53 protein-coding genes and 1 pseudogene are annotated in these 55,469 nt (G+C 60.7%); 24 read left to right on the top strand and 30 right to left on the bottom strand.

Annotation, left to right across the window (positions count from 1 at the left end; translation table 11 throughout):
• Positions 1-46: 46 nt before the first annotated feature.
• Positions 47-967, bottom strand: coding sequence for a delta(1)-pyrroline-2-carboxylate reductase family protein (locus tag F7P80_RS00265; protein ID WP_077345325.1), 921 nt, complete (start codon positions 965-967; stop codon positions 47-49).
• A 138-nt stretch (positions 968-1,105) separates the two neighbouring features.
• On the opposite strand from F7P80_RS00265, the gene ypfJ reads away from it, so the two are divergent.
• Together ypfJ and F7P80_RS00255 are read left to right on the top strand one after the other, a co-directional pair.
• Complete coding sequence (gene ypfJ, locus F7P80_RS00260) at positions 1,106-1,972, top strand: KPN_02809 family neutral zinc metallopeptidase (RefSeq protein WP_058880346.1); 867 nt, start codon at positions 1,106-1,108, stop codon at positions 1,970-1,972.
• 90 nt (positions 1,973-2,062) lie between these two features.
• Entirely contained in the window at positions 2,063-3,466 is a 1,404-nt protein-coding gene (locus F7P80_RS00255; protein ID WP_054066092.1) for a DEAD/DEAH box helicase, read from the top strand.
• 76 nt (positions 3,467-3,542) lie between these two features.
• Here the strand turns inward: F7P80_RS00255 and F7P80_RS00250 are convergent, their stop codons facing one another.
• On the bottom strand, positions 3,543-4,391 hold the full coding sequence (locus tag F7P80_RS00250) for a symmetrical bis(5'-nucleosyl)-tetraphosphatase (protein WP_058880347.1): 849 nt from the start codon (positions 4,389-4,391) through the stop codon (positions 3,543-3,545).
• Between the two features lie 218 nt (positions 4,392-4,609).
• On the opposite strand from F7P80_RS00250, the gene F7P80_RS00245 reads away from it, so the two are divergent.
• A complete protein-coding gene (locus F7P80_RS00245; protein ID WP_054066090.1) occupies positions 4,610-4,903 on the top strand; it encodes an H-NS histone family protein in 294 nt (97 codons plus the stop codon).
• Positions 4,904-5,144: 241 nt separating this feature from the next.
• A complete protein-coding gene (locus tag F7P80_RS00240) occupies positions 5,145-6,356 on the top strand; it encodes an FAD-dependent oxidoreductase (protein ID WP_058880348.1) in 1,212 nt (403 codons plus the stop codon).
• Between the two features lie 66 nt (positions 6,357-6,422).
• Here F7P80_RS00240 and F7P80_RS00235 read toward each other — a convergent pair whose 3' ends face one another.
• Positions 6,423-7,619 carry an MFS transporter gene (locus F7P80_RS00235; protein WP_151042627.1) on the bottom strand — a complete coding sequence of 399 codons (1,197 nt, stop codon included), beginning with the start codon at positions 7,617-7,619 and terminating at the stop codon, positions 6,423-6,425.
• 155 nt (positions 7,620-7,774) lie between these two features.
• On the opposite strand from F7P80_RS00235, the gene F7P80_RS00230 reads away from it, so the two are divergent.
• The gene (locus F7P80_RS00230; RefSeq protein ID WP_151041977.1) at positions 7,775-8,314 is read left to right on the top strand and encodes a methylated-DNA--[protein]-cysteine S-methyltransferase; all 540 of its coding nucleotides are present in this window, start codon (positions 7,775-7,777) and stop codon (positions 8,312-8,314) included.
• An 81-nt stretch (positions 8,315-8,395) separates the two neighbouring features.
• Here the strand turns inward: F7P80_RS00230 and kynB are convergent, their stop codons facing one another.
• The 4 genes from kynB to F7P80_RS00210 all read right to left on the bottom strand — a co-directional run bounded on the left by kynB (position 8,396) and on the right by F7P80_RS00210 (position 12,387).
• Positions 8,396-9,028: an arylformamidase gene (gene kynB / locus F7P80_RS00225; RefSeq protein ID WP_151042624.1), complete on the bottom strand. Its 633-nt coding sequence runs from the start codon at positions 9,026-9,028 to the stop codon at positions 8,396-8,398.
• Between the two features lie 70 nt (positions 9,029-9,098).
• Positions 9,099-10,463, bottom strand: a complete 1,365-nt coding sequence (locus F7P80_RS00220) for an esterase-like activity of phytase family protein (RefSeq protein WP_249041339.1) — start codon at positions 10,461-10,463, stop codon at positions 9,099-9,101.
• Positions 10,464-10,561: 98 nt separating this feature from the next.
• Entirely contained in the window at positions 10,562-11,920 is a 1,359-nt protein-coding gene (locus F7P80_RS00215) for an amino acid permease (RefSeq protein WP_054066086.1), read from the bottom strand.
• Positions 11,921-12,060: 140 nt separating this feature from the next.
• A complete protein-coding gene (locus tag F7P80_RS00210) occupies positions 12,061-12,387 on the bottom strand; it encodes a YkgJ family cysteine cluster protein (protein ID WP_054066085.1) in 327 nt (108 codons plus the stop codon).
• Between the two features lie 117 nt (positions 12,388-12,504).
• Here F7P80_RS00210 and F7P80_RS00205 point away from each other — a divergent pair, with 117 nt between their 5' ends.
• The 3 genes from F7P80_RS00205 to F7P80_RS00195 are packed head-to-tail and all read left to right on the top strand — an operon-like array spanning position 12,505 to position 14,911.
• On the top strand, positions 12,505-12,792 hold the full coding sequence (locus F7P80_RS00205) for a FeoA family protein (protein WP_054066084.1): 288 nt from the start codon (positions 12,505-12,507) through the stop codon (positions 12,790-12,792).
• Positions 12,789-14,699: a ferrous iron transporter B gene (feoB, locus tag F7P80_RS00200; protein ID WP_054066083.1), complete on the top strand. Its 1,911-nt coding sequence runs from the start codon at positions 12,789-12,791 to the stop codon at positions 14,697-14,699. The genes F7P80_RS00205 and feoB overlap by 4 nt, the downstream gene beginning before the upstream one ends.
• A gap of 23 nt (positions 14,700-14,722) precedes the next feature.
• The gene (locus F7P80_RS00195; RefSeq protein ID WP_054066082.1) at positions 14,723-14,911 is read left to right on the top strand and encodes a hypothetical protein; all 189 of its coding nucleotides are present in this window, start codon (positions 14,723-14,725) and stop codon (positions 14,909-14,911) included.
• Between the two features lie 24 nt (positions 14,912-14,935).
• On the opposite strand, the gene F7P80_RS00190 is transcribed toward F7P80_RS00195, so the two are convergent.
• Positions 14,936-15,307 (bottom strand): YkgJ family cysteine cluster protein, encoded by a 372-nt coding sequence (locus tag F7P80_RS00190; protein WP_054066081.1) that lies wholly within the window; start codon positions 15,305-15,307, stop codon positions 14,936-14,938.
• 168 nt (positions 15,308-15,475) lie between these two features.
• On the opposite strand from F7P80_RS00190, the gene F7P80_RS16670 reads away from it, so the two are divergent.
• Complete coding sequence (locus tag F7P80_RS16670; protein ID WP_170265316.1) at positions 15,476-15,631, top strand: hypothetical protein; 156 nt, start codon at positions 15,476-15,478, stop codon at positions 15,629-15,631.
• A gap of 159 nt (positions 15,632-15,790) precedes the next feature.
• Here F7P80_RS16670 and argF read toward each other — a convergent pair whose 3' ends face one another.
• Both argF and F7P80_RS00180 read right to left on the bottom strand, forming a co-directional pair.
• Entirely contained in the window at positions 15,791-16,714 is a 924-nt protein-coding gene (gene argF / locus F7P80_RS00185; protein WP_058880351.1) for an ornithine carbamoyltransferase, read from the bottom strand.
• 17 nt (positions 16,715-16,731) lie between these two features.
• Positions 16,732-17,928: an aspartate aminotransferase family protein gene (locus F7P80_RS00180; protein WP_054066094.1), complete on the bottom strand. Its 1,197-nt coding sequence runs from the start codon at positions 17,926-17,928 to the stop codon at positions 16,732-16,734.
• A 240-nt stretch (positions 17,929-18,168) separates the two neighbouring features.
• Between F7P80_RS00180 and F7P80_RS00175 the strand changes: the two genes are divergently transcribed.
• Positions 18,169-18,486: a DUF3579 domain-containing protein gene (locus F7P80_RS00175; protein ID WP_054066093.1), complete on the top strand. Its 318-nt coding sequence runs from the start codon at positions 18,169-18,171 to the stop codon at positions 18,484-18,486.
• Positions 18,487-18,685: 199 nt separating this feature from the next.
• On the opposite strand, the gene rpsT is transcribed toward F7P80_RS00175, so the two are convergent.
• Positions 18,686-18,979: a 30S ribosomal protein S20 gene (gene rpsT, locus F7P80_RS00170; protein WP_054066079.1), complete on the bottom strand. Its 294-nt coding sequence runs from the start codon at positions 18,977-18,979 to the stop codon at positions 18,686-18,688.
• A 258-nt stretch (positions 18,980-19,237) separates the two neighbouring features.
• Here rpsT and murJ point away from each other — a divergent pair, with 258 nt between their 5' ends.
• Positions 19,238-20,800, top strand: coding sequence for a murein biosynthesis integral membrane protein MurJ (gene murJ / locus F7P80_RS00165; protein WP_077345321.1), 1,563 nt, complete (start codon positions 19,238-19,240; stop codon positions 20,798-20,800).
• Positions 20,801-20,836: 36 nt separating this feature from the next.
• The gene (locus F7P80_RS00160; RefSeq protein ID WP_151041972.1) at positions 20,837-21,688 is read left to right on the top strand and encodes a SirB1 family protein; all 852 of its coding nucleotides are present in this window, start codon (positions 20,837-20,839) and stop codon (positions 21,686-21,688) included.
• A gap of 91 nt (positions 21,689-21,779) precedes the next feature.
• Here F7P80_RS00160 and F7P80_RS00155 read toward each other — a convergent pair whose 3' ends face one another.
• From F7P80_RS00155 to F7P80_RS00145, 3 genes are read right to left on the bottom strand one after another with little or no spacing between them, the layout of a single operon-like run.
• Entirely contained in the window at positions 21,780-22,841 is a 1,062-nt protein-coding gene (locus tag F7P80_RS00155) for an AI-2E family transporter (RefSeq protein ID WP_054066076.1), read from the bottom strand.
• Between the two features lie 23 nt (positions 22,842-22,864).
• Positions 22,865-23,914 carry a phosphoribosylformylglycinamidine cyclo-ligase gene (gene purM / locus F7P80_RS00150; RefSeq protein ID WP_058880355.1) on the bottom strand — a complete coding sequence of 350 codons (1,050 nt, stop codon included), beginning with the start codon at positions 23,912-23,914 and terminating at the stop codon, positions 22,865-22,867.
• Between the two features lie 56 nt (positions 23,915-23,970).
• Positions 23,971-24,228: a hypothetical protein gene (locus F7P80_RS00145; protein ID WP_151041970.1), complete on the bottom strand. Its 258-nt coding sequence runs from the start codon at positions 24,226-24,228 to the stop codon at positions 23,971-23,973.
• Between the two features lie 45 nt (positions 24,229-24,273).
• On the opposite strand from F7P80_RS00145, the gene hda reads away from it, so the two are divergent.
• The 4 genes from hda to folK are packed head-to-tail and all read left to right on the top strand — an operon-like array spanning position 24,274 to position 27,760.
• A complete protein-coding gene (gene hda / locus F7P80_RS00140; RefSeq protein WP_054066073.1) occupies positions 24,274-24,972 on the top strand; it encodes a DnaA regulatory inactivator Hda in 699 nt (232 codons plus the stop codon).
• A 49-nt stretch (positions 24,973-25,021) separates the two neighbouring features.
• A complete protein-coding gene (locus F7P80_RS00135) occupies positions 25,022-25,723 on the top strand; it encodes an HAD family hydrolase (RefSeq protein WP_151041967.1) in 702 nt (233 codons plus the stop codon).
• The gene (pcnB, locus tag F7P80_RS00130; RefSeq protein ID WP_151041964.1) at positions 25,720-27,270 is read left to right on the top strand and encodes a polynucleotide adenylyltransferase PcnB; all 1,551 of its coding nucleotides are present in this window, start codon (positions 25,720-25,722) and stop codon (positions 27,268-27,270) included. Before F7P80_RS00135 ends, pcnB begins: the two co-directional genes overlap by 4 nt.
• Position 27,271: 1 nt before the next feature.
• Positions 27,272-27,760 (top strand): 2-amino-4-hydroxy-6-hydroxymethyldihydropteridine diphosphokinase, encoded by a 489-nt coding sequence (gene folK / locus F7P80_RS00125; RefSeq protein ID WP_151041961.1) that lies wholly within the window; start codon positions 27,272-27,274, stop codon positions 27,758-27,760.
• Between the two features lie 150 nt (positions 27,761-27,910).
• Here folK and F7P80_RS00120 read toward each other — a convergent pair whose 3' ends face one another.
• A complete protein-coding gene (locus F7P80_RS00120; RefSeq protein ID WP_058880359.1) occupies positions 27,911-28,369 on the bottom strand; it encodes a RidA family protein in 459 nt (152 codons plus the stop codon).
• Between the two features lie 127 nt (positions 28,370-28,496).
• Here F7P80_RS00120 and F7P80_RS00115 point away from each other — a divergent pair, with 127 nt between their 5' ends.
• Complete coding sequence (locus F7P80_RS00115) at positions 28,497-30,788, top strand: DNA internalization-related competence protein ComEC/Rec2 (protein WP_151041959.1); 2,292 nt, start codon at positions 28,497-28,499, stop codon at positions 30,786-30,788.
• Between the two features lie 75 nt (positions 30,789-30,863).
• Here the strand turns inward: F7P80_RS00115 and bfr are convergent, their stop codons facing one another.
• Positions 30,864-31,340 (bottom strand): bacterioferritin, encoded by a 477-nt coding sequence (bfr, locus tag F7P80_RS00110; RefSeq protein ID WP_054066067.1) that lies wholly within the window; start codon positions 31,338-31,340, stop codon positions 30,864-30,866.
• Between the two features lie 296 nt (positions 31,341-31,636).
• Here bfr and ahpC point away from each other — a divergent pair, with 296 nt between their 5' ends.
• The 3 genes and pseudogenes from ahpC to F7P80_RS00095 all read left to right on the top strand — a co-directional run.
• Positions 31,637-32,200 (top strand): alkyl hydroperoxide reductase subunit C, encoded by a 564-nt coding sequence (gene ahpC, locus F7P80_RS00105; RefSeq protein ID WP_054066066.1) that lies wholly within the window; start codon positions 31,637-31,639, stop codon positions 32,198-32,200.
• Positions 32,201-32,295: 95 nt separating this feature from the next.
• A complete protein-coding gene (gene ahpF, locus F7P80_RS00100) occupies positions 32,296-33,852 on the top strand; it encodes an alkyl hydroperoxide reductase subunit F (protein WP_151041956.1) in 1,557 nt (518 codons plus the stop codon).
• Positions 33,853-34,118: 266 nt separating this feature from the next.
• A pseudogene (locus F7P80_RS00095) lies at positions 34,119-34,811 on the top strand (DDE-type integrase/transposase/recombinase); the annotation flags it as partial.
• Between the two features lie 53 nt (positions 34,812-34,864).
• Here F7P80_RS00095 and F7P80_RS00090 read toward each other — a convergent pair.
• The 6 genes from F7P80_RS00090 to F7P80_RS00065 all read right to left on the bottom strand — a co-directional run bounded on the left by F7P80_RS00090 (position 34,865) and on the right by F7P80_RS00065 (position 41,601).
• Positions 34,865-35,725 carry an isocitrate lyase/PEP mutase family protein gene (locus F7P80_RS00090; protein WP_054066229.1) on the bottom strand — a complete coding sequence of 287 codons (861 nt, stop codon included), beginning with the start codon at positions 35,723-35,725 and terminating at the stop codon, positions 34,865-34,867.
• Between the two features lie 64 nt (positions 35,726-35,789).
• Complete coding sequence (gene prpF, locus F7P80_RS00085; protein ID WP_077344956.1) at positions 35,790-36,995, bottom strand: 2-methylaconitate cis-trans isomerase PrpF; 1,206 nt, start codon at positions 36,993-36,995, stop codon at positions 35,790-35,792.
• A gap of 36 nt (positions 36,996-37,031) precedes the next feature.
• Positions 37,032-39,659 carry a Fe/S-dependent 2-methylisocitrate dehydratase AcnD gene (acnD, locus tag F7P80_RS00080; protein ID WP_151041951.1) on the bottom strand — a complete coding sequence of 876 codons (2,628 nt, stop codon included), beginning with the start codon at positions 39,657-39,659 and terminating at the stop codon, positions 37,032-37,034.
• Positions 39,660-39,671: 12 nt separating this feature from the next.
• Positions 39,672-39,992 carry a hypothetical protein gene (locus F7P80_RS00075; protein ID WP_151041948.1) on the bottom strand — a complete coding sequence of 107 codons (321 nt, stop codon included), beginning with the start codon at positions 39,990-39,992 and terminating at the stop codon, positions 39,672-39,674.
• A 65-nt stretch (positions 39,993-40,057) separates the two neighbouring features.
• A complete protein-coding gene (gene prpC, locus F7P80_RS00070; RefSeq protein ID WP_054066233.1) occupies positions 40,058-41,206 on the bottom strand; it encodes a bifunctional 2-methylcitrate synthase/citrate synthase in 1,149 nt (382 codons plus the stop codon).
• Positions 41,203-41,601, bottom strand: a complete 399-nt coding sequence (locus F7P80_RS00065) for an acyl-CoA thioesterase (RefSeq protein ID WP_151041944.1) — start codon at positions 41,599-41,601, stop codon at positions 41,203-41,205. The genes prpC and F7P80_RS00065 overlap by 4 nt, the downstream gene beginning before the upstream one ends.
• A gap of 143 nt (positions 41,602-41,744) precedes the next feature.
• Here F7P80_RS00065 and F7P80_RS00060 point away from each other — a divergent pair, with 143 nt between their 5' ends.
• Positions 41,745-43,235, top strand: a complete 1,491-nt coding sequence (locus tag F7P80_RS00060) for a short-chain fatty acyl-CoA regulator family protein (RefSeq protein ID WP_151041941.1) — start codon at positions 41,745-41,747, stop codon at positions 43,233-43,235.
• A gap of 141 nt (positions 43,236-43,376) precedes the next feature.
• On the opposite strand, the gene F7P80_RS00055 is transcribed toward F7P80_RS00060, so the two are convergent.
• The 3 genes from F7P80_RS00055 to F7P80_RS00045 form a co-directional block, all read right to left on the bottom strand.
• Complete coding sequence (locus F7P80_RS00055; protein ID WP_054066236.1) at positions 43,377-44,342, bottom strand: tripartite tricarboxylate transporter substrate binding protein BugE; 966 nt, start codon at positions 44,340-44,342, stop codon at positions 43,377-43,379.
• A 210-nt stretch (positions 44,343-44,552) separates the two neighbouring features.
• The gene (locus F7P80_RS00050; protein WP_151041938.1) at positions 44,553-45,812 is read right to left on the bottom strand and encodes a CaiB/BaiF CoA transferase family protein; all 1,260 of its coding nucleotides are present in this window, start codon (positions 45,810-45,812) and stop codon (positions 44,553-44,555) included.
• A gap of 153 nt (positions 45,813-45,965) precedes the next feature.
• Entirely contained in the window at positions 45,966-47,156 is a 1,191-nt protein-coding gene (locus tag F7P80_RS00045; protein ID WP_151041935.1) for an acyl-CoA dehydrogenase, read from the bottom strand.
• 209 nt (positions 47,157-47,365) lie between these two features.
• Between F7P80_RS00045 and F7P80_RS00040 the strand changes: the two genes are divergently transcribed.
• Positions 47,366-48,301 carry a LysR family transcriptional regulator gene (locus F7P80_RS00040; protein ID WP_054066238.1) on the top strand — a complete coding sequence of 312 codons (936 nt, stop codon included), beginning with the start codon at positions 47,366-47,368 and terminating at the stop codon, positions 48,299-48,301.
• A 57-nt stretch (positions 48,302-48,358) separates the two neighbouring features.
• On the opposite strand, the gene F7P80_RS00035 is transcribed toward F7P80_RS00040, so the two are convergent.
• The 5 genes from F7P80_RS00035 to F7P80_RS00015 form a co-directional block, all read right to left on the bottom strand.
• Entirely contained in the window at positions 48,359-49,081 is a 723-nt protein-coding gene (locus F7P80_RS00035) for an LrgB family protein (protein ID WP_151041933.1), read from the bottom strand.
• Positions 49,078-49,443, bottom strand: a complete 366-nt coding sequence (locus tag F7P80_RS00030) for a CidA/LrgA family protein (RefSeq protein ID WP_054066240.1) — start codon at positions 49,441-49,443, stop codon at positions 49,078-49,080. The genes F7P80_RS00035 and F7P80_RS00030 overlap by 4 nt, the downstream gene beginning before the upstream one ends.
• A gap of 348 nt (positions 49,444-49,791) precedes the next feature.
• Positions 49,792-50,940 (bottom strand): CMD domain-containing protein, encoded by a 1,149-nt coding sequence (locus F7P80_RS00025; protein ID WP_077344952.1) that lies wholly within the window; start codon positions 50,938-50,940, stop codon positions 49,792-49,794.
• A gap of 24 nt (positions 50,941-50,964) precedes the next feature.
• Positions 50,965-52,437, bottom strand: coding sequence for an NAD(P)-binding domain-containing protein (locus tag F7P80_RS00020; protein ID WP_151041931.1), 1,473 nt, complete (start codon positions 52,435-52,437; stop codon positions 50,965-50,967).
• A gap of 113 nt (positions 52,438-52,550) precedes the next feature.
• Positions 52,551-53,555, bottom strand: a complete 1,005-nt coding sequence (locus tag F7P80_RS00015; protein ID WP_151041929.1) for a Bug family tripartite tricarboxylate transporter substrate binding protein — start codon at positions 53,553-53,555, stop codon at positions 52,551-52,553.
• 447 nt (positions 53,556-54,002) lie between these two features.
• On the opposite strand from F7P80_RS00015, the gene F7P80_RS00010 reads away from it, so the two are divergent.
• Both F7P80_RS00010 and F7P80_RS00005 read left to right on the top strand, forming a co-directional pair.
• Positions 54,003-54,917, top strand: a complete 915-nt coding sequence (locus F7P80_RS00010; RefSeq protein ID WP_151041926.1) for a Dyp-type peroxidase — start codon at positions 54,003-54,005, stop codon at positions 54,915-54,917.
• Positions 54,918-55,201: 284 nt separating this feature from the next.
• Positions 55,202-55,469, top strand: a 268-nt coding sequence (locus F7P80_RS00005) for a transposase (protein ID WP_151041923.1), incomplete at its 3' end; no start/stop codon positions are given.

The following is a 55,469-nucleotide window of genomic DNA, read 5'->3' as shown; positions in this document are numbered from 1 at the left end:
AATTTAAATCAAGCCAAGCTTTTGGTTCGCCAGTGCAGGGTGGATCTCAAACCGTACGCACAGCCAGTCTCGCAGCAGCCAGATCCCAGCCGCCCCAGCCACAGCTTTTAAACAGCACGGGGCCTGTTGCCCGTGGCATTTCTTCGCTCATCACATCGGCCAGACTGGGGTACTGGGCTACAGGCAGACCCGCCTGCAGCAGGTCTCCGGCCTCATGTTCGGCATCGCGGCTGTCCACCACAATCTGTCCGTGCATGGCAAGGTACTGGCACAGCGGTGCGGAAAGCTCGACCATCTCGGGCGTGAATGCGCCTACGGCAGCCACAAAGCACTGCGGGTGCAGCGGCCCTTGCAGCACCACAGCATGGGCAGGGGTACAGGTCACGATCAGCGGGCAGTGCAAGGCGGCTGCAGCTACGTCTTCCGCAATGTGTGCCTGCATGCCATGCGAAAGCGCCCAGTCCACCAGGTGCTGGGCGCTGGCGGTAGTGCGTGAAGCGATATGCACTTCCCGCGTTCCCAGAACCTCTGCAAAGGCCTGCAAATGCGCCATGCCTTGGGCGCCAGCGCCAATGATGAGCAGAGGCCCATCCGGGATGGCTGCCAGCCGCAGCGCAGCCAGCGCAGACACGGCAGCTGTGCGCCGGGTGGTAATGCTGGGGCCATCCAGAATCAACTGGCGAGTGCCGCTGGCAATGTCAAAGATCACCACATCCCCCTGAATGGTGGCGCGCGATGTTCCCATGTTGCCGGGCGTGAAGGTAATCAGCTTGGTCATGGCCAGTTGGCTGTCATGCGCAGGCATGGAAAACAGACAAGCGCCTGCGGCCGTAGGCATCACAATACGGGCTGGCACTTGTACCCGTGGGTCCACGGCGGTGGCAGCGATTTCCTGCACCAGCAGGTTCCATGGCAGTGCGGCACAGGTGCCAGCGGCGTCGAGCAAAGCGGTCGGGGTATGAGGCATCCAAAGTTTATAGCGGATGCACAGCGCTGGCGACAGTCACACTTTGTACATGCAGCGCCAGTATCTTCACCAGCCTGAGGGGCGTGCGCTTTCAGGCCATCACAACGCATTTCCCCGCAGCGGGGCAGGAGTCGGCATATGAAATGGGAAGGGCGACGTCAGTCGAGCAATGTGGAAGATCGCCGCAGTGGCGGCGGCGCGCCCATGTTCGGAGGGCGCAACATCGGGATTGGAACCATTGTTATTGCCCTGATCGGTGGTTGGGTGCTGGGCGTGAATCCGCTGACGCTGCTGGGGCTGCTCAGCGGCGGTGGTGCGCCTGTGGTGCAGCAGCAAAGCCCGGCGCAGGCTCCGCCTGCCAATGACACCATGGCGCGTTTTGTGTCCACCGTGCTGGCGGATACGGAAGACGTGTGGGGCAAGCTGTTCCAGCAGGGTGGTGCGCAGTACCAGGAACCCAGGCTGGTGCTGTTCCGTGGTGCAGTAGGTACAGCATGCGGCACCGGGCAATCTGCGATGGGACCGTTTTATTGCCCGGGCGACCAGAAGGTCTATATTGATCTGTCGTTCTACGACCAGCTCCAGAACCAGCTTGGCGCACCCGGTGACTTTGCACAGGCCTACGTGATTGCGCACGAAGTGGGGCACCACGTGCAGCACTTGCTGGGGATTACGGACCAGGTCGACCGCATGCGCGGGCGCGTGAGCCAGACGGAATACAACAGGCTGTCTGTGAAGCTGGAGCTGCAGGCTGACTGCTTTGCGGGTGTATGGGCGCACCATGCAGACCGCATGCACCAAGTGCTGGAGCAGGGTGATGTGGAAGAAGCCATGAATGCCGCAGCCAGGATCGGTGATGATGCATTGCAAAAAGCGCAGACTGGCCATGTGGTGCCAGACAGCTTTACCCACGGCACCAGCGCACAGCGCCAGCGCTGGTTCAAGACGGGGCTGCAGACCGGCTCCATGCAGGCTTGTGACACATTTTCTGCGTCCAGCCTGTAGGCAGTGGCTGTGCAGGAATCCGCGACGTGCAGCAGGAATTAACGACTTCACACTGCGGTTTCAGTACACGGTGCGACAATAGTAGGCTCAATGACAAGTTCTTTTTCCTCTTTACTCTTGGCGGAGCCTCTGGCACGCGCCGTGGCCGAAATGGGCTACGAGTCCATGACCCCTATCCAGGCACAGGCGATCCCGGTGGTGCTGACTGGCAAGGATGTGATGGGGGCTGCACAGACCGGCACTGGCAAAACCGCTGCCTTTTCGCTGCCACTGCTGCAGCGCCTGCTGCGTCACGAGAACAGCTCTGCATCCCCAGCCCGCCACCCCGTGCGTGCGCTGGTGCTGCTGCCTACCCGTGAGCTGGCTGATCAGGTCGCACAGCAGATTGCGCTGTATGCCAAGCACACCAAGCTGCGCAGCGCCGTGGTGTTTGGCGGCATGGACATGAAGCCTCAGACGGCCGAGCTGAAAAAAGGGGTGGAAGTGCTGGTGGCAACACCTGGCCGCCTGCTGGACCACATCGAAGCCAAGAATGTGGTGCTCAACCAGGTGGAATACGTGGTGCTGGATGAGGCGGACCGCATGCTGGACATTGGCTTCCTGCCCGACCTGCAACGCATCCTCAGTCACCTGCCCAAGCAGCGCACGACGCTGCTGTTCAGTGCTACGTTCTCGCCCGAGATCAAGCGCCTGGCAGGCAGCTATCTGCAAGACCCCGTCACGATCGAAGTCGCACGCCCCAATGAGACGGCTGCTTCGGTGACGCAGCGTTTTATTGCAGCCAGCGATGACGACAAGCGCAAGGTCATTCAGCAAGTCCTGAACGAGCAGGGCATTCGCCAGGCCTTCATTTTCTCGAACAGCAAACTCGGCTGTGCCCGCCTGACCCGTGCGCTGGAGCGCGATGGCTACCGCGCAGCAGCCCTGCATGGCGACAAGAGCCAGGATGAGCGTCTGAAGGCGCTGGAAGCTTTCAAGCAGGGTGAAGTAGATCTGCTGGTCTGTACCGACGTGGCAGCACGCGGTCTGGACATCAAGGATGTGCCAGCGGTGTTCAACTACGACGTGCCTTTCAACGCCGAAGACTATGTGCACCGCATTGGTCGTACAGGCCGTGGTGGCGCCACTGGCGTGGCTGTGACCTTGGTCAGCAGCTCGGACTCCAAGCTGGTGGCAGATATTGAGAAGCTGATCAAGAAAAAAATTGAGGTCGAGCGTATTGAGCTGCCTGAGTCCCGCCGTTGGCGCGACCGCCGTGAAGCAGGCGCTGGTCGCGAAGAAGTGCAGCGCAGCGTGGCTGTGGAAGGTACGCGCCCTGTACGCGGCGCACGTCCGGTGCGCAATACACCGCCAGACCCCTTCTTCAACAAGCCCTACGAGCCTTCGACCAATGCCGCTCCCTCATGGGATGGCCAAGGTACCAAGCAGACTGTGTCTGCAGCCAAGCCCAAGCGCAAGATTGCAGCGCTTTTCAAGCCCATGGGTAGCTTCTAAGGCATCCTGCACACCATAAAAAAGCCACGTATGCGTTCGACATACGTGGCTTTTTTGCTGGAGGTTGCCAGCAGGTTTATTTGCCGGGTTTCTGTGCCTGCTCACAGTGGACCTGGTGCAGTGTGCGCTCGTTAAAGTCGCTGCCCAGCTCTATGGCAGACAGGCAGCCACCCCAGATGCAGCCGGTATCCAGCGCCATCAGATGGGGGCGTTGCATCAGGCCCAGCGTAGACCAGTGCCCGAAGGCGATCGTCGTGTCTGCGGTTTTGCGGCCCGGGCATTCAAACCAGGGAATTAATCCTTCAGGGGCAGCTTCTGCGGATTCAGAGCTTTCAAAATCCATCTCGCCTTCGGGTGTGCAAAAGCGAATACGGGTTAAGGCATTCACAATCACACGCAGACGATCAGCGCCTGTCAGCTGTGGATCCCATTTATTGGGTAGATTTCCATACATATGTTGCAGGAATTGAGAAAGATTTTCTCCTTTTACCTGCTGATGCACTTCATCGGCTAAATGTAAAGTTTCATGAACTGTCCATTGTGGCAGTACACCGGCGTGCACCATTAACAGGGACTGTCCCTGGCTATTTTCCAGATAACGCACCAATGGCTGCTGAGAAACCCAGTGCAGCAAGGCATCACGATCAGGGGCTTGCAAAATACTTTGCAAAGTATCGCGTTTACCCGGTTTGCGCACGCCATAAGCGCTGGCGAGCAAATGTAAATCATGATTGCCGAGTATCGGTTTGATACTGTCACCCAAAGCCATGCAGCGACGCAGCACATCGGCAGATGCGGGGCCGCGGTTTACCAGATCTCCCAGCAGATATACCGTGTCCCGGCTTGGGGAGAAGCTGATCTTCTCCAGCAGTCGGGTGAAGGCACTTTCGCAGCCTTGTATATCTCCAATTAAGTAAGTGGACACTTTATTCCTTTTCAGAACTTGCTGAACCCAAAGAGCATGCGTAGCAGTGTAAGAGCTTCAGCAGTTGGTGGCAGCGCTGCGGTGAATCCGGGATCGCAGTTCCGATGATTGATCTGGTGCAATATTTTCAAATGCCTGAATTTTTGATAAAAATATGCCCGTGTCTTAAAAATTGAATGTCGATATCATTCACACACGTTAAATGAAAGGACGTGAAGATGAGCTCTTACAAAGAACTGTTGAAGCAGCGTGAAGAACTGGAAAAACAAATCCAGGATGCGCGTAAACGTGAATTGGCAGAGGCAATCAGCAAAGCGCGCACCTTGATTGATGAGTATGGGTTGACGGCGGCCGATGTTTTTCCTCCAGCTCGTGGCCGTAATGCAGGGCCCAAGGCAGGTTCCAAAGTGGCTCCTAAATACAGAAATCCTGAAACGGGTGAAACCTGGACAGGGCGTGGCAAGGCTCCTAAATGGATTCAGGACCAGGACCGCAGCAAGTTCGAAATCTAAAAAATCCCGCTACAACCCGCAGCATGCGGGTTTTTTTATGCATGGTTTTTGAGATAGCTTGCTTCAGGTAGGCATCATGCAGGCATATGCACAGCCCAAGAGCGACACTGGCTACGGGGCTGATGCATGTCAGGGCAGGTGTGATGCAGCAGCTCGGTCGCGTGCAAGTGTTGCGCAACGTCAGGCCGTGCAGATGAAGCAAGTACGAACCTGCGCTTTTTCAGGGTCACAATTAGCGCGTATGAAAAAACAGGTATTGATTGCTGGCGGAGGCATCGCAGGCATGGCTGCAGCGCTGGGAGCGACGCATGCGGGCTGGGATGCGCGTGTGTTCGAGCGTGCCGCAGCGTTTTCGGAGGTCGGCGCAGGGGTGCAGCTGGGGCCGAATGTGGTGCGCCGTCTGCAGGCATGGGGCTTGCACCAGGCCGTGCAGCAGGTGGCTGCCTTGCCGCAGCAACTGGTGGCTCGCAGTGCGCTCAGCGGTCAGGTGCTGGCCAGTGCACCACTGGGGCAGTCCATGGTGGAGCGCTATGGCGCTGCCTATGTGACCATCCACCGTGCAGACCTGCACAGCCTGCTCTACAACGCTGCCAAAGACCGCGCCGGGGTGTATATCAACCCTGGGCAGGAAGTGCTCGAGATTCTGGGCACGGAACGCGTGACCACCATACGGACGACCGCCCACAAAGTCGTGGAAGGCGATGCGCTGATGCTGGCCGATGGCGTGTGGAGCAAGCTGCGTGGTCCTGTGCTGGGCGACAGCAGCCGTCCGCGCGTTTCTGGCCACCTGGCCTATCGTGCCTTGCTGCCCATGACAGACATTCCGGTGGGTTGGCGCAGTAACGAAGTGACCGTGTGGCTGGGGCCGGGCATGCATGCCGTGCACTACCCCGTGCGCCGTGGCGAGATGATGAATATCGTGGTCATCATCGAAGGCCCAAGCCCTGACAATCTGGAGCATTGGGACCATGCCGCCAATGCCCAGGTGCTGGAGCAGGCGCTCAGGCACTGCAGCAGCAATCTGCAGGATCTGATTCGCAGCGTGCCAGCCGCAGGTATGCAGTGGCGCCTGTGGCCGCTGTCTGACCGTGCGCCGATTCAGGGGCCGGAGGCCATGGCCAGAGGTCTGGTTGGTCTGATTGGCGATGCAGCACACCCCATGCGCCCCTATCTGGCACAGGGCGCAGGTATGGCAATTGAAGATGCCGCTGAGCTGCAGCGTGCGCTGGCCATGGATGACCTGGATGTCGAGCTGCGCCTGCGCCGCTACGCGCTCAACCGCTGGGAGCGCAATGCCCGTGTGCAGGCACGTTCCATTCGCAACGGGCGCATCTTTCACGCGACCGGGCTGGTGCGCTGGGGGCGTGATATGTCCATGCGCATGCTGGGTGGCAAGCTCATGGATGTGCCTTGGCTCTACAGCGGCGAAGGCTCCAGCGCCAGCATTCTGTAAAGTATCTCTGTACCAATGCGAGCCCGTCTTTCTTCTATTGGGAGGGCAGGCTTTTTGACGCTTGCTTCAGATGCGTGCGCTGTGCAGCAAAGGTGAGCTGGGCAGCAGCCGGTAGGCCGTGGAGGCGCAGGCCAGCCACAAGGCAATGCTCAGGGCCACGGCGCCATAGGCCTCCCAGCCGTGCTGCGTGGCCCAGGCCGCGACGATGCCGGTGAACCACTGCATCAGCGCCACGCCCAGAAACATGGACATGGTGAACAGCGACAGCGCACGCCCTGTCATGTGGCTGGGATAGGAGGCGCGCACATCGGCGTACTGCAGCAGGCCGTAGCCCGAGAGCATGGACATGGCCACGATGGTCCACACATTGGCGCTGGCGTTGTGCCACAGCGCCAGCAGCAGGAACAGCCCGGCCATGCACAGCGAGAGACTGGCCAGCCACTTGCGACGCGTCATGGGGCCGGGGTCCAGGCGGCCAAACAGGGCGGGGGTGAACAGCGAAATCAGCGACACGGCAAAGGCCACGTGGCCACTGCTGACCAGGCTGAAGCCGTGTCGCTCCATCAGCAGGGGGCCAAGCCACAGGCCGCGCAGTGACAGAAAAGCAGCGTAGCAGGACATGCCCAGAATCACCGTGCCCCAGGTGTAGGGCAGGGTCAACAACTCCGCCATGCGCCGCAAAGCCTGGCCCCAGGATTCACGCGGCTGCTGCATGGCCTGCGGCAGTGCTGGCTCATGCACTTTCCAGAAAATCAGCAGCCATGACAGCGCGCACAGCAGGGCCAGCAGCCAGAAGCCGCTGCGCCAGCCATAGGTCTCGACCACCCAGGCCAGCGGTGTGCCGGTAAACAGCAGACCCAGTCCTCCAATGCCCATGGACAGGCCCGAGAAGAAGGCGAAGCGCTCCAGCGGAAAGTGCCGGGCAATAAAGATGGTGCAGGCCAGAAAGGCCGGAGAGCAGCCCACGCCAATCAGCAGCTGGCCCAGCATCAGCCAGCCGTAGCTGGGTGCGGCAGCCGAAAGTGCAGCCCCCAAGGCAGCGCACGGAAAGGCGGTGAGCACCGTGCGGCGCAGGCCGTACAAGTCCATGCCAATGCCCATGAGCAGTTGCACCACACCAAAGGACAGGCCGAACAGCCCGGCAAACGCGCCGAGTGAGCTGGCGCTGATGCCAAAGTCCTGCTGCAGCCCATGGGCCACAATGGTGGTGATGGTGCGAAACGCCTGACTGAGCGCAAAACCGCTGAGCAATGCCAGCAGCATGACCCAGAGCTGGCGCTGCAGGCGGGTGGTGGTGGAAGCTTGGGGCACGGTGGTCTCCTGGCCGCAAGCGTAGCGCTGCGTGTCGGAGTGCACTGTCACGCAGGCGTAAAGATTCGTACTTGGCGCAGCCTGCGGCTTGCCCTAGAGTGCACGGAATGAGTACATCACACCCACCAGCGAGCTTGCCCCTGCAGTTGCACTACACCGTGCGTGCCTGCGCATTGGGGCAGGTCTTGGTTGCAGCAACCCCCAACGGCATTGCAGCCGTCTTGCTGGGGGATGACAAAAGCGCCCTGATTGACGATTTGCAGCAGCGTTACCCGCTGGCAGAACTGGGCACGGGTGGCCCGGTGCTGCACCGCTGGAGCGATACCGTGCTGGAAATTCTGGCCCACCCCAGCCTGCAGCACATCGTGCCGCTGGATGTGCAGGGTGGTACGGAGTTTCAGCGCAAGGTCTGGAAGGCACTGCGCAGCATTCCACCAGGGCAGACACGTAGCTATGGGCAGGTGGCAAAGCATCTGGAGCAGCCGCAGGCCGTGCGAGCCGTAGCCAGTGCCTGTGCGGCCAACCCGCTGGCCGTGCTGGTGCCCTGCCACCGTGTGCTGCGCAGCGATGGTGGGCTGGGTGGCTACCGCTGGGGCTTGCAGCGCAAGCAGTTGCTGCTGGAAATGGAAAGGCTATTTAAACAATAGCGGCTTGTGCTTGTATTGATTGGGTTTCAGATAGAAAGTATTTGAAATTCTATGAATATCAAGCGCTGGCAGCTCTGTTTTTTACAGCGCACGCAGCACGGCCCGCACGGGAGAAGCCTCCGCCTGTGTCCATTTCAGTGGCAGGGCGATCAGCTCATAGTCGCCTTCCGGCACGGCGTCGAGCACCAGGTTCTCCAGAATGCGCAGCTTGCGCGCGCGCACCAGCAGATGGCTGTCCAGACCAGCGGCCGTGAGCGGGTCTACGCTGGGTGTATCCAGCCCTATGAGCTGTACCCCCAGATCGGCCAGCCGTGCAATCGTGTCTGGTGCAAAGCCTGCGAAATCATCGACCCAGCCTGTGGGTTGCTGCGCCCAGGTGCGCACCAGCACCCGTGGCGGCAGATCGGGCGTGATGGCATGGGCGATGTGCGCCCATTCAATGAGCGGCGCACAGCCAATCGCATGGATGACGCGGCAGCGCCCCAGGTAGGGCTGCAGATCTACCTTTCCCATGGCCTGGCCCTGCGTGTCGTAATGCAAGGGGGCATCCGCATGCGTGCCTACATGCGGTGACATGCGCACCGTGCTGAGGTTGACCGGGCATTCAGGCCCAATGCGAGCCTCCCACACCTGCTGGTAAGGTGTGTCGCCGGGGTAGGCCGGGCTGTGACTGTGTACGGGGGCGGAAATATCCCAGAGCTGGCGTTGATCCATCATGGCGGTTACGAAAAAAAGCCTGTGGGCTTGGTGTGCCCACAGGCCTGGCAGTATGCCTTTGGCGCAATTACTTGGCTTGCAGCAGGCTGCGTACGTTCAGCAGCACCAGTTCATTGTCGTCCTGTACGTTGGGTGAGCGGCTGGAGCTGTAGGGCAGATTGTTGTCATTGCCAACCACGATGTGCTCCTTGTCCACGATGTCCACGTTTTCAATGGTGAAGAACGGGAACTGCAGCACGCCGTTGGTCAGCGGCTTGCGTGCCAGCTGCTTGGGATCCTGGATGTTGAGCAGGTCGATATAGCCCATCTTGCGCACCATGCCACCCACATTGGCCTCGCTCATTTCAATCTTGTACACACGCTTGAATTGGGGCAGCTTGCCGAAGCAGTCCGTACGTTTTTCACCCGCGGGGCAAGCCATGTCAGGAGTGCCTTCACCGTCGTCACGCTCGATGACCAGGGCGGTCGTGGCATCGATCATGTTGAAGTCGCCGATGGAGTGGCTGGGGCTTTCCAGCGGGTACTTCCACTCGCGGCCCGTCCATTGCTGTCCCTTGACGTCAAACTCCAGCGCGCGCAGATAGGTCTTGCCGTTGAGGCTTTCCAGATCATTGGTTGTACTGTCCCACAAGGCGCCTTCGAGCAGTGGGTAGAGCTTGCTGCCATCGGGGCTGGCGGCCATGCCTTCAAAGCCCTTGGAGCGGCGCACAGGGTAGACCTGTGCCTTGGCATTGGGTGCACCTGCCGTGCGTGCCTGTGGGTGGTCGGGGGAGCGAATAGGTTTGCCATCCACCAGCGTGTCATACACGCCCAGCACCTTGCCCTGCATGTCGGCCTGAATCAGGAAGGGGCCAAACTCCTCGCCAATCCAGATGTGTCCACCGGCGATCTGTACGCTTTCAGGGTCAAAGTCTGCACCTGTCAGATAGCGTTTTTCGGTTCCTTCCTGGACGATGCGGAAAGGCACTTTGCGGTCAGGATCGTGCAGAAAAACGGTTTCCAGTCGCTCGAACTGTCCGCTCTTGAAGTCGACGTTGTAGCGGCTCAGGTGCAGCATGAAGTCCGGAGAGTTCACTTTGTTGCCTGCGCCGTTGTCCGTGAGGATCCAGAAAGAGCCATCGTCCATGCGCACAATGCCGGAATGGCCTTGGCGGGGCTGGCCGTCAAAAGGCAGCTTGACACCGGTAGGGCGGCCGTCAGATTTGCCTTCTACCGTACCCAGTGCATAGGTGGGTGGAGTCGTCGTGAACTTGCCGCTGCTGCGCAGATCTGCGGGGGCATCGGCAGGGGCAGGCAGTACGCTCAGCGCTGGCAGGATGGCATGACCAGCCAAAGCGGCCGTATGGGCTGGAACAGTTTGCGCCATGGCGCTGACAGAGCACAGGGTCAGCGCGCACAGGCTGGCAGCTACGGTCAAACGAAAAGAAGTCATCACAGAGACACACACAGTTGAAAGTGCAGGCATCTTCGCCAGCGTGTGTGTCGCCGTGATGGCAAAACGATGTCAGTGATGTGTCGGCCGCAGCCGCTTCATCGTTTGCGGCGCAGCAGGTAGATCACGCTCAGCAGCGCCAGCCATGGCAGGCCAAAGGCCAGCGTCAGGCGAAACTCCTTGGTAAAGGCAGTGGTGATGAGCACGGCCCCCATCAGGAGTGCACCCAGGGCCGTCAGCCACGGAAAGCCCCACATGCGGAAGCTGCTCACAGCGCCTTCACGGTCACGCTGGCGGCGGAAGGCCAGATGGGTGACGAACACCATGAACCAGGCAAACATGCAGCCGAACATGGCGATCGACATCATCCACATGAAGGACTGCTCAGGCCAGAAAGCGTTGATGAACATGGCTACGGCCGCGCCCAGGCTGGAGACCAGAATCGCGGAAACGGGCACGCCCTGGCGGTTGGTCTTGCCAAAGGTGGCAGGTGCCTGGTTGGCACGTGCCAGGCTGAACATCATGCGCGAGGTGGTGTAGAGCTGGCTGTTCATGGCCGAAAGCGCTGCCACCAGCACCACAAAGTTCAGCACACCGGCGGCGTAGGGGATGTGGAGAATTTCCATCACGCGCACAAAGGGGCTGGTCTGGGTGGCGGCTTCCGTCCAGGGCACGATGGCCAGCATCAGCGCCAGCGTCAGCAGATAGAACAGCACCAGGCGCAGCACCGTGGTCTTCATGGCGCTTTGCACGGCTTTCTGGGGGTGCTGGGCTTCACCCGCTGCCACGGCAATCGCTTCCACGCCCAGATAGCTGAACATGGCCACGATCACGCCCAGCCACATGCCTGACAGGCCCTTGGCCCAGAAGCCGCCCCCAGCCTGGTAGTTTTCAATGCCAATACCCGGTGTGTGGGAGCCAAACACCACATAGGCACCAATCAGCACAAAGGCCACGATGGCGGCGACCTTGATGGCGGAGAAAGCGTATTCCGCTGCGCCATAGACCTTGACGCTGCGGAGATTGAGGCCGATGAGCATGGCTGAGAACACGGCCACCCAGACCCATTGCGGTACATCCGGGAACCAGTAGGCCATGTAGATGCCGACGGCCGTGACCTCCATGCCTACGGCCAGCACCAGCGCCGCCCAGTAGGCATAGCGCAGCACAAAACCGGCCATGGGGCCCAGGTAGTACTCGGCGTAGGCCCCGAAGGAGCCAGAAGTGGGGTGGGCCACGGTCATCTCACCGAGCGCCCCGATCAGGAGCAGGGCGATGAATGCGCCAATGGCGTAGCTGATCAAAACCGCAGGGCCTGCAAAGCCAATGGCAAAGGCGCTGCCCATGAACAGGCCCGTGCCGACGGCGCCGCCAATGGCAATCATCACCATCTGGGCGCTGGTCAGGTGCTGCTGCAGACCGGTTTCGCGTTGTTGAATGTCGTGGAAGTCAGCCATGAGCGCTGAGGGTCCTCTCGAATTGGAAACCCTCTAGTATCCCGCGCAGCGCGTTCTGTTGCAGCAGCGGGGAGATCCGCTGCGGGATGCAGAGCGCGTTGCTGAGCAGCTGCTCAAGGCGCAGCACTGCCTGCAGTGTCTTACAGCAGGCCGCTGTCCAGAGGCTGCAGCCCGTGGCGCAGGCGCACACGGTTGCAGGCGTCTGAGCCTGCGGCAAATTCGCGACAGGGCGATGGGCGCCACTCGTAGATGCCGCAGGTGGATTTTTCACCCACCTTGCCCATGAGTGCTGCACAGCGCGGGCGGGCGTAGTCCGTGCCCCGCATGCGGCAGGTGTAGTCGTTGACCTCCTCAATCAAACCACGCGGCACGCGGCCGCCGTGTTCTTCGGATTCATGCACGGAAAAGTCCACGCGAAATGATGCACAGCAGGCACCGCAGCTCAGGCAGGGGTGGGGGGAACTCATGGGTATGGGCAAAGAAAAGCGTGATGCCTGCGAAGTGTATGTTTTTGCAACCGAGATTGAGTCGCTCAATGTTCTTGTCAAAAATGAGAATAAATATCAATTACTACGAGGCGAGTCATGCAAAGTGCAATCACGAACGGGAAGGGCGCAGCATTGGGTCTGCACCAGCTGCAAAAGTATCAGGCCGCACGGGTTACAGGTTTTCGGGCGTGCGCAGATGACAGCGATCAGCAGGTGGTCATGCGTCTGATGGAAATAGGCTTTCTGCCTGGTGAGACCGTACATGTGATTGCTACAGGTTTTCCCAAGGGCGACCCGCTGGCCGTGCGCGTGGGGCAGTCCACCTTTGCGCTGCGTCGCCATGAAGCGGCATGGGTGGAAGTCGCGCTGGAGGTGCAGCCATGAGCCCCGCTGCCATGCCAGCTCTGCGAGCTGCTTTGCTGGGCAGCCCCAACTGCGGCAAGACAACGCTGTTCAACCTGCTGACTGGCGTGCGGCAGAAAGTGGCCAACTACGCTGGCGTTACCGTCGAGCGCAAGGAAGGCTGGTTGCAGACGGCATCTGGCCGGCAGATTCGTTTGCTGGATCTGCCGGGCACCTACAGCCTGCATGCATACAGCGAGGACGAGCGCATTGCCAGTGAGGTGGTGACCGGCAAGCACCCCCAGGAAGCACCGCCGGAGCTGCTCATCTGTGTCTGCGATGCCACCCGACTGCGGCTCAACCTGCGCCTGGTGCTGGAGGCACGTGCACTGGGCATTCCCATGCTGGTCGTGCTCAATATGAGCGATATGGCACGCAGACAGGGGGTGGTGATTGATATGGCCAAGCTCAGCGCCATGCTGGGCGTGCCGGTGGTGCAAAGCGTGGGGGTGCGTGCCGATGGGGCGCAGGCACTGCTGGACTGGCTCAATGCGCATGCCCACCAGACGCTGCGCCTGCCGCAGCATGAGGATGAAATGCTGCAAGCACTGCCCACCGCACAGGATGGGCAGCACCGCAGCCGGCTGCAGCAGCTGCAGGCACAGGTCTCGGCCTTGATGCAGGCGGCGGTGCACATGCCCGCGGCTGGCACGCAACGCGATGACCGCATCGATGCCGTGCTGCTGCACCCTGTGTGGGGCATGCTGGTGCTGTTGCTGACCTTGTTTCTGATGTTTCAGGCCGTCTTCAGCTGGGCCCAGCCCTTTATGGATGGGATTGAAGCGCTGGTTGCCAGTGTGGGTGAATGGCTGGGAGCGACTTTGCCTGCAGGCATGCTCAATAGTTTGCTGGTGGATGGCGTGGTCGCAGGTGTCGGTGCGGTGCTGGTCTTCCTGCCGCAGATTCTGATTCTGTTTTTCTTCATTCTGGTGCTCGAAGATTCGGGCTACCTGCCACGAGCGGCGTTTCTGCTGGACCGCCTTATGGGAACGGTGGGGCTGTCCGGGCGTTCCTTTATTCCGTTTCTGTCCAGCTTTGCCTGTGCCGTGCCGGGCATCATGGCTACACGCTCCATCCGCAGCTGGCCAGACCGGCTGCTGACCATCATGCTGGCCCCGCTGATGACCTGCTCGGCCCGCCTGCCCGTGTATGCGCTGCTGATTGCTGCCTTCATTCCGGATACGCAGCTGGGCGGCATCTTCAATCTACAGGGCGTGGTGCTGTTTGCGCTGTATCTGCTGGGTATTGCCTCGGCCATGCTGGTGGCCTGGTGCGTCAAGCTGGCACGCCGCAGCACGGCGCGCACGCCCTTGATGATGGAGTTGCCCGCCTACCGCTGGCCCAGTGCACGCAGTGTGCTGATTGGCCTGTATGAACGGGCCATGATTTTTCTGCGCCGTGTGGGCGGCATTATTTTGTCGGTCAGCATCGTGCTGTGGCTGCTTGCTAGCTATCCCGCAGCGCCAGCAGGCGCAACGGAAGCTGCGATTCGCTACAGCCTGGCGGGCCAGATCGGGCAATGGCTGGAAGTGGTGCTCGCACCGCTTGGCTTTAACTGGCAGATCGCGATTGCGCTGGTCCCGGGCATGGCTGCGCGCGAGGTGGTCGTCAGTGCGCTGGGCACGGTCTATGCCCTGTCGGCCAGCAGTGAGGAGGCCATGGCGCAGCAGCTGAGCGGCCTGATTGCGCACAGCTGGTCGCTGGCCACTGCCTTGTCACTGCTGGTGTGGTTTGTGTTTGCACCGCAGTGCATTTCCACGCTGGCCATGGTGCGGCGTGAAACCAATAGCTGGCGCTATGTAGTGGCCATGGCGGCCTATATGTTTGCCCTGGCCTATGGCGCGAGCTTTATCACCTACCGCGTGGCGCTGGCGCTGGGCTGGGGGTGAGGATGCAAGCAAAGGAGTGAGCGATGTGGGAACAAATTCTGGTGGGGGTGATGGTGGCGGCAGCCGTGCTGGCATTGCTGCGGCGCTGGCTGCCTAGGCGCTGGCTCCAGCGTTGGGGCCTGATATCGGCCGCACCTGCATCCGGCAGCGCCTGCAGCAGCTGCTCGGGCTGCAGCGCAGGGCGCTGTGGTGGTGCAAAGGGGCCGCGCTGAGGGCTGAGCGCAGCGGCTGCGGCTTCAGGCCTCGGTGGTTGCCGACCAGCGCTCGACTTCTTCTTCAGTGAGCTGCGGCAGGCCAAATTTGGCACGTGTGTCGTGGCAACCGTAGGAGGCGAACGGAAACTCCCGGCAGGGGCGCGAGCGCTGTTCGTAGATGCCGCAGCCCACGCAGCCTTCGCCCAGGTGGGGCAGCTCGGTCAGGGCCACGCAGCGCACGGGGAACTTGTCCGTGCCGTTCATGCGGGCGCGGTTGCCCTTGTTGGGAACTTCGTGGGCCAGTTCGTCGGGCACGGTGCCGCCCATGGACTGGAGTTCGTAGATGGAAAACTCCACGCGGTAGTTTTGGCAGCACACGCCGCAATGCAGGCAGGGATGGATGTCGGAAGACATGGTGGGACCAGTCGTTTTTCGAATAGGCAGACCAGACAGAAACACAGGCACACACGGTCACGCAGCAGATGGCTGTGCTTGCCGTACCAAAGACAGCAAGACACGAGCCAGCCCACGGCCAACCGGTTGGTGCAGTGCAAAAAAGAGAAAAGGAAAGAGGCCCTAGGTGTGACCCAGGAGGTAGCGCGGCGTTTTCAGCAGATGGCTGCAGGCAATGGCGTGCATGGCGCAGCGCCGGCGCGCAAATCTTCGGAAGTCCAGGCTCCGCGTGCCGCTGGCGGAGCAGGAAAAGGCAGTGCCATGGCGCAGGGCATGGCAACGTGACTTATTAAAAAAAAGAGCTGCTAGCGCTTGCTCTGACTGGGTTTTCGCATCAAAACGATGTGAAATGCCCATCAGGCCTGCGCGAGCAGCTCCTGTTTTTGTGAGAGGCGTGCAAGACATAGGCAGAGCGCGCATCACAAGTGCTGATATCTATAGGCGTCAGTCCGCCAGCTTGCCCAGCAGCAGGTACTCCATGAGCGCCTTCTGCACGTGCATGCGGTTTTCCGCTTCGTCCCAGACCACGGACTGTGGGCCGTCGATGACTTCGGCCGTCACTTCCTCGCCGCGGTGAGCAGGCAGGCAGTGCATGAACACGGCGTCAGGCTTGGCAGCCTGCATCATTTCCTGGTCCACACACCAGTCGGCAAAGGCCTTCATGCGGATTTCGTTTTCGGCTTCGTAGCCCATGCTGGTCCACACATCGGTGGTGACCAGGTCTGCGCCCTTGCAGGCTTCCAGCGGATCCTGGAACACCTTGTAGCAGCCAGGGCGTGGTGTCTTGCCGCCAAAGGCCAGCTTTTCGTCCACTTCATAGCCGCTGGGGGTGCTGACGTGCACGGTAAAGCCCAGCAGGTCCGCTGCCTGCAGCCAGGTGTTGGCCATGTTGTTGCCATCACCCACCCAGGCCACCACCTTGCCTGCGATGGAGCCGCGGTGCTCGATGAAGGTGAAGATGTCTGCCAGGATCTGGCAGGGGTGGAATTCATTGGTCAGGCCGTTGATCACGGGCACGCGCGAGTGGGCGGCAAAGCGCTCGATCTTCTCCTGGCCGAAGGTGCGAATCATCACCAGGTCCGTCATGCGGCTGATCACGCGTGCGCTGTCTTCGATGGGCTCGGAGCGGCCCAGCTGGCTGTCGCCCGTGGTCAGATGCACCACAGAGCCGCCCAGTTGGTACATACCGGCTTCAAAGCTCACGCGGGTGCGGGTGCTGGCCTTCTCGAAAATCATGGCCAGGGTGCGGTCGGTCAGCGTGTGGTGCTTTTCGTAGTTCTTGAACTTCTTCTTGATCAGCGCAGCGCGGCTCAGAAGATAGTCGTATTCCTCAGCGGTGAAGTCGCTAAATTGCAGATAGTGCTTCATCAGTATTCCTTGGGTATTTAGGCGGCCAGAACGGCTTGAACCAGGGGCTTGAGCTTGGCGACGATTTCGTCTGCTTCAGCTTCGCTCAGAATCAGTGGAGGCACGATACGGATCACGGTGTCTGCCGTCACGCTGATGAGCAGGCCAGCTTCAGCGGCCTGTCCAATCAGCTGGCCGCAGGGCTTGGCCAGTTCCACACCAATCATCAGGCCCTGGCCGCGCACGTCCACCACGCCGTCGATGCTGCCCAGCTCGGACTGCAGCTTGCTCTTCAGATATTGGCCGATGGCTGTGGTGTGTGCCAGCAGGCCGTCTTCTTCCATGATGCGGATGGTTTCCACACCGGCGCGCATGGCCAGTGGGTTGCCGCCAAAGGTGGAACCATGGTTGCCGGCCGTCAGCACCTTGGCCGCAGCGTTGTGTGCCACGACGGCGCCCACGGGCACGCCAGAGCCCAGGCCCTTGGCCAGCGTCATCACATCAGGCGTGATGCCTGCCCACTGGTGGGCAAACCACTTGCCAGTGCGGCCCATGCCAGCCTGCACTTCGTCCATGATCAGCAGCCAGCCCTTGGCATCGCACAGGGCGCGCACCTTCTGCAGGTACTCGGCGCGCATGGGGTGCAGGCCGCCTTCGCCCTGGATGGGTTCCATCATCACGGCCACGACGTTGGGGTTGCCTTCGGTGGCAGCCACCAGCTGCTCGTAGTCATTGGGGGCCACGCGCACAAAGCCGTCCAGCAGATCGCCAAAGCCGTTGCGCACCTTGGGGTTGGCCGTGGCACTCATGGTGGCGATGGAGCGGCCGTGGAAGGCATGCTCATAGACCACGATTTCAGGCTTGGCAATGCCCTTGTCCACACCATATTTGCGCGCGATCTTGATGGCGGCTTCGTTGGCTTCCAGGCCGGTGCTGCAGAAGAACACATTGGTCATGTGCGCACGCTCGGTCAGCAGTGTGGCCAGTTGTTCCTGGCCGGGCACGTGGTAGTAGTTGGAAGTGTGGATCAGCGTTGCCACCTGCTCCTGCAGGGCCGCCACCAGCTTGGGGTGGGCGTGGCCCAGGGTGTTCACGGCAATACCAGCCAGGGCATCCAGATATTCCTTACCGTTCACATCCCAGACCCGGCAGCCTCGGCCTCGCTCCAGCGCGATAGGTACGCGGCCGTAAGTGGGCATAACGTGGGGCGAAGCAGCCTCAATGTGAGCGGTCATGAATACATCTCCTGACATAACAGTCGTGGCACAACTTTTGCAGAAAGCAAAAGAACAAGGGAATGATTTTAGGGCTCTGCAGACCGTGTGCCACCGTCGTTCTGCATATTTGGAATAAACCTATGCAGTGTTTGCAATCCCTAGCGTTCCTCTCTGGTCTTATATAAGAGTTAGAATTTCAGTCTCAGTGCACCTGTGCGGCGATCCCGTGATGTGCCTCGTCTTACCGGATTGATCCTGATGGTTTCCCCAAGCTCCAAACAAATCTTTATTCAAGGTGTGACCTTGGAAGGTAAAACCTTTCGCCCCAGTGACTGGGCCGAGCGTTTGGCGGGGGTCATGAGCCAGTTCCGGCCCGGAGGCGCCCAGCGTGGCAGCCACTTAGGCTATTCGCCCTGGTGTATTCCCACCACCATGAATGGCGTCAAATGCATTGTGGTGCACAGCGATCTGCATGCCCATGAGCCCATGGCCTGGGACTTTGTGCTGAACTTCGCCAGAGACAATCACCTGCAGGTGGTCGAAGGCTGTCTGATTCCGGAAGACGAGCGCAAGTAAGCAGTCCTTCTGCAACCACTGTGAGAAAGTGCCGCCTATTCAGGCGGTTTTTTCATGCCTGTACATCAGCAGATCAGGCCAAATCGTCATAAGACGGGCACAAAAAAACCGCCTTGCGGCGGTTCTTTTGTTTTGCTGGCAGCGCACCCGAAGCAAACGGCGGAGCGCTTACGCACTCCGGGCGATGCCTAAAGTTGAATTAGGCGGCAGTTGCCAGGGCCTTAACCTTGGCAGACAGGCGGCTCTTATCGCGAGCAGCCTTGTTCTTGTGGAAGATGCCCTTGTCGGCGATGGAGTCGATCACGGACTGTGCCTTGGCAAACAGTTCGGTAGCCTTCACCTTGTCGCCGGCCAGAACAGCCTTCTCGACATTCTTCACAACAGTGCGGTACTTGGAACGCAGCGAGGTGTTCGCAGCGTTCAGCTTAACGTTTTGACGTGCGCGCTTGCGGCCGGAGGCCAGGCGGGGGTTCTTCTTGGCTTTAGTTGCCATGGTATGTATTCCTTAAAGTGTCTGGGGATGATGCCAGCAAAGCTCGCGATTATAGCAATGTGCTCATGGGCTTGCACAGGCGTCTTTGTGGTGCACCACGGTGGCGCACGGTTTTTGCATATGGTGCTGGTTTGGTGCGTGTGTGCACCAGGTTGGGGTGGCTTGATGAGGCGCTTGTGCGGCGGCAGGCCCTGCCGTGCGCAGATTTGTGCGCCGGGCAGCGTTCTGTGCCCTCGGTAGCATGGCTACACTGCGTGGGTGTCATTGCTCAAATCTGCTTCTATCGTTTCGCTGCTGACGCTGGCTTCCCGTGTGACGGGGCTGGCGCGCGACCTCATCATGGCCTCCATGTTTGGCGCCAATGCGCTCACGGACGCTTTCAACGTTGCCTTTCGCATTCCCAATCTGTTTCGGCGGCTGTTTGCCGAAGGGGCATTCAGCCAGGCCTTTGTTCCTGTGCTGGCCACCACCAAGACGCAAGATGGCGAAGTGCGCACGCGCGAGCTGATTGCCAATGTGGCCACGGTGCTGTTCTGGGTGCTGCTGCTGACCTGTGTGCTGGGCGTGGTTGGGGCGCCCGTGCTGGTGTGGCTGCTGGCCAGCGGTTTTGAAAGCGGCCATGCGCATGAGGCAGCCGTGCTGATGACGCGCTGGATGTTCCCCTACATCGGCTTCATGTCCATGGTGGCGCTGTGCGCCGGGGTGCTCAATACCTGGAAACGTTTTGCCGTACCTGCGGCCACGCCCGTGCTGCTCAATGTCTGCATGATTGCGGCGGCACTGCTGCTGGCGCCGTGGTTTAGTGCGCGTGGGGTGGAGCCCATCTACGCCATGGCAGCCGGGGTGATGCTGGGCGGCGTGCTGCAGCTGGCAGTACAGCTGCCAGCACTGAAAAAGCTGGGCCTGATGCCGCGCATTGGCATGACGCCTGCGGCTATTCGCGCAGCGTGGAGCGATGGCGGTGTACGCCGCATTCTGACGCTGATGGCGCCCGCCCTGCTGGGTGTCGGCGTGGCCCAGGTCAGTCTGATGATTAATACGCAGATTGCTTCCTATCTGACACCGGGCAGCGTGACCTGGCTGTTTTATGCCGACCGGCTGATGGAGTTCCCCACCGCGCTGCTGGGCGTGGCGCTGGGCGTGGTGCTCACGCCCAAGCTGGCCTCGGCCAAGGCAGCGGGTGACAGCAAGAGCTACTCCGGCATGCTGGACTGGGGCCTGCGTCTGGTCGTGCTGCTGGCCGTGCCCTGTGGCGTGGGCTTGCTGGCCTTTGCCGACCCGCTGGTGTCCACCCTGTTTCACCGCGGGGCGCTGAACAATAACGATGTGAACCAGATCGCGCTGGCCCTGATGGGCTATGGCGTGGGCCTGCTGGGGCTGGTGGCCATCAAGGTGCTGGCGCCGGGCTATTTCGCCAGCCAGGATATGAAGACACCCGTCAAGATCGCCGTGGCTGTGCTGGTGCTCACGCAGATACTGAACGTGGTGCTGGTGCCATGGATAGCCCATGCCGGACTGGCGCTGTCCATTGGCCTGGCGGCGCTGGTCAATGCCAGCTGGCTGCTCATTGGCCTGCTGCGGCGTGGGGCCTACCAGCCAGCGCCCGGGTGGTTGCGCTTTGCGCTGCAGGTGCTGGCGGCGGCATTGCTGCTGGCCGCTTTCCTGATGTGGGGTGCTCAGCACTGGAACTGGCAGGCAATGCGCGCACAGGAGTGGCAGCGTATTGCCCTGCTGGCGGTGATGCTGCTGGGGGCTGCCGTGGTGTACTTTGGTACGCTGCTGCTGTCGGGCGTCAAGCTGCGCAGCCTGCTGCGTCGCTAAGGCGGGTCTTTCCTCCTGATATGAGAGCGCACGGACATGCAGATGCAATTCCACGTTCCTTCGGTGCTTGACCACTTCCGGTGTCTGGTAGGGCAGGAGGGGGCCGTCCCCTTGCTCGAAGCAGCCACCAGTCTGGCGCAGGATGCCGAGCCCACCCTGGATGTACAGAGCGTGCTGCTGCAGGTTGACATGCTGCTGGAGCGCGTGCGACGGCAGATTCCCTCGCAGGCCAGCGCTGTAGAGCGCGCCATGACGCTGAACACCTTCTTCTACGAAACGCTGGGCTTTGGGCCGAATGCCAACGACTTTGCTGACCCCGGCAACAGCTTCATGCACCAGGTACTGCACACACGGCGCGGCATTCCGATTTCACTGGCTGTGCTGTGGATGGAGCTGGCCCACGGCCTGGGGCTGAAGGTGGATGGGATTTCCTTTCCCGGGCACTTCCTCGTGAAGCTGCATGTGGACGAAGGCATCATCATTCAGGACCCGCTCACGGGTCAGGGCCAGACGCAGGCCGCACTGGCTGAGCGGCTCGATCCTTTCAGGCAGGCATGGGGTCTGGCGGAAGACGAGATGGCGCCGCTGCACATGTTTTTGCAGCCTGCCAGTGGCCGCGACATCATCGAGCGCATGCTGCGCAATCTGCAGAACATCTATCTGCAGGACGAGCAGGAAGATCAGGCCCTGCTGGGGGTGTTGCACCGGCTGGTCATTCTGCGGCCTGACGATGCCAGTAACTACCGTGACCGCGGCATGCTGCTGGCCAAGCTGGGGCAGCGAGATGCGGCCCTGCATGATTTGCAGACTTATGTGCGCATCGCAAAGAACCCGGCGGATCTGCCACTCGTAGAAGCACGTATGGAGCTGCTGCGCGCCCAGCAATAAAAAAAGAGAGCGGCTAGCGCTCTCTTTATCAGTGTTTGCGATTGATTTGTGCTGCAATTGCTTGTCAATCAAGCGCTGGAAGCTCTTGTTTTTATACCAGCTTGGAGGCTTCCAGCTCTTTCTTGAGGTAGGCATAAAACAGTGGAGCAGCCACCAGACCCGCTGGGCCAAATACCGACTCCGCCACGAACATCACCGTGAGCAGCTCCCACACGGCCATGTGGGTGCGCTGGCCGACGACCTTGGCGTTGATCACGTACTCGGCCTTGTGAATCAGAATCAGAAAGCCCAGGCATGCGGCTGCCGCAACCGGCGATACCGACAGCCCCACAATGGTCAGCACCAGATTGCAGAACAGATTGCCCACAATGGGGATCAGGCCCGCCACAAAGGTCAGCAGGATCAGCGCCGGTGTGTAGGGCAGTGCCATGCCCACCGAGGGCATGATGAACAGCAGGAAGATGGCGGTGAGCGTGGTGTTGAACAGCGCAATCCAGAACTGCGCGGTCACGATCTGGCGGAAAGCCTCGCCCAGCAGTACCACGCGCTGCTTGAGCGCCTGTGTCAGTGGAGCGCGTGGAGGAATGCGGGGGCGCACGGCAGCCAGTGCACCAATCAGCAGGCCCATATAGGCATGCAGCAGGCCGCCCAGCCAGGCCTTGCCCGCCATGGCCAGCGCGCCAGCCTTGGCGGCCAAGTAGGTGGCAATGGTCTGCTGAATTTCTGCCGCACCCTGGGGCAGCATGGCGCCCAGCTCAGGCGGCAGCTTTTCGCGCAGCTCCAGCACGGTGTGGCCCAGGTAGTCCAGCAGTTCCTTGTACTGGTGCGGAATATCGGTGAGATAGCCGCGCGACTGGGTCAGGGCCACGCCCACCCAGATCAGGGGCGCGAGGATGATGATGGTTGCGGCCGCGGTCGCAGGCCAGCGGTGCGCGTCAGGGTCAACGATGCGCCGGTCCAGCAGCGCCAGCGCCTGTGACAGTGCTCGGGTCAATAAAAAGCCCAGGCATGCGCACAGCAGCCCGGGCAGAAGGTGTTGCCACATGACCAGCAGCAGCGCGCTGGCCATGAGCAGATAGCTCGCGACGATCACGCCACGGGATGGCGCTCTGGGGGACTGACGAACGGCAGGAAGTTGGTTGGAGTTCCCCATAAGTATCGCGGTAGAGGTAAAGACTATTTGACTTGGACGGCAGCGCCTTCAGTGCGCTGTGTGATGTTACCAATCGTGTAGACGGTTTCACCCAATTCACGCAGTGTGGCAGCGGTCGCTTCGGCTTCTTCTGCAGCCACTACCACCACCATGCCAATGCCGTTGTTGAAGGTGCGGTTCATTTCCACATCATCAATGCCTGCAGTCTTTTGCAGCCAGGCAAACAGCTCGGTCTGGGGCCAGCTGCCAGCCTTCAGGTCAGCGCCAGTGCCTTCGGGCAGCACGCGGGGAATGTTTTCCAGCAGGCCGCCGCCGGTGATGTGCGCCAGCGCCTTGATGGGGTGCTTGGCCAGCGCAGCCAGCACGTTCTTCACGTACAGGCGTGTGGGCTCCATGATGGCCTGCTTGAAAGGCTTGCCATCCAGGGTTGCAGGCACGGTGCCCAGGCTTTCAGCGCGCTCGATGCACTTGCGCACCAGCGAGAAGCCGTTGGAGTGCACGCCAGCCGAAGCCAGACCCAGCACCACGTCACCGGGCTTGACATCCTTGCCGGTCAGAATCTTGGACTTTTCTACCGCACCCACGGCAAAGCCAGCCAGGTCGTACTCGCCATCGGGGTACATGCCGGGCATTTCTGCGGTTTCGCCGCCGATCAGCGCGCAGCCAGACAGCTCGCAGCCCTTGGCAATGCCGCCCACCACTGCCGCTGCAGTGTCCACATCCAGCTTGCCGCAGGCAAAGTAGTCCAGGAAGAACAGGGGTTCGGCGCCTTGCACCAGCACGTCGTTCACGCTCATGGCAACCAGGTCAATGCCGACGGTGTCGTGCATGTTCCACTCAAACGCCAGGCGCAGCTTGGTGCCCACGCCGTCTGTGCCGGAAACCAGCACGGGTTCCTGGTAGCGCTTGGGCACTTCAAACAGTGCGCCAAAGCCGCCGATGCCGGCCATCACGCCTTCACGCAGAGTTTTCTTGGCCAGTGGCTTGATGCGTTCAACCAGTGCATCACCTGCGTCGATATCAACGCCAGCGTCTTTGTAAGAAATGGGGGTTTGGGAGGCAGAGGAGCTCATGAGAAGGATTTGTGCAGTGAGGAGCTCCCACACGGGCCGTGCGGGACTGTGTGATTCTAAGTCGATAGCGCAGGCGCGAGCCTCATGCCGCTGCGCAGCGCCGGGGAATCCGTCTGCAGGCGGGTTGCGGCAGGCTCTGGTATAGAGCAGCCGAGCTGCTCGCTGTGAGAAAGGCGGAAGCGGACTAAAATGCTGCGGTTAACATGCACGCCTTGCAGGTTGACAACCTGTCTTCGCTGCGCCTGCAGCGGGGTGTTTCGTTCTTTCTCTTCCATGCCTACGCTGCTACCCTTGAATTCGTTGATGCTCACCATGTGCTTGCGGGACCATTTGTTCAGCGTGGGGTCTGCCTGCCATCTATGAAGCAACTGGCGCTCGACATCGGCTTGCCTACAGGGCCTTCCCTGTCTCGTTTTTATCCGGGTCGTAATGCACCGGTGGTGGCTCATCTGCAGTCGTGGGTCGGCAACGGTTTCGGTGCCACCACGCGCTCTCCTGTACCCACCTACCTCTGGGGAGCATCGGGTAGCGGTAAGACACACCTGCTCAAAGCCGTGCGCGAGCTGCTGCGCGAGCAGGGCGCCCAGGTGGGCTGGATGGATGCTTCCACGGGTTTCCCGCCTGAGTTTGATGAGCGCTGGTCCGCTGTCGTCATGGACGATGTGCAGCTGTACACGCCCATGCAGCAGGCCCGTGCCTTCAACTGGTTTGTGAATGCCATCAACCCGCCCAGCGGCTCACCCTGCTGGATTCTTTCTGCGGGAGATGCACCTCCAGCGGCCATGGAAGTGCGTGATGACCTGCGCAGCCGTCTGGGCTGGGGCCATGTGTTCCAGCTGCAGGTACCCAATGAAGAAGAGCGCCGTGAGGTGCTCAAGACCGAAGCCGCTGCACGTGGTGTGACCCTGAGCGCGGACGTGGTGGACTACATGCTCAAACGCTTCTCGCGCGATCTGGCCAGCCTCATGCAGCTGCTGGACATGCTGGACGAGTTTGCGCTGCGCAACAAGCGCGCCATCACCATTCCACTCCTTAAAACCATGCTGGAGACCGAATGACCGGGCAGCTGTCTGCGGCCCTGGATTTCCAGCTTTGACGACCTGATTCATGTCTACTGCTTCTGAGCTTTCGCGGCCGCGTCTGGTGTTGTTCGATCTTGACCACACCTTGCTGCCCATGGATTCCGACCATGGCTGGGGGGAGTTCACCATCGCCATCGGCTGGTGTGACCGCGCGGAGTTCGGTCGTCGCAATGACGAGTTCTTTGCCCACTACCAGGCAGGCACGCTGAATGTGGCGGACTATGTGCGCTTTGCGACCGAAGCCATCGTGCAACGAGGCCCGGAAGCAGCCCATGCTGCACACGAGCGCTTCATGCAGGACGTGATTCGCCCCGCCATGAAGCCTGCGGCCATCGAACTGGTACAAAGCCATCTGCGTGCGGGTGACATGGTGGTCATTACCTCGGCCACCAACGAGTTCGTGACACGCCCGATTGCCCAGGCTTTTGGCGTGCAGGAGCTGATTGCCACGGAGCTGGAGCGAGATGCCACTGGTTGGTTCACGGGCGCACTCCAGGGTCAGCCCAATATGCGTGAAGGCAAGGTGGTGCGCATGAACGAGTGGCTGGCGGCACGTGGCCTGTCGTGGGAGACGGTGGAGTCCACCTTCTACAGCGACTCCATGAACGATGTGCCCCTGCTCGAACGCGTCAACCATCCCGTGGCCACCAATCCAGAGCCCCGTTTGCGAGCCCTTGCCCAAGAGCGTGGCTGGCGCGTGCTGGATCTGTTTACCGAAAACACATGATCAAAACCATCATCGACAAATTGCTGGGCAAGCCCTCTGCCGCCAAGACGCGCAAATCACCTTTTGGCAAGCGTGAAGAGGTGCCAGCCAGCGTGCACGGCATCGATCCACAGCTGGTTGACCATCGCGCTGTGGACGTGGTGCGCACCCTCAAGGATGCAGGCTATGAAGCCTACATCGTGGGTGGCGCCGTGCGTGACCTGCTGCTGGGCCTGCGCCCCAAGGACTTCGACGTGGCCACCAACGCCACGCCCGAGCAGGTCAAAAGCCTGTTTCGCCGCGCCTTCATCATCGGCAAGCGCTTTCGCATCGTGCACGTGGTCTATGGCCGTGGGCGCGAGCATGAGGTGATTGAAGTCTCCACCTTCCGCGCCTTTCTGGACAACAGCCAGGCCGAGCAGGTGACGGGCAATGAGCGCACCAGCAAGCTGGCACTGGCCCATATGAAGCACGCGGTGGACGCCAATGGCCGCGTGCTGCGTGACAACGTCTGGGGCCCGCAGGACCAGGACGCCACGCGCCGCGACTTCACCGTGAATGCCATGTACTACGACCCTGAGTCGCAGATCGTGGTGGACTTCCACAAGGGTATTCAGGACGCCCAGAAGCGCGTACTGCGCATGATTGGCGACCCCGCCACACGCTACCGCGAAGACCCGGTGCGCATCATCCGCGCCGTGCGCTTTGCGGCCAAGCTCAGCCCTCTGGGCTTCAAGCTGGATGCCAAGACGGCCAAGCCGCTGGTGGAGTGCGAGCACCTGCTCGAAGAAGTGCCGCAAAGCCGTCTGTTTGACGAAATGCTCAAGCTGCTGCAGACCGGCCACGCGCTGGCCTCGATCGAGCAGCTGAAAAAACTGGGCCTGTCCAAGGGCATTTACCCGCTGCTGGACGTGGTGGTCGAGCGTGCGGACGAGCCCTTTGTGCGCGCCGTGCTGGCGGACACTGACCGCCGCGTAGGCGAAGGCAAGCCTGTGGCACCCAGCTTCATGCTGGCCTGCGTGCTGTGGCAGGACGTCAAATCTGGCTGGGGCCGCCGTCTGAAGAAGGGCTACAACGTCTTTCCCGCACTCAGCGAAGCCATTGACGAAGTGTTTGACCAGCGCATTGGCGATGTGTCGGGCCGCGGCAAGCTGGCCGCTGACATGCGCGAGATCTGGGTCATGCAGCCGCGCTTTGACAAGCGCACCGGCTCCTCGCCGCTGGGCATGGTGATGCAGCAGCGCTTCCGTGCCGGTTTTGACTTTCTGCGTCTGCGCGCCGATGTGGGCGAAGTGGACGAGGCCCTGGCACAGTGGTGGCAGGACTTCCAGATGGCCGATGACGCACTGCGTGAAGACCTGATTGCCCAGGCACGCGAAGAGCAGCGCCAGAAGCAAAAGGCCGCACAGCCCCGCAAGACGGTGCGTACGGCCCAGACGGGCGAAGCCTCTCCGCTGGAAAACCTGGTGGCCGAAGGCGATGCGCCCGCCAAGAAAAAGCGCCGCCGCCGTCGCAAGCCCGCCGGAGCAGGTGGTGCTGCCTCAGCCGCTGGCAAGGCCGAGGCCTGAGATGCAGGTCTTTGTCGGGCTGGGAGCCAATCTGGGTGACTGTGGCGCTGCGCTGCTGCAATCCCTGCATGCCATGGCAGCCTTGCCGGGCACGCAGCTGCAGGCCGTGTCTTCGCTCTACAGCAGCGCGCCGGTAGATGCCACGGGGCCAGACTATCTGAACGCTGTGGCGCAGCTGGAAACAGATTTGCCGCCGCAGGAATTCCTGGAAGCGCTGCAGGCCATTGAACTGGCCGCAGGTCGCGAGCGCACCTACCGCAACGCCCCGCGCACGCTGGATCTGGATGTGCTGCTCTGGGGCCAGCAGCAGCTGAACACGCCTGCGCTCATCGTGCCCCATCCGCGCATGTACGAGCGTGCCTTTGTGCTGCGGCCGCTGGCTGAGCTGCAGCCAGAACGGGTGACGGCCGCGCAGCTGGCAGCTGTGGCGGACCAGCGCATCGCCGTGGATCAGGGGCCAGAATGGGCCGCCAGCGCCTTGCAGCGCTAAAGCACCTGCAGCACTGCTGCACTCAAAAAAACAAAAGCCGCCTGAATATGGCGGCTTTTGTTTTGATAGCTGCTTGCGCTTGCAAATCAAGGATTTGAGAGTGTTTTGGCTTTCAAAGCCTTATCCATCAAGCGCTAGCTGCTCTTTTTTTTATTCAATCTCGGCAATCAGTTCGATTTCCACACAGGCACCCAGTGGAATCTGTGCCACGCCAAAGGCGCTGCGTGCGTGGGAGCCCTTGTCGCCAAAAACTTCGGCCAGCAGCTCGGAGCAGCCGTTGGTCACCAGGTGCTGCTCGGTGAACGCAGGGGTGGAGTTCACCAGGCTCATCACCTTCACGATGCGCTTGACGCGGTTCAGATCGCCATCGCAGGCGGCCTGCAGCGTGCCCAGCAGGTCAATGGCCACGGCGCGCGCGGCCTGCTTGCCTTCCTCGGTGCTGACGGTGGCACCCAGCTGGCCCACCCAGACCTGGCCATCCTTGCGGGCGATGTGACCACTCAGAAACACCAGATTGCCAGTCTTGGCAAAAGGCACATAGGCCGCAGCAGGCACGGCCACGGGGGGCAGGCTGATGTTCAGGGCTTGGAGCTTGTCATAAACGCTCATGGTGTGTTTCCTTTCATCTTGTTGCTCAGGCGGATGAGCCGGGCGACTGGCTTTGCATACCGCCTGTGCTCATCGCATGCTTGCCAGTATGCCAAGACATTGCAGGGTCAGAACGGGAACAAACGCCATGCTGGGCGTGGTGGCAGGCACGGCGCTGCAGCTGCAGCAGCCAGATTTATGGCCGCTGCCCGTCTACGTCGTAGCCACGCTGCTGCTGGCAGCCATCGCGTTTGGGGTGTGGCGGCATTCCGCATGGCAGGCAGGCTGGGTCAGCCTGCTGCTGGCCGCGGCTTTGGCGGGCAGTGCTACCGGCTGGCGTGCGGCGTGGATGCAGGCCCATGCACTGCCTGCTGCACTGGAAGGGCAGGATGTGCGCGTGCAGGGCGTGATCAGCGACATGCCGCAACCTGTAGAGCGTGGCCTGCGCCTGCAGTTCGAGGTGGAGCAGGCCTGGCTGCACGGGCAGACCGTACAGCTGCCGCGCCATGTCTGGCTGACCTGGTATGGCGCACCACCCCCACAGGGCTTGCAGGCCGGGCAGCGCTGGCAGTGGACGGTGCGGCTCAAAGCCCCGCATGGTGACCGCAACCCGCATGGCATGGATTGGGAGCTGTGGCTGTGGAGCCAGGGCATTCAGGCCACAGGCTATGTGCGCACCAGCAAGGGCATGGAGGTGCCGCAATGGTGGGGCCAGACCTGGCAGGCCCCGCTGGCGCAGTGGCGCGGCCATGTGCACCGTGCCATGCAGGCCCCGGCGGGGGCTGATGCGCGCGAGCAGGCCTCATGGGGTGTGGTGCAGGCGCTGGTCACGGGGGCGCAGTCCAGCATGACGGCGCAGGACTGGCAGCTGTTTCGCGACACCGGCATTGCGCACCTCGTCAGCATCAGCGGGCTGCACATCACCATGTTTGCCTGGCTGGCCGTGGCACTGGTGCATCTGGGCTGGAAGCGCTCAGCACGCCTTTGCCTGTGGTGCCCGGCCCCCACGGCAGCCGCCTGGGGTGGACTGGTGCTGGCCACGCTCTATGCGCTGTTCAGCGGTTGGGGCATTCCTGCGCAGCGCACCATCGGCATGCTGGGGGTGGTGGTGCTGCTGCGCACGCAGGGGCGTGTCTGGCCATGGCCCTATGTGTGGCTGGTCGTGCTGACAGCTGTGGTGCTGGCTGACCCGTGGAGCCTGCTGCAGGCCGGCTTTTGGCTCAGCTTTGTGGCTGTGGGCGTGCTGTTTGCTGCCCAGCCGCAGGCCATGCTCCCGCACGGCTGGCGGGGCGCAGTGCTGCGTCTGCTCAAAGAGCAGCTGGTGGTCGGGCTGGCGCTGGCACCGCTCACGCTGCTGCTGTTTGGGCAGATTTCGCTGGTGGGCATGCTGGTCAATCTGTGGGCCATTCCGTGGGTCACGCTGGTGGTCACGCCGCTGTCCATGCTGGGCGTGCTGTGCCCGCCGTTGTGGCATCTTGCTGTACTGTGCGTTACAGGCATGGTCTGGCTGTTGCAGCACATGGCAGCGTGGCCGCTGGCCGTGCTGTATTTTGCGCAGCCACCGTGGTGGGCAGCAGTGGCCGGTGTTGCAGCTTGTCTGTGGATGGCCATGCCGCTGGATATGCGCTGGCGGCTGCTGGGGCTGCCAGCCGTGCTGCCCATGCTGTGGTGGCAGCCTGCCACCCCGGCCTGGGGGCAGTTTGACCTGCTGGCGCTGGACGTAGGGCAGGGCAGTGCCATCTTGCTGCGCACGCAGTACCACAGCCTGCTGTTTGATGCCGGGCCGCGCTGGTCTGCCCATGCAGATGCAGGTGCTCGCACCATCGTGCCTGTGCTGCGTGCACTGGGCGTGCAGCTGACGGCGCAGATGATCAGCCATGCCGACAGCGACCACGCCGGTGGTGCAGCCTCCGTGCAGCAGGCTTTCCCGCAGCTGCAGTGGCTGGGAGCAGGGGGCAAGCCATGCCAGAGCGGGCAGGTGTGGGAATGGGATGGGGTGCGCTTTGAGGTGCTGTGGCCCTGGCCTGCACGAAGGCAGGTGGCGCTCAGCCGCAATGCCAGTAGCTGTGTGCTGCGCGTGCGCAGCCAGACGGGGCAGGCGGCCTTGCTCACAGGTGATATCGAGAAAGCACAGGAGCAGGCGCTGGTGGCGGCAGAGACAGACTTGCGGGCCGATGTGCTGCTCATGCCCCACCATGGCAGCGCCACTTCATCCAGCCGGGCGTTGGTGGAGGCAGTGCAGCCTGCGCTGGCCATTGCGCAGGCAGGCTACCGCAACCGCTTTGGGCACCCCGCGCCTAGCGTGATCGCGCGCTATGAGGCCGCTGGCGTGCCGTGGGTGGCTACGCCATCGTGTGGCGCTGCCCTGTGGCGGTCGTGGGAGCCAGATGCCGTGCAGTGCGAGCGTGTGCACCACCGCCGCTACTGGATGCACCGATAGGCACCCAGCAGCAGACAAAAAACGGAGCCACTGGGGCTCCGTCTATGGTCTGCATGCAGCAATGGTGTGCAGGGCTTATTCTGCTTCGCCCATTTGGGTTTGCAGATAGTTCTGCACGCCTACCTTGTCGATCAGGTCGAACTGGGTTTCGAGGAAGTCGATGTGCTCCTCGGTGTCGTCCAGAATCTTGAGCAGCAGATCGCGCGAGACAAAATCGTGCGCGGCTTCTGCGGTTTTGATGCCATCCTTGATCGTGGCCTGTGCGGCCAGCTCCAGGTTCAGGTCGCACTGCAGGCATTCAGGCACGTCTTCGCCGATCTGCAGCTTGCCCAGATCCTGCAGGTTGGGGAGGCCGTCCAGCATCAGGATGCGGTCCATCAGCCAGTCGGCGTGCTTCATCTCACCAATCGATTCCTTGTATTCCATCTTGGCCAGCGCCTCAAAGCCCCAGTGCTTGTACATGCGGTAGTGCATGTAGTACTGGTTGATGGCTGTCAGCTCATTCTTCAGCTGCGCCTGCAGGGCAGCAATGACTTGGGGGTCGCCTTTCATGGAGGGGCTCCTTCTGTTGTTGTAGCGCGAATGTGGTCATTGTCAACCAAGCCATGCCAAAGCACTAGCGAAGACCATGGGCGAGCGGACGGGTTGCATGTGAGGTTGAGAAGTGTTCGTGTTCCAGATGCACTGTTCTACAGGCGCTAGAAGCGAAGTGAGTAGAAAATGTATAACCCTATAACCATTGATTGATAGTTAATATCAATCAATTTAATTGATTCAATCGATTGTTTAAATTATTCAGGGCGATTAGACTATCTACGTTTTCAGTCGTTAACCACAAGGGAACTACCATGTCCGTGATCAATACCGTTATCAAGCCTTTCCAAGCTTCCGCCTTCAAGGATGGCAAGTTCATCGAACTGTCCGAAAAGGACGTGCTGGGCAAGTGGGCTGTGTTCTTCTTCTATCCTGCTGACTTCACCTTTGTGTGCCCCACCGAGCTGGGCGACGTGGCTGACCATTACGAAGAATTCCAGAAGCTGGGCGTAGAGATCTACTCCGTGTCCACCGACACCCACTTCGTGCACAAGGCATGGCACGACGCATCGGAGACCATCGCCAAGATCAAGTACACCATGATCGGTGACCCATCTGGCGTTGTGACCAACAACTTCGAAGTGATGCGTCCTGGCGTTGGCCTGGCTGACCGCGGTACCTTCATTGTTGACCCCGATGGCGTGATCCAGGCTGTGGAAATCACTGCTGAAGGCATCGGCCGTAACGCTGAAGATCTGCTGCGCAAGGTCAAGGCTGCTCAGTACGTGCGTAACCACCCCGGTGAAGTGTGCCCCGCCAAGTGGAACGAAGGCGAAGCTACCCTGGCTCCTTCTCTGGACCTGGTTGGCAAGATCTAAGCTTTTGCCCGTAAAAAGCCTGGGCTTGCCCGGGCTTTTTTAGTAGCTCGAAAAACAATACTATCGAAATTATTTTTTATTAGGATTTGACTATCATGCTGGACGCCAATCTCAAAACCCAACTCAAGGCTTACCTCGAAAAGCTGCAAAAGCCCCTGGAACTGGTGGCAACTTTGGACGACAGCAAGGCGGCTGGCGAAGTCAAGTCTTTGCTGGCGGATCTGGCCGCGCTGAGCGACAAGATCACCGTCGTTGAGAACAACGATCTGAACGTGCGCAAGCCCTCGTTCGCCATCAACAACCCCGGTGTGGAAACTGGCGTGCGCTTTGCCGGTGTGCCCCTGGGTCACGAATTCACCTCCCTCGTGCTGGCGCTGCTGCACGTAGGTGGCCATCCCTCCAAGGAGTCGGCTGATCTGCTCGAACAAGTCAAGGCCATTGACATGCCTTTGCACTTCGAGACCTACTACTCCCTGTCCTGCCACAACTGCCCGGACGTGGTGCAGGCGCTGAACCTGATGTCGGCCCTGAACCCCAACATCACCCACACTGCCATTGACGGCGGCCTGTTCCAGCAGGAAGTCAAAGACCGCGAAGTCATGGGCGTACCCACCGTGTTTGTGAACGGCGAGCGCTTTGGTCAGGGCCGTATGGAGCTGGCCGAGATCGTCGCCAAGGTCGACACCGGCGCTGCGGCCCGTGAAGCTGCCAAGATCTCTGCCAAGGACGCGTTTGACGTGCTGGTTGTCGGCGGTGGCCCTGCTGGCGCGGCTGCAGCCATCTACGCTGCTCGCAAGGGCATCCGCACCGGTATTGCTGCCGAGCGTCTGGGCGGCCAGGTGCTGGATACCGTGGACATCGAGAACTTCATCTCGGTCTCCAAGACCGAAGGCCCCAAGCTGGCTGCTGCCATGGCTGCCCACATCCGTGACTACGACGTGGACGTGATGAACCAGCAAAAGGCTGCCAAGCTGGTGCCCGCCACCACCGAAGGTGGCCTGATTGAAGTGCACACCGAATCCGGTGCAGTGCTCAAGTCCAAGACCGTGATCCTGTCCACCGGCGCCCGCTGGCGCCACATGAACGTGCCCGGCGAAGAGCAGTACCTGACCAAGGGCGTGACTTTCTGCCCCCACTGCGACGGCCCTCTGTTCAAGGGCAAGCCCGTGGCCGTGATCGGTGGCGGTAACTCCGGCGTGGAAGCTGCCATCGACCTGGCCGGTCTCGTCAAGCACGTCACCCTGTTCGAGTTTGCCGACACCCTGAAGGCCGACGCCGTGCTGCAGAAGAAACTGCACAGCCTGCCCAATGTGACCGTGATCACCAACGCCCAGACCACGGAAGTCAATGGCGACGGCAAGAAGGTCACTGGCATCACCTACAAGGACCGCGTGACCGAAGAGGTCAAGACCGTGGAACTGGAAGGCATCTTTGTACAGATTGGCCTGCTGCCCAACACCGACTGGCTCAAGGGCACCGTCAACCTGAGCCGCTTTGGCGAGATCGAAATCAATGCCAAGGGCGAAACCAATGTGCCCGGCGTGTTTGCCGCGGGTGACTGCACCAATGTGCCTTACAAGCAGATTGTGATTGCCACCGGCGCAGGTGCTACAGCTGCCCTGTCGGCCTTTGACCACCTGATTCGCCATTGATGGGCACAAAACGTAATCGTTTGCTCGCAAAAAGGACTGCTCCGGCAGTAATGCCTTTCACTTAAGGTTTTCTGACCTGCTTGACGGGATAGCGTGAAGGCACTTTTTTGACCACACGGGGGCATGTTCGCCCCCGTCGTTGTTTGGGCAACAACCTCTCGCTGAGCCTTATGCGCATACGCTGCAGCAGCGCAGGCAAGTTCCCAGGGCTGGGGCAACTTGCTAGCGTGATCCATTCGAGCTGCAGATAGTCCATGGCAGCAACGTTCATTGAGCCGGCCATGAGCCGTTCTGCGCTGGATCGCTTGCTGCGCAGACGAGGCTACTCCAGATTGCCCGTACAGCCCAAGCCTGAGAGCGAGCACAAACCCTTCAAGGCGTATGAGCCTGGCTATGTGCATGTAGATGTGAAGTACCTGCCCCAGATGCAAGATGAGGACAAGCGCCGCTATGTCTTTGTTGCCATTGATCGGGCCACACGCTGGGTGTTCATTGATATCAAGCAACACAAGACGGCAGCGTCCGCCAAAGCCTTCTTGGCCGCCGTCCGCAAAGCAGCAGCATTTAGGATTCACACCATCCTCACCGACAACGGCAAAGAGTTCACAGACCGCTTGTTTGGCAGTCGCACTCGCCAGCCCACAGGCGAGCACGAATTCGACCAGCTATGCCAAGCACTGGGGATAGAACATCGGCTCACCAAGCCCAGGACGCCAAAAACCAACGGCATGGTCGAGCGCTTCCATGGCCGCCTGAGTCAAGTACTGCGCGCGCACCACTTCAACAGCGCAGAGGATTTGGAGAAGACGCTGCACAGGTTTGTCTGGCTGTATCACCACCACTTGCCGCAAAAGGCACTGGGGCACGAAGCCCCAGTTCAAGCACTCAAAAAATGGAAGATGAAAGCACCTGATTTATTCGTCAAGAACGTGCGCAATCATCCGGGACCTGATATTTAAGGCGCTTCCGGGGATTGAGCTGCTGTAGGTTGGCCGGGGGAAGCGGCGTCGGATCAGCGGTAGTTGTGTTCCAGTGCGTCCCAGAACGCCTTGTTCACCAGCCGCTGGCGCTCCTCGAAAGAGGCCACGATGCCGGGGTCCTCTTGCACCTGGCGTGCATCACGCAGGAGAGTCAGGCACTTTTGCATGCCAGCCACAGCGCCTTGCAGGGCGGCGTTGGCGTACAGCACAAAGCCAAAGCCCAAGGCTCCCAGCTCGTCGGCATTGAAGATGGGGGTCTTGCCGCCGATGACCATGTTCATGAGCTGAGGGGCTTGGAGCCGCTGAGGCAGGGCGCGTACGTGTTCGGCGGTGGTGACAGCTTCCACGAACAAGATGTCAGCACCTGCTTCTTCAAAGGCCTGGGCACGTTCGAGGGCGGCCTCGAATCCATGCACGGCGGCGGCATCGGTGCGGGCCATGATGAGGGTGGCGCTGTCACGGCGTGCGTCAACGGCGGCCTTGATCTTGCCCAGCATTTCGCTGGTTGCAATGACGTCTTTGCCATTGAAGTGACCGCAGCGCTTGGGACTGACCTGGTCTTCCAGCTGAATGCAGTCAGCGCCGGCGCGCTCCAGCGTGCGCACTGTGTGGTAGGTATTGACAGCATTGCCAAATCCGGTGTCGGCATCGACCAGCAGCGGCACTTGCACGGTATCGCGGATGCGCGCAGTGTGGTCGGCGATGTCGGTCAGGCCCATGAAGCCCTGATCCGGCATGCCCAACCACATATTGGTGACGCCGGCACCGGTGACGTAGATGGCTTCAAAGCCCAGGTCTTCAATCACTTTGGCCGACAGGGCATTGAATGCGCCGGGCACGATCACGCCGAGGCGTGCGTCTGCCAGGGCCTTGAGTTTTTGTTTGGGATTCATGGTTTGTCTCTCTTTTAATAGCTGATAGCGTTCATGTAGCAAGCGTTAGCGGCCAATTTCATGCTTATTCTGCATGCAGTGTCTGTGCAGGCACACGCACCCAGCCTTCCATCAGAATGCGGGCGCTGCGGCTCATCAGTGCCTTGCGCACTTGCCACTGGCCTTGCACCAGTTCGGCCTGCGCACCAACGCGCAAGCTGCCGCTGGGATGGCCAAACACCACGCTGCTGCGCTCGCCACCGCCTGCCGCCAGATTCACCAGGGTGCCGGGAATAGCGGCGGCTGTGCCAATGGCAACGGCTGCAGTGCCCATCATGGCGTGGTGCAGCTTGCCCATGGACAGGGCGCGCACCACCAGGTCGATGTGCGCAGCCTCCATGCGTCTGCCGCTGGACGCGGTATAGCTTCGAGGCGGTCCTACCCACGCCAACTTGGGCGTGTGCTGGCGGGCGGCTGCGTCATCCAGGCTGCGGATCAGGCCCATTTTCAAAGCTGCGCAGGCGCGGATGCGTTCCAGCCTGGCCAGTGCGGCTGGGTCTTCATTGATGTCGGATTGCCGCTCGCACCCGGTGTAGCCCAGATCTGCAGCGTTCAGGAAGATGGTGGGAATGCCGGCATTGATGCAGGTGGCGCTGAAGGTGCCAACGCCCGGCACTTCCAAGGTGTCGACGAGATGGCCGGTAGGAAACATGGCAGCACCATTTCCGTCATCTGCCGGATCCACAAATTCCAGGGCAATTTCTGCGGCAGGAAAGCTGACGCCATCGAGCTCGAAGTCACCCAGCTCCTGCACCTGACCGTTCTGCATGGGGACGTGGGCCACGATGGTTCTGCCAATATTGGCCTGCCAGATACGGATGGTGGCTACGCCGGTGTGAGGCAGGCGCTGCGCCGGAATCAGACCCATGTGAATGGCGCAGGGGCCAACGGCGGCGCTCAAATTGCCACAGTTACCGCTCCAGTCCACCAAGGGCTGGTCGATGGAGACTTGGCCAAACAGATAGTCCACATCATGGTCCGGGCGGCTGCTGGCACTGAGGATGACAGCCTTGCTGGTGCTGGACGAGGCATTGCCCATGCCATCGATCTGTTTGCCGTAGGGGTCCGGGCTGCCCAGGGTGCGCAGCAAGATGGCGTCCCGCACGGGGCCTGGCTGCCGAGCCTCGGCGGGCAAGTCTTGCCGCCGGAAGAACACCCCTTTGCTGGTGCCGCCGCGCATGTAGATGGCGGGAATTTTGATCTGCGTTGCGGGTGAGTGAATGTGACGCATGCGGTTTGCTTCCCTGTGGGTTGCCGTAGGTGTCCGTCAGGCCTGATGGCGTTCCAGCGCTTCGGGCTTGGAGCTGGTATGCACGCAGTTTGCCAGGAAGTCCTGGGCAAAGCGCTGCAGCACGCCTCCGGCTTCATAAATGCTGACTTCTTCGGCCGTGTCTAAGCGGCAGGTGACGGGCACTTGCGTGCGAGCGCCCGTGCTGCGATAGATGTACAGCGTCAGCTGGGCGCGTGGCTGGGGCTGGCCCACCACATCAAAGGTTTCCGTGCCATCCAGCGCCAGTGTGTGGCGCGTGGTGCCGGGCAGAAACTCCAGGGGCAGCACGCCCATGCCAATCAGGTTGGTGCGGTGAATGCGTTCAAAGCCCTCGGCCACAATGGCTTCAACACCCGCCAGGCGCACGCCCTTGGCGGCCCAGTCACGGCTGGAGCCTTGGCCGTAATCCGCGCCCGCAATGATGATCAGCGGCTGTTTGCGCTGCATATAGGTCTCTATCGCTTCCCACATGCGCATCACCTTGCCTTCCGGCTCTACACGGGCCAGCGACCCTTGCCGCACTTTGCCCTGGGCATCCACCACCATTTCGTTGAACAGCTTGGGGTTGGCAAAGGTGGCGCGTTGGGCGGTCAGGTGATCACCCCGGTGCGTGGCGTAGGAGTTGAAGTCTTGCTCTGGCAAGCCCATTTTGTGCAGGTATTCGCCGGCGGCCGAGTCCGGCAAGATGGCGTTGGACGGGGAGATGTGGTCGGTGGTGATGTTGTCCGGCAGTATGGCCAGGGGGCGCATGCCCCGCAGCGTGCGTTCGCCTGTCAGTGCCCCTTCCCAATAGGGGGGGCGGCGAATGTAGGTGCTCTGCGGGCGCCATGCGTACAGCGGTGATGTGGCCTGTCTGGTGTCTGTGTGGATGGCAAACATGGGCTCGTATACCGCACGGTACTGGGCAGGTTGCACAGCCGCTTGGAGGATGGCGTCAATCTCTTCGTCGGTCGGCCAGATTTCTTTCAGGCGAATTTCGCGGCCTTGAAAGCTGCCCAGCACATCGTTTTCAATGTCAAAGCGGATCGTGCCTGCTATCGCATAGGCCACCACCAGCGGCGGTGAGGCCAGGAAAGCCTGTTTGATCAGCGGATGGATGCGTCCATCGAAATTGCGGTTGCCGGAAAGGACGGCTGTGGTGTACAGGTCGCGCGCCCGGATCTCTTGCTCCATCTGCGGCTCCAAGGCCCCGCTCATGCCATTGCAGGTGGTGCAGGCAAAGGCGACCACACCAAAGCCCAGCGCTTGCAGGTCCTGCATCAGACCTGCCTGCTGCAAATACAGAGGCACGGTTTTGGAGCCAGGCGCCAAAGAGGTCTTGACCCAGGGCTTGCGCGTGAGGCCCAGATTGCGGGCATTGCGTGCCAGCAAGCCCGCGGCAATCACATTGCGCGGGTTGCTGGTGTTGGTGCAGCTGGTGATGGCGGCAATGATGACGGCGCCATCGGGCATTTGACCTTCGGTTTGCGTCCACGGGCCAGCAATTCCCTTGGCAGACAGTTCAGAGGTTGCGACGCGTGCGTGAGGATTCGACGGGCCTGCAATGCTGCGGGTGACGCTGGAAAGATCAAACTGCAAGCAGCGTTCGTATTGCACGCTGGCCAGGCTGTCAGCCCACAAACCGGCTTGCCGGGCATAGGTTTCGACCAGCTGCACTTGCTCAGGCTCCCGGCCCGTCAGCCGGAGGTAGGCAATCGTCTGCTCGTCGATGGCGAACATGGCGGCTGTGGCCCCATACTCCGGCGCCATGTTGGAGATGGTGGCACGGTCGCCAATCGTGAGGCTGCGCGCGCCTTCTCCGTAAAACTCCAGATAAGTGCCCACCACTTTCTGCTGGCGCAAAAACTCGGTGAGAGCCAGCACGATGTCCGTGGCTGTAATGCCTTGCTGGCGTTGGCCGGTGAGTTGCACGCCAACGATTTCCGGCAAGCGCATCCATGAGGCGCGGCCCAGCATAACGCTTTCTGCTTCCAGCCCGCCCACACCCACTGCAATGACACCGAGGGCATCCACATGCGGCGTGTGGCTGTCTGTGCCGACCAGGGTATCCGGGTAGGCTTCACCGTTGACGGCATGGATCACAGGGCTCATGCGCTCCAGATTGATCTGGTGCATGATGCCGTTGCCCGCAGGAATGACTTCCACATTCCTGAATGCATGCCTGCACCAGTCGATAAAGTGGAAGCGGTCTGCATTGCGCCGGTCTTCAATGGCGCGGTTTTTCTCCAGCGCTTTAGGGTCATCGCCGCCGCATTCCACGGCCAGCGAATGGTCCACAATCAACTGCACCGGCACCACGGGGTTGACGGCGGCAGGGTCTGCGCCTTGCCCGGCAATCGCATCGCGCAGGCCCGCCAGATCGACCAGCGCCGTTTGGCCTAGGATGTCGTGGCACACCACGCGTGCCGGGAACCATGGAAAGTCGCGCTCGCGTTTGCGCTCAATGATTTGCGTGAGGTAGCCGGTGAGCAGGGATGCATCACTGCGACGCACCAGGTTTTCCGCATGTACGCGACAGGTGTAGGGAAGCGTGGCCCAGGCGCCGGGGCGAATGTCTTCCACGGCGGCTTGTGCGTCAAAGAAATGCAGTGCTGTGCCGGGCAGCGGCTTGCGATAGTTGTTCATGGTCTTGGGGTGTTATTCAGGGGGGGCGGGCTTGGGTCGAGAACCCGGCGCCATATGCGGTCGCACCATGGCGTGCAGGCGCAAGGAGCCAGCTTGGGATGCGCCAGATGCTGCATGGGCAGGCGGCAGGCGGCAGGCGGACCGGGCCTGTGCAATGTGCCCGGGACTGCAGCAGGCGACCCCCATGCCTGGCCGTGGCAGGGCGCACGGCAGACGCTCTTGGCGCAGTTCCTTCAGCGCTTGGCGCACAGGTGTGCGACCAGGGTCGAATTTCTGGACGATCACGCCATCGTCGACGGCGGTGCCTAGCGGCCGGCGGTGATTGATGAGCATGCATGCACGTAGCGGGCTGCGGATGACAACGCTCAAAGACCGGGCTTGCATGGGCGTGGCAGCGTTTACTGTCGTGCTTCAATGGGCACGAAGTCCAGGGGATCGGGCCCCACATAGTTGGCACCTGGGCGGATGATCCTGTTGTCCTGGCGCTGCTCAATGATGTGGGCCGACCAGCCGCTGGTGCGTGCAATCACAAACAACGGGGTGAACATGGCGGTGGGTATGCCCATCATGTGATAGCTGACGGCACTGAACCAATCAAGGTTGGGGAACATGCGTTTGACTTCCCACATCACGGCTTCCAGCCGCTGTGCGATGTCATACATCTTAGTGTTGTTTGCTTCGTCCGCGAGTTTTCTGGCCACCCCTTTGATGACCACATTGCGCGGATCGCTGACGGTGTAGACCGGGTGCCCAAATCCGATGATGACCTCCTTGGCCTCCAAGCGGCGGCGAATGTCTGCTTCCGCTTCGTCTGGGCTGGCATAGCGCTTCTGAATTTCGAAGGCGACCTCGTTGGCCCCGCCATGTTTGGGACCGCGCAGCGCACCAATCGCTCCGGTGATGGCCGAATACATGTCGCTGCCCGTGCCTGCGATCACGCGAGCCGTGAAGGTTGATGCATTGAACTCGTGCTCGGCATACAGATTCAGCGAGGTGTGCATGGCACGCACCCAGCTTGGCGAGGGCTGGCTGCCATGCAGCAGGTGCAGAAAGTGGCCGCCGATGGAGTCGTCATCAGTTTCCACCTCGATTCTGCGGCCTGAATTGCTGAAGTGGTACCAGTACAGCAGCATGCTGCCCAGGCTGGCCAACAGGCGATCAGCAATGTCGCGGGCGCCTGGAATGTTGTGGTCATGCTTTTCGGGCAGGGCACATCCCAGGGCAGAAACGCCTGTGCGCATCACGTCCATGGGGTGGCTTGCGGCAGGCAGGCGCTCCAAGGCCAGCTTGACGCTGACAGGCAAACCGCGCAGGGCCTTGAGCTTGGCCTTGTAGGCTTTGAGCTCTGCATGCGTGGGCAGCTTGCCATGCACCAGCAAAAACGCAATTTCTTCAAACTCGCACACTTCGGCAATGTCCAGAATGTCATAGCCGCGGTAGTGCAGATCGTTGCCGGTCTGGCCCACGGTGCATAAAGCCGTATTGCCTGCTGTGATGCCTGAAAGCGCGACGGATTTCTTGGCTTTCGGGGCTGCAATGTGCGTCATGGTGTGCTCTCCTTGTGAATGCCTTGGTGGTGTAGTGCGACGGGCTGGCCCCCCGCGTCAATGGCCACCATCTCAAACACTCCCTGCAGGACTTCCTGTGTCCCGAAGTCAGGTGCCTGTGCCCATCCGGTAACGGCCACACTCATGGAACTGCGGCCGACTCGATGGACCGAGGCCCGTAAGAGCAGTTCACGGCCAATCGGCGTTGGTGCCAGAAAATGCACCTGGCGGATGCCTGCCATGACAACCTCACGTTGTGCATAGCTGCGTGCCGACAGAAAAGCAGCTTTGCTCATGAGTTGCAAACTATGGCCCGCAAACAAGCTTCCGTGATGGTTGGCCAGTGAGGGCAGAACAAGCTCTCGCAGTTCTATGGTGTGTTGATCCAGTGCCATAATTTGCAATGTACGCAAATGAAGAAAGCGATAAAAGTGCTGAATTGGCAATAGATTGCGAATGAGAAACGCAGTTTTTGCGAATATTGCGAATGCTTCGGAGGTTGCGAATTTTTCAGACGGAATGTGCGGAGAGCAAGCGGATGAGCAAAATCTTCATGGGGGTGCGTTTGCGCAGCCTGCGGCAAGAGCGTGGGCTGACTCAGGCAGCGCTGGCCAAAGCCCTGGATTTGTCGAGCAGCTACCTCAATCAGATCGAGCAGGACCAGCGGCCTTTGACGGTTCCTGTGCTGCTTAAGATCAACAAGGTTCTGGGTGTTGACATTCAACTGTTCTCCGAAGATGAAGAAGCGCGTGTTCTGACACAGCTGAAAGATGCGCTGTCTGTATTGCCCCCTGAATTGGCCGCAGTTCCCATGGCCGAGCTGCGTGCCATTACGAGCAAGCTGCCGCATGTGGCAAAGGCCATGCTGGCTTTGCACCAGCGCTATGTGGCAAGCACCGAACAGATAGAGCTGCTGGCCGCGCATGCCAATGGTGAAAGCGTGCCCTTGTCAGACGTAGCCAAAACCAGCGGCAGGGCCCTTGCCGCTGTGCCGCCGCAAATGCCGTACGAGGCGGTGCGAGAATTTTTCTTTGCCAGGCGCAACTACTTTGATGCCCTGGACTGCGCTGCCGAAAGCCTGGCCGCACAGGCGCGCGAACATGGGGGCAATGTGGTGGAGTGGCTGAAGCAGCGTTTGCAAGCCAGCCATGCGCTTCGAGTCGTACCGATGGATGCTGCCCGGGATAAGGAGGAATTGAGCTACCGCTATTTCGAGGCAAAGACGCGGGTGCTTTACATTGCGCAGCACCTGCGGCCAGGCCAGCAGGCTTTTCATATGGCAACCCAGCTGGCGTTGCTGGAGTTCGAGCAGCATATCGAGCAGGAGTTGCAGGCCGCAGATTGGCAAGATGTTGCGACCCAGCGCCTGGCGCGCATCGGGCTGGCGAACTATGTGGCGGGGGCCTTTCTCTTGCCTTACCGGAGGTTTTTGGCGGCGGCCGAGCGGGTGCAGTACGACGTGGATGTGCTCGCGCGACAGTTTGATGTGGGCTTTGAGACGGTGTGCCACAGACTTTCTACCTTGCAGCGTCCTGAAGCGCCAGGCGTGCCGTTTTTCTTTGTACGTGTCGATCGGGCGGGCAATATCAGCAAACGGCAGTCGGCCACTCATTTTCACTTTTCCAAGACAGGCGGAACCTGCCCCTTGTGGGTGGTGTATGAAGCTTTTCAGCGACCGGGGGAGGTTGTGCCCCAGCTGGCCAGCATGCCCGATGGACGCATGTATTTCTGGATTGCGCGCACAGTCACGACACCGGGTAAAAGGTGGGGGGCGCCCAAGAAGACTTTTTCCATCGGACTGGGATGCGATGTGCGCCATGCCCATCGCCTGATTTATGCCAAAGGTCTGGACTTGAGGCGCGCAGATGCGGCTACACCCATCGGCATGGGCTGCAAGGTGTGCGAGCGTCCTGCATGCCCCCAGCGCGCTTTCCCTCATATCGGAAAGCCCTTGCAAGTCAGCGAGAACGAAAGCGGCTTGATTCCCTATGTTTCTGCCTGCCCGTCGGGTCAGGGTGTGTCGACATAAAGCCTGGGGCCCTGCGCTGCAGGCCTGGGGATGGATGGTCAGTGCGGCGCAAGCGCCCCTGAATGCCGCTTCGCATGACGGCAGCGCCTGTGCGCATGGCAAACAACCGCAGCCCGCAGCTGCGGCAACCTTAAATTGTCATCAATCCATGGTTAGCTTCTGCTTGTCCACCACTTCCTTGTAGGCGGTGTATTCGGCCTTGATTTCTTCGGCAAATTTTTCGGGCGTATCGGCCACGATCAGAGAGCCGGTGTCTTCAATACGCTTGCGCACGCCGGGGTTCTGCAGCACCTTGTGGACGGCGGCATTGATCTTGTCCACCACATCTTTGGGTAGGTTCTTGGGGCCGATGATGCCGTAGTAGGCCATGCGGTTGACGCCGGGGGCGCCGACTTCAGCCAGCGTGGGCACATCGGGCAGCACGGCCAGGCGCTGGGGGGCAGCCACGACCAGGGGGGTCAGACGATTGGTCTGGATAAAGGGCAGGGTGGAGGGGAAGTTGTCAAACAGCAGCGGAATCTGGCCCGCAACGGCGTCGTTCAGTGCGGGGCCGGAACCACGGTAGGGCACGTGCTGCATCTGGGTGTCAGTAGCCAGCATGAACATTTCCATCATCAGATGGCCGATGGAGCCGGTGCCGGGCGAGCCAAACGAGTACTTGCCGGGGTTGGTCTTGATTTCCTTCAGGAAGGACTGGTAGTCCTGCCCCGGAAACTTGGGGTTGGCGGCAATGATGTTGGGTGTGGCTGCAATGTTCACGATGGGGGTGAAGTCCGTGAACACGTTGTAGGGGATCTTGGGGTTGATGGCGGGGTTGGTGGCTGTGGTGGACACGGTGGCAATGCCCAGGTGATAGCCATCGGCCGTAGCGCGTGCGGTTTCTGCCGCCCCAATCGCACCGCCGCCACCGCCCTTGTTTTCTACGATGACGGGCTGGCCCAGTTCGCGACCCAGTGGGTCGGCAATGACGCGGGCAATCAGGTCGGTAGTGCCGCCAGCGGCAAAGGGCACCAGCAGCTTGATAGGTTTGCTGGGATAGTTGGACTGGGCGTGAACCACACCTACGGTAGCGAGTGCGGCCAGGGCCAAAAGCGTGCGACGCATCATGTGCAAGTCTCCTTGGTTATGTATGTAAGACCGGCTCATCCTAGAGATGGCATGCACAGACGTATTCCATGAAAACCCTGATTAAAGGGTAATTCCTGATTGCATTTTTGTATTTGTATAGACGTAAAAAAGCCTGCCAGGTGCAGGCATGGGATGTGAAAGCAGGCGGCACAGGTGATGGCTGCTGGTGCGCCATCACCTGTGCAAGCTTCAGACCACCTTGGCGCTTTGCAGAGCGGTAATTTCTTCTGAGCTCAGGCCCAGTTCCTGCAGTACTTGCTGGGTGTGCTGGCCCAGCGCGGGTGGTGCATTGCGGTAGCTGACCGGCGTGGCAGACAGGCGCATGGGGCTGGCAACGGTGGCAATCTGTGCAATGCCATCGCCTGCATCGCGTGGCAGCGCCTTGCGGATGCCGCGTGCCTGTACCTGTGGGTCGTCAAAAGCCTGTGCAATGGTGTTAATGGGGCCACAGGGCACGGCCTTGTCTTCCAGCAGGGCAATCCATTCGGCGGTGGTGCGGGTGCGCATCAGCGGCTCCATCAGTGCAAGCAGGGCCGGGCGGTTTTGCACACGCGCGGTATTGGTGGCAAAGCGGGAGTCCTGCGCCCATTCGGGCTTGCCAGCAGCGGCGCAAAAGCGGGCGAACTGCCCGTCATTGCCAATGGCCAGCAATACGTTGCCGTCACTGCTCCTAAAGTCCTGGTACGGCGCAAGGCTGGGGTGGATATTGCCTGCACGCCCTGGCGCTTTGCCGGTGGCCAGAAAACCTGCGGCCTGGTTGGCCAGCACAGCCATGCCTACGTCCAGCAGGGCCATGTCGATGTACTGGCCCTGGCCTGTGCCGGTGCGTGCGTTGTCACGCGCGTTGATGGCGGCGAGGATGGCGTTGCTGGCGTACAGGCCGGTAAAGACATCGATCACGGCTACGCCCACCTTGAGCGGGCCGCCGCCGGGCTGATCGTCTGCATGGCCGGTGATGCTCATCAGACCGCACATGGCCTGCACCATCAGGTCATAGCCTGCGCGCTCGGCGTACGGGCCTTCCTGGCCAAAGCCGGTGATGGAGCAGTAGATCAGCCGTGGGTTCAGGGTTTTGAGGCTGTCATAGTCCAGCCCGTATTGCTTCAGGCCTCCGACCTTGAAGTTCTCTACCACCACATCGGCTTCAGCCGCCATCTTGCGCAGCAGGGCCTGCCCTTCGGGGTGGGCCATGTCTACGGTGATGCTGCGTTTGTTGCGGTTGCAGGCGGTGAAGTAGCTCGCCTCGCGCGTGTCGTTGCCGTGTTCGTCTTTCAGAAAGGGCGGGCCCCAGTGGCGCGTGTCGTCACCAGCCTCGGGGCGTTCGACCTTGATGACGTCTGCCCCCAGATCGGCCAGCATCTGCGTGGCCCATGGGCCGGCCAGCACGCGTGACAGATCCAGCACCTTGATGCCTGCCAGTGCTCCTTGCTGTCCTGCGGTATGTGACATGTGTTTGTCCTTTGCAGAAAAAAGAAGGAGCTGCCAGCGCTTGATAAATCTGGTTTTCAGATAGTTTTGTATCTGAAACCGTTGAATAGCGAGCGCTAGCAGCTCCTTAACTTAGAGCGCATCTGCATACGCCCTAGGAGACAACTGCTTCAATCAGTTCGCGAAGGCGGCAATACCCGTCTGTGCACGGCCCAGAATCAGAGCGTGTACGTCGTGCGTGCCTTCGTAGGTGTTCACCACTTCCAGGTTCACCAGGTGGCGGGCCACGCCGAATTCGTCAGAGATGCCGTTGCCACCCATCATGTCGCGCGCCAGGCGGGCAACGTCCAGTGCCTTGCCGCAGTTGTTGCGCTTGATGAGGGATGTGATCTCGATCACGTTCTGGTGCTCGTCCTTCATGCGGCCTACGCGCAGGGCGGCTTGCAGGCCCAGCGTGATTTCGGTCTGCATATCGGCCAGCTTTTTCTGGATCAGCTGGTTGGCGGCCAGCGGGCGGCCAAACTGCTTGCGGTCCAGTGTGTACTGGCGGGCGGTGTGCCAGCAGAACTCGGCCGCACCCATGGCGCCCCAGGCAATGCCAAAGCGGGCGCTGTTCAGGCAGGTGAAGGGGCCCTTCAGGCCGCGCACTTCAGGAAAGGCGTTTTCTTCGGGCACAAACACGTCGTCCATGACGATTTCGCCGGTGATCGAGGCACGCAGGCCCACCTTGCCGTGAATCGCTGGCGCGCTCAGGCCCTTCCAGCCCTTTTCCAGGATAAAGCCGCGGATCTGGCCCACATTGCCGCCTTCGGACACTTCCTTGGCCCAGACCACAAACACGTCGGCGATGGGGCTGTTGGTGATCCACATCTTGCTGCCCTTGAGCTTGTAGCCACCGTCCACCTTGTAGGCACGGGTAGCCATGGAGCCGGGGTCAGAGCCGTGGTCGGGCTCGGTCAGGCCAAAGCAGCCGATGTATTCGCCAGTTGCCAGCTTGGGCAGGTATTTCTGCTTTTGTGCTTCGGTACCAAATTCGTTGATGGGCACCATGACCAGCGAAGACTGCACGGATGCCATGGAGCGGTAGCCCGAGTCCACACGCTCGATCTCGCGCGCCACCAGGCCGTAGCTCACATAGTTCAGGCCAGCGCCGCCGTACTCGGTGGGGATGGTGGGGCCCAGCAGGCCCAGCTCGCCCATCTCGCGGAAGATGGAGGCATCGGTCTTTTCATGGCGGAACATGTCCTGCACGCGGGGCATGAGCTTGCCCTGGCAGTACTCATAGGCCGCGTCGCGGATCATGCGTTCGTCAGCGGTCAGCTGTTCGTCCAGGTGGAAAGGGTCTTGCCATTGGAAGTTGGACATGTTGTGCTCCTTGGATGTCTCTGTTGTTGGTGGGCAGTGCATGCATTTGCGCATGTCTTTACTACCATGGAATGCATCGTAAGAATGGGGCAAAAGGTGCGCAAACGATTTGTTTGCATCCAGATATGAGCTTCCTGCATTTCTTGCTTGTCAAAACTGGGGCGCTGCGGCACCATGGCAGGCCCTGAAAATTCCCTGATGGCTGCACGATGCGACGCTCTATTCCCTCCACCCAAGCCCTGGCCTGCTTTGAGGCTGCCGCTCGCCACGAGAGCTATACACGCGCTGCACAGGAGCTGGCACTGACTCAGGGGGCAGTCTCGCGGCAGGTGATGGCGCTGGAAGAGTTCGTCGGCGTGCCGCTGTTCAGGCGCACACGCCATGGCGTGGCCCTCACGCCTGCGGGAGAGACCTATGCGCGCAAGGTACGCCACTGGCTGCTGGGCATGGAGCGTGACACGCTGGACCTGATGGCCCATCAGGGCTCTGGCGGCACCATCAAGCTGGCCGCAGTGCCGACCTTTGCTACGCGCTGGCTTATGCCACGCCTGCCGCAGCTGGCGCAGCAGCACCCGGACATCACTGTGCACATTGACGTGCAGACCCGCCCGTTTCTGTTTGCAGACACGGGCTTTGATGCCGCGCTGTATGCGGGCACGCCCGAGCAGGTGCGCAACTGGCCGGGCATTGAGGCCTTGCACCTGATGGATGAAGACGTGGTGCCCGTATGCAGCCCCCGCCTGCTGGACAGGGCCACACAGCGCGCCCCGGGCCGTGCTTGGCAGCCCCTGCCGCCGCAGGCACTGGCCGATTTGCCGCTGCTGCAACAAAGCACGCGGCCCCAGGGCTGGGTGCAGTGGTTTCAGTCCGTCAACGTGGATGCACCACGCGCCATGGATGGCCCGCGCTATGAGCTGTTCTCCATGCTGGCAGTCGCTGCGGCGCAGGGCATGGGCGTGGCGCTGATTCCGCCCATGCTGGTGGAGTCTGAACTGGCGCGGGGGGAGCTGGTGATTGCCTGCGCTCAGCCACTGCGCGGGGAGCGCGGCTACTACCTCATCACCCCGGCGCAGCAGGCACCGTCTGCCGTGCTGCAGACGTTTTCAGACTGGCTCAAAACCATGGCCCAGCAGGCCATGGGATGAATGAGAGAGAAATCAGCCGCTAACACTGATACAGCCTGCGCTGGAAGCTATGGTTTTTTAGAGTTTCTGAAACAGCGCCACGCACAACGGCATCAGCACGGCCGTCAGTACGCCATTGAGCCCCATGGCCAGCGCGGCAAAAGCACCGGCGGTGGGGTTGATCTGTATGGAGCGTGCCGTGCCAATGGCGTGGGCCGTCAGCCCCTGGGCAAAGCCTTCTACGGCAGGGTCTTTGCTGCGTACCAGGCGCATCAGCAGCGGCGCCAGCATGCAGCCGCTGATGCCGGTCACGGCCACCGCAACCGCCGCCAGCGAAGGCAGGCCACCAAAGCGCTCTGACATGGGAAGGGCAATGGGAATGGTGGCGGATTTGGGGGCGAGCGAGATGATGGTCTCCCAGCTGCCGCCCAGTGCCCAGGCAATGCCCATGGCCGAAAACAGCGCCACCACACAGCCGACCAGCAGTGCCACGCTGATGGGGCGCCACAGTGCCCGGATGCGCGCACGCTGGGTGTACAGCGGAATGGCCAGCGCCACGGTGGCCGGGCCAATCAGGATATTGAGCCACTCCACCCCTTGCTTGTAGGTGGCGTAAGGCGTGTCTGTGGCCAGCAGGATGCAGACAATGATGACCACGGCGGGAAACACCGGAATCAACAGTGGATGGCAGTTGCTGCGCCTGTACAGCGCCATGGTGGCCAGATAGACCAGCATGGTCAGCACCAGCCAGGGCAGGTGGGTGCTGGAGAGCTGCGCCAGCACATCGCCCCAGGCCATCATGGGCGTGGCTCCTGCGGTGGCTGGGGCTCACGGGCCAGCATCCATTTGAACGTCAGTGCGGTGACCACAAAGGTGATGGCAGCGCCCGCCACACCGGCAATCACAAAGGGCTGCCACTCGCGTGCGATGCGGTCAAAGTGCAGCATGACGCCTGCAATGGTGGGGATGAATAGCAGCATCATGTTCTGCAGCAGCATCTGACCGGTCTGCTCCAGCGCGTGGGGCAGCTTGCCGTAAACCAGCAGGCCAAGCAGCAGGAGCAGGGCGCCGAGCAAAGCACCGGGGAAAGGCAGCTGCAGCCAGCGGACGATGGCTTCCCCTGCAAGCTGCAGCGCAAACAGGGCTGCCAGGGCGTAGAGCATGTGAGATATCCCTTCATCAAAGCAGAGCACAAAGCAAGCTGTGCAATTGTCGGTAGCAATCATGGGCAGGCGTACAGCTTCATACAAGCGTTTTCCCTTATCAGCGCTTGTGTGGTCTGCCTGAGTAGCTACGTTTTTTGCGGACTGCCTGCTTTCTGAGCAGCTTAATGTAGCTGTTGTAAAAACAACAACTTAAGGTGTGTGCTCCGTAGAGTCACGGGAGTTGTCCACAGCTTTGTCCAGTGGTTTGGTGGAAAAGCTCTAGGGTTAGTACTTAGATGATTGCGCAGAGGAATGCATGGCGCAGCGGTGCTTCTGTTGGGTACATGCGCCATGTCTGAGCGTGGCTCAGGTATTCAGATAAACGGCTTCACCCAGATTCAGCATCAGGCGGTTGGCCCAGCCGAACAGGGCGGCGGCGTGCAGCATGTCCAGCACTTCCAGATCGTTCAGACCGGCAGCGCGCAAGGCCTGGATATGCGCTGCGCCCAGGCCAGCAGGGTCACGGGTGAGGGTGATGGCCGCCTGGATGATGGCGCGCTCACGGGCCTGAGTACCGGCAGTGTGAGGGTCATCAAAGATCTGCGCCATCACATCGTTGCGCTTGGCCAGCTGCTCAAAGCGCTGGGCATGAACCGAAGCACAGTACACGCAGCCGTTGACGCGCGAGACGGCTGTGGCCGCCACTTCACGCTCGGCACGAGAGAGGCCGCCGGGTGCGTACATGATGGCGTTAAAGGCCTGTGAGCGTTCCAGCAGCACCTGGGGCTGGCGGCACAGCAGCAGGTAAAAGTCCATGGTGCGCGCCTTGGGGTGGCTTACGTCCAGTGTGTGCTGTTGATCGGGCGTGGCGGTGGCTGGGTCGAGCACGGGCAGCCAGGACTTCCAGTCCAGCGTCTCGCTGGTGTAGCCATTGCGGCGCAGCGGCTCACCGGGCGCAGGCAGGTTGGCGGGGTGCACAAAGGCGGGGGCAGCGGCAGCATCTGCCACGGGCACTTCGCCCTGGCTGCCAGCAGCCACCATGGCTTGCAGACCAGCAATCACACGGGCTTGGTAGGACACAAAGCCAATCAGCTGGGCCAGCAGCACGGTGTCATCCACAGAGACACCAGCGGCTGGAATGTTCAGCAGGGCCTGGCGGTCGCTCTGTGCGGGTTCCAGCGACAGGCTGCGCACAAAGTGCCGCATGGCGTCCAGACGTGCATCGCCGGTGGTGCAGCCGTGCTCATCCAGCACGCGGCGCAGCGCGGGGGGCAGTGCCAGGGCTTGGGCACGCTGCTGGTACAGCTGCTGCAGCACGGTGATGCCGCTCACGCGGGCCTGTTCTGCAGCGAGTACCAGGCGTTCGGCCTGGCTGAGGGTGGAGGGCAGCTCGCTGCCCAGCAGCAGGTCTTCACAGGCCTGGGTAGCAAGGACTACCTTGGCGCGTTGGTGGCGGATGGCATGCAGGGCATGGTCGGCCTGCAGGCCAGCAAGTTGGTCGATCGTGTCAGTCATTTCAGGGCCAGAAAAACAAGGGTGTCAGGGGTGGCGCAGAGCGCGGATACGTGCGGCAGGGTCGGCAGGCTGCCATTCCGTGCCATCGAGCTCAGGTTCCGCATAGGCTTGCAGCTGGGCAAAGTGGTGCTCCACATCCTCGCGGTAGAACAGGCCTGCCAGCCCCTGTGCGAGCTTGCGTGCGCCATCGCTGATGGCAGGAATGTCGCCCGACACCGTGCCGTGCGACAAGGCTGCTGGGTAGCAGAAGCAGTGGATGCGGTCCAGCCCCGGGCACTGGCCGGGCTGCTTTTCCTGGAAGGCAAACAGCGGGTCCAGGTCTGGCGAGGCATACAGCTCCGCATCGTGCAGGGCATCGGGTGCCTCAAAGCGGTCTTTCCACAGGCGCACATGGGGGGCGATGTCTGCAAACTCGGGGCGCAGTGACCAGTCGATGGCAAAGCCTGTGGCCACGATCAGAAAGTCCAGCGCAAACACGCCCTGTGGGGTGTGAACGTCCAGGTGGCTGGGGTGCTGCACAACTTGCTGCACGGCACAGCCAAAGTTGAAGTGCGCATTGGGGTGGCGTGAGACACGCAGCGTGCTGCCATGCGGTGGTGGCACCTGCTGGGCGTTGATGTAGTGGCGGATGCGCCATTTCCAGTCATCAGGCAGCAGGTACTGGCCGTGGGTCAGCCCCGGTACGCCAGAGCCTTTGGATTTGTTGATGCGTGGCAAGTCTGGGCGACGGATCAGCAGGTCAACGCTGGCTGCGCCGTGTTCCAGCGCGGTGCCTGCGCTGTCCATGGCCGATGCACCAGCACCTACCACGCCGATGCGCAGGCCTTGGAGCTGGGCATAGTCCAGCTTGTCGGAAGAGTGTGCCCAGCGATGGCGGTCTACGCCTTGCAGGAAGGATGGCACCTGTGCGCCGCCCAGACCGTCACGGCCGGTGGCCAGCACTACACGGCGTGCACGCCAGGTGCTGCGCTGTGTGGGTGTCTGCACGTCCACTTCGACCATGCCATCGGGCTGCGGGCGAATGGCCAGCACCTGGTGCTCATTGCGCACATCGGCCTGCGTGACGCGGCGGTACCAGCGCAGGTAGTCCATCCATTGCAGGCGTGGAATCTTGTCGAGCGCTTGCCAGGCGGCTTCGCCCCATTGCGCGATGAACCAGGCGCGAAAACTCAGCGAAGGCAGGCCGAGGGCCGGGCCCAGCAGTTCCTTGGGGGAGCGCAGTGTTTCCATGCGCGCGGTGGTGGCCCATGGGCCTTCAAAGTCCTGAGGGGCGCGGTCTAGCAGCACGGGGTAGATGCCTACCTGCCGCAGTGCGACGGACAGTGCCAGTCCGGTCTGGCCAGCACCGATGATGAGCACATCGTGCACCGCATCCCCCTGGGCCGCAGTGCGTGCAGGAATCCATGGTTTGGCTGGCCAGCCGAGTGTGAGCAGGTCGTCCTGCAGGCGTGCTTCCAGGGTCTGCAGGCCGGAGGCGGGAAAGTCGGTCAAAGACATAAGGCAATCACAAAAAGCAAGAGAGCACCATGTCCTATGGTGCTCCGGAAAATCTGGTGCTGTCGTAAGCAGGAGTGCGTACAGGAGACGGCTATCTCCTGCATGCACCGCCATCAGTCAATGGAGACTTTGGCATCTTGCACGACCTTTGCCCATTTGCGGCGATCGTCATGCACGGTCTGGCGGAACTGCTCGGGCGTTTCTGCACGGATGCTGTTGCCGGTGGACAGGAAGCGCTCGCGGATTTCAGGCTGCTCCAGCACATCACGCACGGCCTGGTTGAACTTGTTCACGATGGCTGCATTCGTGCCCTTGGGTGCGAAGATGCCAAACCAGATCGAGCTGTTGAAGCCTTCGGTACCGGGCAGGCCACTGGAAGCAATGGTGGGAACTTCCGAGACGGCCTGTACGGGCTGTGCTGTAGTCACACCCAGCAGGCGTACCTTGCCCTGCTTGTAGTGGGGCAGCATGGTCTGCACCTGGTTCATCACGCAGCAGGTTTCGCCACGCAGCACCGAGGTAATGGCTTCCGGGCCGCTCTTGTAGGGCACGTGCACCATGTCCAGACCCAGGCGGGCATTGAGCTCGGCAAACGCCATGTGGGTGCCAGCGCCATTGCCGGTGGAGGCGTAGTTGTACTTGCCGGGGTTGGCCTTGATCTCGCGCACAAACTCTTCGAGGCTGCTGACGTCAATCACGGCGGGATTCACGGTCAGCACATTGGCCACGTCAATCAGCGGCGCTACAGGCACAAAGTCCGCTTCCACGTCGAAAGGCAGGTTCTTGTACAGCGCAGCATTGCTGCCGTGGGTGGCGGCGGTGCCGAAGTAGAAAGTGTTGCCATCAGGCTTGGAGCGGGCCACGTATTCGCTGCCGATATTGCCCGCAGCGCCTGGCTTGTAGTCGATGATGATGGGCTGGCCCAGCTTTTCGCTCAGCGGCGTCTGCACCGTGCGGGCCACGACGTCCACTCCCGAGCCAGCGCTGAAACCCATGATGAGCGTGATGGGTTGCTGGGGCCACTGTGTGGCATCAGCAGCGTGCGCAGCAGTAAAGCAGGTGCCTGCGGCCAGTACAGCAGCGGCAGCCAAGCGGGTGTGACGAGTCAGGAAAAACATAGAGCCCAGCCAATGCAGTGATATATGAAGGAAGCTGCATTGTGAGGACTTCTTCAGATGCGCTTTTTATATGCATATCGTGCATTGCTGAATAGAAGTCGCTATATCATTGAAATGTAAGAACTTTTTTCGCTTGCAGATGCAGCATGCAAATGCGTAATTTGAATATGCGGAGCACTGTCACACAGCGTGCATGAAGTGTTGTGTGTGAAAGACTGTTGGATGGAGCTCTTACGCCGCAGATTTTGCGACCATGGCGCAGTGTCTCATACCAGCGCTGCACGTGTTCATGGGGTTGAGGCAGTGTCAATGCATCACTGCAATGGCTTGAGATCAGGCCGCGGCTTGCTTTGAAACTAGGGGCTGATGTTCAAACAAGCGGGACAGCTCTGAGGTCATTCGCCCCTAAACTTTAGGCTGTCTTCTATCTAGTGAATCGGTAACTTCATGACAAAAGCACAAGCGGGTATTCTGGCGCCACTTCCTGAACAGGGGCGCTATGTTTTCTTCACTCTGGCTGGTTCTGGCGCAGCGTTAACCAGTGCGCTAAGCAAACTACAGGCCACGGCTGTTGATGGGAAGGTCGTGGTTGGCATCGGTTTGCAAGTCTTGCAAAAAATGGGAAAACAGCTGTCGCTGATGCGTGAGTTTCCGCATCTGAAGGGGGCGATGTTCGAAGCTCCCAGTACGCCATATGCACTGTGCCTCTGGTTACGCAGTGATCAGCGTGGAGAGTTGCTTGCAATAACAGCAAAGCTTGCTTCTATGCTTGCACCTGCCTTCAAGATCGACCATGTGGTGGATACCTTTTTGCATGAGCGTACAGCCAGTGGGCATGGACGCGATTTGACGGGTTATGAGGACGGCACCGAAAACCCTGAAGCTGATGCAGCTGTTGCAGCAAGTATCACAGCTGGGCAGGGCGAGGGGGTGGATGGCAGTAGTTTTTGGGCTTTACAGCAGTGGATGCATGACTACGCTGCCTTTGGTCGCATGAGTGTGAATGAGCAGGACAATACGGTGGGTAGACGTTGCTCGGACAATGAAGAGCTAGAGGATGCGCCGGAGTCTGCACATGTCAAACGAACAGCGCAGGAAAGCTTTGAACCAGAGGCATTTGTGGTGCGACGTTCCATGCCCTGGTGGAGTGTTAGCCCGCAGGGAGAGGATCGCAGTGGGCTGATGTTTTCGGCTTTTGGCTCTAGCTTTAATGCTTTCGAAGCCCAGATGCGCCGTATGCTGGGTATGGATGACGGTATCAGTGATGCTTTGTTTGCTTTCTCCAGGCCATTGACGGGTAGCTATTTCTGGTGTCCTCCTGTGAAGGAAGGCCGGTTGGACTTACGTGTGCTAGGGCTGTGAGCAGGGTTGAACACCGTGTGACAAAAAGGGCTGTAGTCCATACGCCATCTCCAGGTGGATCAGTTGTTCATGAAAACGCGTACTGAATCGAGCTGCGTTTTAGCCAGATGAATCCAACGGTCGCGATCTATGACCGGATAGCCTGTTTGGGATGTGAAGATGCAAAAGCCAGCTAGCGCTGGCTGATATTTGGCTGTAAAAACTCACAGACCTAGGGAACCTCTGCATAAGTCCCCAACGCATGTGCTTGCACATGCGTGCCGGGTGCGGCAGCATCCCGGCCTATGCAGCAATTTGATCTTGGCCTGAACCTTTCCACCAAAAAAACACGTAAACGCGAATTCCTGGAGCAGATGCAGCAAGTCGTTCCATGGCTAGAGTTGGTGGACTTGATTGCGCCATATGCACCTGAAGGTCGCAAAGGGCGGCCTCCATTTCCTGTGGAGATGCTGCTGCGCATTCACTTTATGCAGCAGTGGTTCAACCTCAGTGATCCAGCTATGGAAGAAGCGCTGCATGACATGCCCTTGTTTCGGGAATTCGTTGGCCTGT

It is taken from the genome of Comamonas kerstersii, assembly GCF_008801935.1.
Classification (GTDB): domain Bacteria; phylum Pseudomonadota; class Gammaproteobacteria; order Burkholderiales; family Burkholderiaceae_C; genus Comamonas; species Comamonas kerstersii.
Note: the sequence above shows the minus strand (reverse complement) of the source record. Positions and strands in the feature narration are given on the sequence as shown.

Excerpts from the sequence above, each read along its gene's own strand:
- F7P80_RS00265 (WP_077345325.1), bottom strand. The coding sequence starts at position 967 with ATGCCTCATACCCCGACCGCTTTGCTCGACGCCGCTGGCACCTGTGCC.
- ypfJ (WP_058880346.1), top strand. The coding sequence starts at position 1,106 with ATGAAATGGGAAGGGCGACGTCAGTCGAGCAATGTGGAAGATCGCCGC.
- F7P80_RS00255 (WP_054066092.1), top strand. The coding sequence starts at position 2,063 with ATGACAAGTTCTTTTTCCTCTTTACTCTTGGCGGAGCCTCTGGCACGC.
- F7P80_RS00245 (WP_054066090.1), top strand. The coding sequence starts at position 4,610 with ATGAGCTCTTACAAAGAACTGTTGAAGCAGCGTGAAGAACTGGAAAAA.
- F7P80_RS00240 (WP_058880348.1), top strand. The coding sequence starts at position 5,145 with ATGAAAAAACAGGTATTGATTGCTGGCGGAGGCATCGCAGGCATGGCT.
- F7P80_RS00235 (WP_151042627.1), bottom strand. The coding sequence starts at position 7,619 with ATGCTGCTGGCATTGCTCAGCGGTTTTGCGCTCAGTCAGGCGTTTCGC.
- F7P80_RS00230 (WP_151041977.1), top strand. The coding sequence starts at position 7,775 with ATGAGTACATCACACCCACCAGCGAGCTTGCCCCTGCAGTTGCACTAC.
- kynB (WP_151042624.1), bottom strand. The coding sequence starts at position 9,028 with ATGGATCAACGCCAGCTCTGGGATATTTCCGCCCCCGTACACAGTCAC.
- F7P80_RS00220 (WP_249041339.1), bottom strand. The coding sequence starts at position 10,463 with ATGACTTCTTTTCGTTTGACCGTAGCTGCCAGCCTGTGCGCGCTGACC.
- F7P80_RS00215 (WP_054066086.1), bottom strand. The coding sequence starts at position 11,920 with ATGGCTGACTTCCACGACATTCAACAACGCGAAACCGGTCTGCAGCAG.
- F7P80_RS00210 (WP_054066085.1), bottom strand. The coding sequence starts at position 12,387 with ATGAGTTCCCCCCACCCCTGCCTGAGCTGCGGTGCCTGCTGTGCATCA.
- F7P80_RS00205 (WP_054066084.1), top strand. The coding sequence starts at position 12,505 with ATGCAAAGTGCAATCACGAACGGGAAGGGCGCAGCATTGGGTCTGCAC.
- feoB (WP_054066083.1), top strand. The coding sequence starts at position 12,789 with ATGAGCCCCGCTGCCATGCCAGCTCTGCGAGCTGCTTTGCTGGGCAGC.
- F7P80_RS00195 (WP_054066082.1), top strand. The coding sequence starts at position 14,723 with ATGTGGGAACAAATTCTGGTGGGGGTGATGGTGGCGGCAGCCGTGCTG.
- F7P80_RS00190 (WP_054066081.1), bottom strand. The coding sequence starts at position 15,307 with ATGTCTTCCGACATCCATCCCTGCCTGCATTGCGGCGTGTGCTGCCAA.
- argF (WP_058880351.1), bottom strand. The coding sequence starts at position 16,714 with ATGAAGCACTATCTGCAATTTAGCGACTTCACCGCTGAGGAATACGAC.
- F7P80_RS00180 (WP_054066094.1), bottom strand. The coding sequence starts at position 17,928 with ATGACCGCTCACATTGAGGCTGCTTCGCCCCACGTTATGCCCACTTAC.
- F7P80_RS00175 (WP_054066093.1), top strand. The coding sequence starts at position 18,169 with ATGGTTTCCCCAAGCTCCAAACAAATCTTTATTCAAGGTGTGACCTTG.
- rpsT (WP_054066079.1), bottom strand. The coding sequence starts at position 18,979 with ATGGCAACTAAAGCCAAGAAGAACCCCCGCCTGGCCTCCGGCCGCAAG.
- F7P80_RS00160 (WP_151041972.1), top strand. The coding sequence starts at position 20,837 with ATGCAGATGCAATTCCACGTTCCTTCGGTGCTTGACCACTTCCGGTGT.
- F7P80_RS00155 (WP_054066076.1), bottom strand. The coding sequence starts at position 22,841 with ATGGGGAACTCCAACCAACTTCCTGCCGTTCGTCAGTCCCCCAGAGCG.
- purM (WP_058880355.1), bottom strand. The coding sequence starts at position 23,914 with ATGAGCTCCTCTGCCTCCCAAACCCCCATTTCTTACAAAGACGCTGGC.
- F7P80_RS00145 (WP_151041970.1), bottom strand. The coding sequence starts at position 24,228 with ATGGTGAGCATCAACGAATTCAAGGGTAGCAGCGTAGGCATGGAAGAG.
- hda (WP_054066073.1), top strand. The coding sequence starts at position 24,274 with ATGAAGCAACTGGCGCTCGACATCGGCTTGCCTACAGGGCCTTCCCTG.
- F7P80_RS00135 (WP_151041967.1), top strand. The coding sequence starts at position 25,022 with ATGTCTACTGCTTCTGAGCTTTCGCGGCCGCGTCTGGTGTTGTTCGAT.
- pcnB (WP_151041964.1), top strand. The coding sequence starts at position 25,720 with ATGATCAAAACCATCATCGACAAATTGCTGGGCAAGCCCTCTGCCGCC.
- folK (WP_151041961.1), top strand. The coding sequence starts at position 27,272 with ATGCAGGTCTTTGTCGGGCTGGGAGCCAATCTGGGTGACTGTGGCGCT.
- F7P80_RS00120 (WP_058880359.1), bottom strand. The coding sequence starts at position 28,369 with ATGAGCGTTTATGACAAGCTCCAAGCCCTGAACATCAGCCTGCCCCCC.
- F7P80_RS00115 (WP_151041959.1), top strand. The coding sequence starts at position 28,497 with ATGCTGGGCGTGGTGGCAGGCACGGCGCTGCAGCTGCAGCAGCCAGAT.
- bfr (WP_054066067.1), bottom strand. The coding sequence starts at position 31,340 with ATGAAAGGCGACCCCCAAGTCATTGCTGCCCTGCAGGCGCAGCTGAAG.
- ahpC (WP_054066066.1), top strand. The coding sequence starts at position 31,637 with ATGTCCGTGATCAATACCGTTATCAAGCCTTTCCAAGCTTCCGCCTTC.
- ahpF (WP_151041956.1), top strand. The coding sequence starts at position 32,296 with ATGCTGGACGCCAATCTCAAAACCCAACTCAAGGCTTACCTCGAAAAG.
- F7P80_RS00090 (WP_054066229.1), bottom strand. The coding sequence starts at position 35,725 with ATGAATCCCAAACAAAAACTCAAGGCCCTGGCAGACGCACGCCTCGGC.
- prpF (WP_077344956.1), bottom strand. The coding sequence starts at position 36,995 with ATGCGTCACATTCACTCACCCGCAACGCAGATCAAAATTCCCGCCATC.
- acnD (WP_151041951.1), bottom strand. The coding sequence starts at position 39,659 with ATGAACAACTATCGCAAGCCGCTGCCCGGCACAGCACTGCATTTCTTT.
- F7P80_RS00075 (WP_151041948.1), bottom strand. The coding sequence starts at position 39,992 with ATGCTCATCAATCACCGCCGGCCGCTAGGCACCGCCGTCGACGATGGC.
- prpC (WP_054066233.1), bottom strand. The coding sequence starts at position 41,206 with ATGACGCACATTGCAGCCCCGAAAGCCAAGAAATCCGTCGCGCTTTCA.
- F7P80_RS00065 (WP_151041944.1), bottom strand. The coding sequence starts at position 41,601 with ATGGCACTGGATCAACACACCATAGAACTGCGAGAGCTTGTTCTGCCC.
- F7P80_RS00060 (WP_151041941.1), top strand. The coding sequence starts at position 41,745 with ATGAGCAAAATCTTCATGGGGGTGCGTTTGCGCAGCCTGCGGCAAGAG.
- F7P80_RS00055 (WP_054066236.1), bottom strand. The coding sequence starts at position 44,342 with ATGATGCGTCGCACGCTTTTGGCCCTGGCCGCACTCGCTACCGTAGGT.
- F7P80_RS00050 (WP_151041938.1), bottom strand. The coding sequence starts at position 45,812 with ATGTCACATACCGCAGGACAGCAAGGAGCACTGGCAGGCATCAAGGTG.
- F7P80_RS00045 (WP_151041935.1), bottom strand. The coding sequence starts at position 47,156 with ATGTCCAACTTCCAATGGCAAGACCCTTTCCACCTGGACGAACAGCTG.
- F7P80_RS00040 (WP_054066238.1), top strand. The coding sequence starts at position 47,366 with ATGCGACGCTCTATTCCCTCCACCCAAGCCCTGGCCTGCTTTGAGGCT.
- F7P80_RS00035 (WP_151041933.1), bottom strand. The coding sequence starts at position 49,081 with ATGATGGCCTGGGGCGATGTGCTGGCGCAGCTCTCCAGCACCCACCTG.
- F7P80_RS00030 (WP_054066240.1), bottom strand. The coding sequence starts at position 49,443 with ATGCTCTACGCCCTGGCAGCCCTGTTTGCGCTGCAGCTTGCAGGGGAA.
- F7P80_RS00025 (WP_077344952.1), bottom strand. The coding sequence starts at position 50,940 with ATGACTGACACGATCGACCAACTTGCTGGCCTGCAGGCCGACCATGCC.
- F7P80_RS00020 (WP_151041931.1), bottom strand. The coding sequence starts at position 52,437 with ATGTCTTTGACCGACTTTCCCGCCTCCGGCCTGCAGACCCTGGAAGCA.
- F7P80_RS00015 (WP_151041929.1), bottom strand. The coding sequence starts at position 53,555 with ATGTTTTTCCTGACTCGTCACACCCGCTTGGCTGCCGCTGCTGTACTG.
- F7P80_RS00010 (WP_151041926.1), top strand. The coding sequence starts at position 54,003 with ATGACAAAAGCACAAGCGGGTATTCTGGCGCCACTTCCTGAACAGGGG.